Origin of the sequence: Marinomonas phycocola, from assembly GCF_047525455.1 — a bacterium.
Lineage (GTDB): Bacteria > Pseudomonadota > Gammaproteobacteria > Pseudomonadales > Marinomonadaceae > Marinomonas.
In genome coordinates this window covers 3,942-61,612 of sequence record NZ_JBLIXL010000009.1, presented here as the reverse complement: position 1 = coordinate 61,612, position 57,671 = coordinate 3,942, and the positions used below count along the sequence as shown (strand labels likewise).

Sequence of the window (57,671 nt, the reverse complement as noted above, 5' to 3'; positions counted from 1 at the left end):
CGTTGATGTTGTAGCTGCCTACTTCAATGGAAAACCACTTAATAGTCCTAATGACGTCACCATTGCAAATGATGGTTCTGTATGGTTTACAGATCCACCGTTTGGCATCAAAGGCAGTGGTCCAAAACTCGCTAAAGAAGAGCAACCCGTACGTGGTATCTATCGCTGGCAAAATGGTGAGCTGGAGCTGATGAATGGTGATCTTGCATTACCAAATGGCCTTGCGTTTGATTCAGGGAACCTATTTGTTGCAAATACCGCCGATGGCTGGGTTTATAAATTTACCGTGACAAATACAGGCATTGATCAACCTAAGAAATTTGCAAAGTCCGGAGATATGGCAGACGGCTTTGCTTTTGATGAAGATCATAATCTATGGCTTGCAACAACAGGTGGGATTGCTGTATTCGACCCTCAAGGACAGCAAACTGGCTTCCTGCCTATTGATGCTAAACATACGAGTAATGTCGCTATCTCACCAGATTACATCCTCGTAACTGCCTCAAATAAAGTGCTTCGATTCCGTCGGAAATAACTTTTAGAGAATAAGGATGAATAAAATGAAAATCTCACAACCTACATCGCTCCTTCTATGTTCGGTAATACCAGTTCTGTTTTCAAGACCTGCACTCGCCAATCGAACAAGCTATACGAATGTTGCAGTACCTTTTGTCAATGATGGGTATCTAAAGATGTTCTATGACGTTCGTATGCAACCTTCAGCAATAGAACAGGATGAAAAGGTTTATATAAACTGGCGAGGTAAACATAGTCTCCCCCAAGTAATTTCGTATGACCTCAAAAGTCGACGTTTTTCTAGGAAAGTTGATGTATTTCAAGACATTGAAGACAATATAGACATAACGGGATATCCACACGACCATCATTACAGCCCTGTAATCTGGTAAGATGAAGACCATTTTTTCTCATTATTGCTGGCTGCCATGGTCTTAAATCTCATGAAATTAGTGCTTGAGACAAGGTTAAATCCAAGAGGCCTAACGACATAGCTTCAGGCTGGGAGGTATGGAAAGATGATATTAATCCATCAACTATCCGAAGGTTATGCCAATCTATGACAATCAGACATTGTTTTATTTTCGGGAGGGTGGTCATTTAGGTTCATGAACCTACCGAATTTCTCCAAATGGTAGAACAGACTGGGAAGGGCCGAAAAAATCGATTGTAGACATGAGTGCTGTCACTCATCCAAATAAGTCATGCTTCGACTTTATATTGTAGCTGTTCAGGATGAGTGAATTGCTCATGTACCAGTGGCAATAAACTTATCCATGTCAAATCAAGATTTAGGTCAAATAGCTGTCGTATTATAGGAACTAAAAGCGTTGAGTCAAACTCATCTTTTAGGGTCATATACACACGCCGCTCTTCATCTGTTCTTAGTTGTTGATATGCAAACTCTTCTGGTGTCTGTTGGACTGTCTCTGCAACCTGCTTTTGCAGTTCGAGTAGTCTTTTGTCTGTATCGCTAAGTTTAAGACCTGAAAACCTAATCATTTCTTCGACATCATCAGATGTGCAAAGCAGCAAGCATTGGATGAACAGATCTTAATTCATCCTCATAAACCTGTCGCAAAGCCTTCCTGCACCTCGGCCTTCATTAATCCGCTTGATGATCTACTTTTCAGTTAAAACGTAATGTGATTTTGCCATAACAAAAACCCGATCAACTTTAATGCCACAGTTACAAACTTTATTGTCGAGTGCTCATCTTTATTGTCCAGCGACAGAAATCTAGGACTAATTATATGGCTTATTCAACCGTTACTGACTTCGCTAAGTTTCTAGGTTGATCTACGTCAGTTCCTTTTACGACAGCAACATAATACGCTAAGAGTTGTAACGGAATAGTATGTACAATAGGGGCTAAAATCTCTGGTACTTTTGGCACTTCAGTAAAGGTAATGCCAATCTCTTCTTGAAATTTCGTATCCAAATCAGCAAAAACATAAAGCTCTCCGCCTCGTGCACTGACTTCTTGTAAATTGGATTTTAGTTTATCAAGCAAATTGTTATTTGGAACTACCGTGATGATAGGCATCTCTTCATCCACCAGCGCTAAAGGCCCGTGCTTCAATTCTCCAGCAGGATAGGCTTCGGCATGAATATAAGAAATCTCTTTGAGTTTTAACGCTCCCTCTAAAGCAATAGGATACATAGTTCCTCTACCTAAGAATATGGCGTTATGCTTATTCGCAAAGCGATCAGCCAGCATTTTAATGGAACCATCTTGCCTAAGTGCAGTATCTATGTGTGCAGGTAAACCGCGCATACAACGTACTAACTCAGATTCCTTAGCTGCACTCAAACCATGCTGCACAGCAATGGCCACACTGGTTAATAACAAGGCAGTTAGCTGAGTAGTAAAGGCCTTTGTTGATGCAACGCCAATTTCAGTGCCTGCATTCGTTAATAAGGCTAGATCTGATTCCCTTACTAATGAGCTGGATGGTACATTGCAAATTGCTAATGTCGTTAAATACCCTAGCTGCTTCGCCATTTTCAAGGCGGCGAGCGTATCTGCCGTTTCTCCTGATTGAGAGATGGTTAAAAACAAGCTGTTTTTTGGTACGGCAACTTTTCGATATCGATACTCACTGGCCACTTCAACAGAGCAAGGTAAGCCCGCCAATTCTTCAATCCAATGCTTTGCTACCATGCCTGCGTGATAGCTGGTGCCACAAGCAACAATGTGAATATTTTCCACTTGCTTTAAGAAATCCGAGTCCGCCCCAAAACAACTGGTTAATACTGAATCTTCACTAATGCGACCTTCTAAACAAGCAGACACCACTTTTGGTTGCTCGTATATCTCTTTTAGCATGTAATGACGAAATTCGCCTTTATCGGTAGAATCTAAATGATGATTAAATACGCTGATAGGACGGTCTTGTGTTTCACCTTGTGTATTATAAATCACGACCTGATCTCGACTTACATCAACCACATCCCCTTCTTCAAGAAAGATAAATTGATCGGTTACATGCAACAAAGCCAGTTGATCTGAAGCAACAAAATTTTCTTCAATACCCACACCAACAACCAAAGGGCTACCTTTTCGTGCCGCAACAAAACGTTCTTTTTCAGGTTTATAAGTTACCGCAAGCGCAAAAGCACCTTCTAATTTTAATAGCGCGGCTTGTACAGACGTTAGTAAATCGGTTCCATTTTTTAGCTCATCAAAAATGAGGTGGACGATCACTTCCGTGTCTGTCTCTGATTTAAACACATAACCTTTATCTTGCAGCTCTTTGCGCAGTAAAGAATGATTTTCAATAATGCCGTTGTGAACAATGGCTAAATCATCACCAGAAAAGTGAGGGTGAGCATTCACTTCTGTGGGCTTTCCATGTGTTGCCCAACGCGTATGGGCAATGCCAATATGCCCGTCTAGTGGCACCATTTCACATTTATTTTTTAGTGCTTGAACTTTACCGACGGCTCTATGAGCATGGACACCGTCATCATTATTCACCGCCATACCTGATGAATCATACCCTCGGTATTCCAAGCGACTTAACCCTTCTAATAAAATCTTGGCCACATTGCGACGCGCTATAGCACCAACAATTCCACACATATCATGATCCTTTTACACCATCCATAAAGCGTTAATAGAATGCGACGCAGCATCATTTCTTTATGAAGGTGTATATAAATATTTAATTTAAACTGCTGTTAATAACCATTAAAACGGTGATATCAGTTAGTTATAAAAATGACATTACGACTTTTTAACTGGTCTAGGCCAATCGTTTTTATTACTTTGCCTAGCTCTGGCGAAAGCCAACTGATTTTTTTCCACACTTTTAGTGATAGTGGAGCCAGCGGCGATGGTGGCGCCATCTTGAATGGTAACAGGAGCCACAAGACTGGTATTAGAGCCAACAAATACATCATCACCAATGCGTGTTTGAGATTTATTTACACCATCATAATTACAGGTAATTGTGCCAGCACCGACATTAACCCCTTCTCCCATGACGGTATCGCCAACATAACTTAAGTGATTGACTTTACTACCAGTACCAATTATCGCTTTTTTGGTTTCTACAAAATTTCCGATTTTAGCCTGTGAACCCAGTTGAGATCCCGGTCTTAAACGAGCAAAAGGCCCAATAACACACTGATCGGCGAGGAGGCTGTCTTCAATAAGGCTATTATTGTATATATGGGTTCCATCACCTATCGTACAATTTTTCAAATGACAATTTGCTCCAATTTGAACATTATCACCAAGTACAACATCTCCTTCTATAATGCAGTTAATATCAATACTGCAATCGATTCCAAACGTTAAATAGCCTCTCAAATCAAAACGCGAAGGATCCAATAATGTCAAACCTTGAGACATCAATAACTGTGCTTGTTCTTGCTGATATTCTCTCTCTAGCCAACTTAATTGAATGCGATCGTTTACCCCAGTGACTTCTGCAACACTCTCAGGATGCACCGTCACAATATCAACACCGTCTTGCGAAGCCATAGAAATAATATCTGTAAGGTAATACTCACTTTGTGCATTATTATTTTCCAAACGGTCCAACCAGCCTAATAAAAATTGGTTGGGTGCCAGTAAGATACCTGTGTTTACTTCTTTTATTTGATGTTGCTCTATAGTTGCGTCTTTATGTTCCACAATCGCTGTTACGACTTGATTGTCATCACGAACAATTCGACCGTAGCCTGTTGGATTATCCAAAAAAGTCGTCAGTAATACCAACGTGTTGTCATTACCTGAGGCCTGCATCCTCTCTAAAGTGCTTTGTTTTATCAGAGGCACATCACCGTATAACGTTAGGGTACTGCCTGTCGAGCTCAAATCGCTCGCAACACGGCGCAAGGCATCTCCGGTTCCTTGAGGGTTATCTTGCCATACAATATTGGTTGAAAACTCCTGACAATTAGCAACAACTTGCTCACCTTGGTGACCCACAACCAAATGTAACGTTACATCGTTTAAACGATTAGCCGTCATTAACACTCGGCGAATCATAGGCATTCCGCCAATAGGGTGCAGCACTTTAGACAACGCAGATTTCATTCTACTGCCTTTCCCTGCGGCTAAAATTACGATGTCTTGCTTCATATCATTACCTATGTTTTTGCATTTTTTAAAATAGTTAGTATGTGGAAAGCATTAGACCGTAAGAAGAAAACACGAACAAGCCAAATTGTCATTTTTTTATTGACAAAATATGACAACATTAAGAAATATATACCGTCGCCAGAAGACGCATAGTGATGTTAAACAGATCTAAGAAAGGTACCCCTCTGGATTCTTACTTTGCCAATTCCAAGCGTCTTCGCACATATCATCCAATGAACGCTCTACTTTCCAGCCTAACTCTTCGGACGCTTTTGAAACATCGGCAAAAAATTCGGCTAAGTCTCCTTCTCTTCTAGGAGAAATAACATAGTTAATTTTTTTTCCAGATGCTTTTTCAAAGGCTTTCACAACCTCTAAAACACTGTATCCCTTCCCTGCCCCTAAATTATAAGCACTGATACTATTGCTTCTGACACAGTTATTATTGGGTGAAGCAATCAGCTTTTCTAGTGCCTTTATATGACCTAAAGCAAGATCAACCACATGTATGTAGTCCCTTACTCCCGTACCGTCCTTTGTTGGGTAATCTCCACCAAACACATTAAGAGCATCTCTCTTACCAACAGCCACTTGAGTAATAAAAGGCATTAGATTATTTGGGATACCATTTGGGTCTTCTCCCATTAATCCGCTTGGGTGGGCGCCAATTGGATTAAAATAACGCAACAAAGAAATATTCCATCGAGGGTCAGCACGAGCAGCATCTTGAAGAATTTCTTCAATCATAACTTTAGTACGCCCGTATGGATTCGTTGCACTTAAAGGATAATTCTCAACATAAGGGATTGGGTTATGCTCTCCATAAACGGTAGCGGATGAACTAAAGACCAAATTAAAGACCTTGTACTTCTCCATCACATTAAAAAGCACGAGAGAACAGGTGATGTTGTTGTAGTAATAAGAAAGCGGAATACAGGAGGATTCTCCGACGGCTTTTAAAGCAGCAAAATGAATAACTGCATCAATGTTATGACGTTTAAAGACCGCACTCAATGCGTCTTCATCTAGTAAGTTAACAGGATAAAAGAGTGGTTTTTTACCTGTAATTTGATCAATTCGATTGAGCACTTCTGTATTTGAATTACATAAATTATCAACAATAATAACGTGCAGTCCTTGCTCTAAAAGAGAAACACAAACATGGCTCCCTATAAAACCCATTCCTCCTGTTACTAAAATCGTTTTCATTTCATACCCACTTGTTTTAAATAAAAAGAAAAGGGGATAATGTTATCACCCCCTTGATCTTAAAGCCTTACAAGCTCAATATACTTTGTGCAATGTAGTCAATTTGTCTTTCTTGCATACCTGCAATATTAATACGTCCACCACCCACTAAATAGATAGCGTACTTTTCTCTTAGAATTTTTTCTTCTTCAGGTGTCATTCCAAGCACTGAAAACATACCTTTATGCTGAGCAATAAAATCATAGTGAGATGAACCGCTTTTGCCTCTTAAGGTTGCCACAAGCTTATGCCTTAGCCCCTCAATGCGTAAACGCATTGATTCAACTTCAGCTAACCAATTCGCTTTAAGCATGTCATCATTCAGTATTATTTCAACCAATGCAGCACCATGATCAGGTGGCATTGTATAAGAGCTGCGTGCTGCTTCTACTATTCGTGTTTTCACACGATTACTCTGCTCTAGCGTTTTTGCAGCAACAACAGCAATTCCTGTACGTTCACGATACAATCCAAAATGCTTTGAACAAGACCCTGTTAAGACATAGGATTCCACACGCTCCGCTAAATAACGAAAGCCCCGCACATCTTCCTCCATTCCATCACCAAAGCCTTGATAAGCGATATCAATAAACGGAAGAAAACCTTGCTTGATTGACATATCCGTGACCCTTTCCCAGCCCTCAAAAGGAAGATCCGCACCTGTCGGGTTATGACAGCAACCATGTAATAGAACCGCGTCGTTCGCTCCCGCATCTTGCAAACATGTCATCATAGCGTCAGTTTGAACACGCTTTGTTTCTGGGTCGAAATACGGAAAGTAGCGTACTTTTAAGCCCGCCGTTTTCATAATAGGCGCATGATTTGCGTAGCTTAAATCACTCAACCAAACCGTTGCATCCGGTGTGGATGCCTTAATCACATCGGCCAACATTCTCAATGCACCACTTGCACCCGGTGTTTGTATGCCAACAGCTCTTTGTTTACTTGAACTGTCGCCTAGCATTAAATCAATCATAACCTGATTAAATGCCTCATTACCCGCAAGCCCAATATACGCTTTGGTCGATTGCTCCTGCAAAAGCCGCTTTTCCGCAATCTTAATCGCCTCCATAACGGGTGTTATACCTTGATCATCACGATAAACACCAATACCTAGATCCACTTTATTTGGATTGGTATCCTGTCTACACGCTGTTGACAATGATAAAATAGGGTCTTTAGCCGCTTCTTTTAAGTTTTCTAAAATCATAATTTTTTCCTAACCACCATCCTAATGAATCTCAATGACTGTGTATCAATGACTTTGTTTTTCAATCTGATTTTTATACCATTGGCACACAGCACACCAAAGCAAATCAAAATAATGCCTAATGAAGAAGCCATAGTAAGAGGCTCAGACAAAAGAGGGATAGCCGCTAATGTCGCGATAACGGGCGTTAAAGACCCGATTGCCGCCGTACTTTCTGCTCCAATTCGATTAATCGCAAAACCATAAGTAAACCCAGTGAGCAATCCGACCAAAACAGCTTGTACAATAAATTGCCCAAATAACATGTTTGCCGTCACGAAACTCATACCAGACTCAACAAAACCAAAAGCATAAAAAAGTAAGAGCAATACCGTTGAAACAAGACCTAATATGGCTGTATCAGTGAGCGCAGGCAGACCCGCCACTCTCAAACAAATGCTAAACACTGCCCAACAAAAACACGCAGCTAAGAAGCTGTCGTTAAAAACCGCCTTCATTACGAAACCATTCTGAAACAGATACAAACACTGCCTTTTGTTAAAGACATCCACCGTAACTTTGCCATTCGTACTATTAAAACAGACGCACCACTGCCTCTTTAACAGTCTAGAATGTAAAAAACTCTCCACTCTGTATGGAATACAATACAATACAGTGCAAAAAAGCGAGGTCTATTAGCCTACAGTAACAGTTTATTCGCACTGAACAATTCCATTTTCAATCTAGGGTGATTATAGTTATTACTAGAACGAATCGTTTGATCTATAGAAGCCTTAGACAGCATCTAACTGTGTGTTTTTATTCAGAAGCACTCTTTTTCCGATTTTAATTATTTATATTGATAAAAATAGAGGACACATAACATGGCGGCAGCATTTGGTACCGTTTTCATGCCTGAAATGGCAATCTCTTGGTTTGATGGATCTCGTTGGAGCTCATCAGAGATGGTCCCAAGTAACTCAATCAGCTTACATCCTGGCGCGCATGTCTTGCATTACTCCAGTACATGCTTTGAAGGGTTGAAGGCATTCCAACATAAAGATGGTTCTGTGCACCTTTTCCGTATGGATAAAAACATTGCACGTTTAGCACAAAGCAGTCGTTTGCTGTATTTACCAGAACTAAACGAAAAAATGGTTTCCGATATGATTAAGGAAACGGTTGCACGCTTTGCTAACGAAGTGCCAGCACCTCCAGGTTCTTTATACATTCGCCCAACGCATTTCGGTACAGAAGCCGCTATCGGCAAAGCAGCAGTAGCATCAAGCGAATCATGCTTTTTTGTTTTAACCTCTCCTGTTGGCGACTACTTCTCTGGTGGTGACAAAATGTTGCGCCTGTTATTAGAAGATGAAGGCATGCGTTGCGCACCGCATATGGGAATGATCAAAAGCGGTGGTAACTACGCCAGCGCCTTAGGTCCTATCAGTCGTGCTCGTGATGACGTTAATGCAGATCAAATTCTTTTCTGTCCTAATGGAGACGTTCAAGAGACAGGCGCAGCGAACTTCCTGTTAATTGACGGTAACGAAATCATTACCAAAGCATTAGATGAAAGCTTCCTCCATGGCGTAACACGTGATTCTTTACTAACTCTTGCTAAAGACATGGGTATGACCGTATCTGAACGCAACATTAGCGTCGATGAATTACTTGAACGTGCAGCCAAACCTGGCTGTGAAGCGGCGTTATCGGGTACAGCCGCCGTTCTTGCACCTGTTGGAACCTTTATCTACAAAGGCAAAGAACACACTGTAGGCGAAGGCAGCATAGGTAAAACGACGTTGAAACTTCGCTCTACACTGAACAATATCCAATGGGGTCATGCAGAAGACACTCACGGTTGGTTAACACGCGTTAACTAATCAACATAATCTGCTCATAATTCGATTAGAAATAGCCTCAATTCAATACAAATCACTTTAGATGAAGCATATTGAATTGAGGCTTTTTAATATCATGGCATTGGCAGCACCGACACCATTAATTAACCGAATGCGTACTACTCTTTTTTACCACTTAATTCCGCTAATTTATTCTCCATCTGCTGATGACATTGCTCCATAAGCATAGTAACCTCTTCAAGACTCATATTTTTGGTCGATATCGGAGGTAACATCTCTACTTTAACCGTGCCATTATTCCAACGACTCAGTTTTATCTGATTGTGAGTATTACTGCACACCACGGGTACAACAGGCAATCCAGCCTGAACCGCGGCATGAAAAGCCCCAGCTTTGAACGGCAATAACCCTCTCCCTCGACTGCGAGTCCCTTCTGGAAACATCCAAATAGACAAATGACTAGAGTTCATCTGATCAACAATTTGATCAATGGTTGCAATGGCTTTTTGACGGTTATTGCGATTAATCAAGATGTTGCCACTCGCCCAGTACAAAAGCCCAAAAAGAGGAATCCAAATAATGCTTTTTTTGCCAACCGTTACCGTTTTTTTAGGAAATACAGATGGAAAGATAAACAAATCCATATTATTTTGATGATTTGCGACGTACACAGCTTGCCCAACTGATCCTGCATTATCTGATACGGTAGGCTGAACTTGTATTCCCAATACTCGACTGGCGAACGTAAATGCATGTGTTATATAGTAAACTTTATTAAAAGACGATGAAAAAAACAGAAAAAAGATCAACCCAAAGCAAGTAATAAAAAGAAGTAAGAAGAGAAGAAATAGAGAGCGGGTTAAAAGTAAAAAAATGCCCAAAACAAATTGCATATAAAGCCCTTTTTCAAATGATTGCACTTATTATGTGAATTCAAGAAGAGATAAAACAGAGCATATTAAAGCAAAAAACACGATAAAGCAGTGACTATATTAAACAACGTATAAAACATTAACCCCTTAAAAAAGGTGAATGTCTTATCACTCACCTAGAACAAAAATCATTTACCCCACCATTTTGAACTGTCTGTATTAAACTCCGCCACCCATTTACCAAAATCTAATGCCGGAAGAGGCTTGGAGAAATAATACCCTTGAATCGTATCGCATTCATACGACTCTAGAATACCAAGACCAACTTGATTTTCCATGCCTTCAGCCGTCACAGTAAAACCAAAGCCGTGAGACAATTGAACCGTTGCACTGACAATTAACGCATCATTTTTATTCGTATCAATATCTTTCACAAAGGTACGATCAATTTTCACTTCGTCAACAGGTAAATCACGCAAGTACGCAAGGGAAGATTGCCCTGTTCCAAAATCATCTATAGACAGTTTACAACCTAATTTCTTCAGTTCTCCTAAAACACAAATGACGGTATCCGTATCGGCCATTACAGCACTCTCTGTGACCTCCAAAGCAAGCACACTAGCGTCCAATTCGAACTTATCAAGCAATGCCTGAATTTGACTAGGCAAACTTTTTTCCTGTAAGTCATGAGCGGACAAGTTAATGGCTACCTGCATTCTTATGCCGTTCTCTCGCCAAATAACCTGTTGTTCCAGCACTTTTTGAATAACCCATTGAGTCAGTACTTTAATATTACCGGACTGCTCAACTAAGCGAATAAATTCGTCTGGAGGAATAAAACCTAAGGCTGGATGTACCCAACGGATAAGCGCTTCTGAAGCAATACATTGACGCTTAGATAAGTTCACTTTAGGCTGGTAGACCATGAACAATTGACCCGTTTCAAGCGCTTCGGGCAAATCTCGGATAATGGTCAGTTCTCTTTGATGGCTTTCATCCTGACCCATTTCATAAATAGCAACGCCGTTAGACGTTTCTTTCGCCAAATTCGTCGCGATATCAATGCGACGCATGACTTTATTCACATCATTCGAAGTATACGCAAAAGGCAACACGCCGATACTAAGTTGTAAATTAATACTTGAACCGGATAGATGAAACTGACCACTACATGAATCAACCAAGGACTTTATTTCGTCTTCAGAAAAACATTCTGGATGAATGATTAAAAACTCATCACCACCTAAGCGAGCCAATTGGTCGCACTCGCCAGAGACTTCACTCAGTCTTTGAGCAAATAGCTTCAACAAAAGATCGCCATTTTCAAAACCCATCATATTATTGATGTCTTTAAAATGCCGAATATTAATCAATATTAGACTGCCTGTATCTCTCGGTAAGTATTCCGACAAGTATTTCTCTACGGCAGATCGATTGTAAAGGCCCGTAAGCAAATCATGTGATGCCCGATAGGTTAATTCTTCCTCACGCTTTACAATATCGTTTTGCATAGCGATCATTGTTCCAGATAAGACCCCAAACTCTCCATTTACATTAGGTGCTTTATTTTTTTCGCCTCGACCAATCTGCTTTGCGAACTCAACCAAAGATTGAATGGGCCTCACCATTGATTTTGCCGCAAACCAAGCAGATAAAATGGCCAAACTCAGAGTGATAGCAAAAATAGTAATCAGTTGATTACGCGCACTCTGATAATTTTCTAACCAAGGGTGAAAAGGTAAATGCAGAACAGCCCATTGGCTATCCATATTAAGTTTTACAGAGTTAGACAAGTACGCTTCATCATTCGTAAACAGAGGGGTCTTTATCAATGAATCTAGATCGGTCAATGCTGAAAACAATGGTACTCTATCGGCTTCAGGTAACGTTGAAACAACTTGAGCCATATCGCTTCTATTTTTATTTAAAAAGCTGATATCCAAATTTGTAACATTTTTAACTTTATTCGCTAACGCTTCATTTAATAGAAACCCCATTCCAACCCAAGCAATAACATTAGGTGCTCGAACAGGCACAAAGACCATTTGATACGTCCGTGATTCGATTTCAACAATGTTAACAATACTGCGCCGACCACTTCGACGAGCTAATAAAATGATGCTTTGAAATTGTTTTTCCTCAATAACATCTCTTGTTGATGTTAGTAATTCACCACGGGGGGACAAGAGTAAGGAAACATCTGCGTTGATTCGTCCTCCATGATTATTCAATACAGATTGAATAGTATCGTTTTCACGTGTTGCTACTGCTTGTTTAAAGCCAAAATCCGACGCTAATATACGAACACTGGTAATTAACTGAGACGCCCTCTCATCTAATGTAAGCTCAAAAACATTACTTGCTACTTGTAGCGTTTGAATTCCTTGTTCTAGATTGCCTCGCTTCATGGAGTCCAAAACAGCAATCGCCGACCCTAATTGAACTAAAGTCAGCAATCCAATAAATAACGCGATCAGCTTAGAACGAAAACTCACCAGCATAAAATCTCCAACAGAATGCATCCTTGATTTTAATAGGCGTATTCATCTTCAAACTCATCCTCTTCAAATTCCTCGATGATAGATAAGTTAACATTAAGAGAAACATCATTACTGGATGTAGCCACCATTTGAGGTTCAACGGCCTCTCCTTGTAAAGGATGCCATACCTTCACATTAAATGACGTCTCTGGTAGCGAAGAAAATTGCACCTGCCCATTCTCATCTGTCACCATAAAATAACGACTATCTGTCACATAAATGTGAGACTGCATTGCATCATGAATATTGCATCCTAAAGCAACAACACCCGCTTCATTAAATATAACAGGGTCATGAGCCTGCCCAGAAAATAATTTCAGCTCGAATGTTTTAATCGGTGAGAATGAATACACGTGATGACGTGTCTTATCATAATTAGGGAAAGTAATACTCGATCCTACGGGGACAGCAAGAACAAATGGCTGAAATTGCCTCATTCTTTGAGCTACTTCAAATGCCTTTGGGCCATCATATGAAGCACTATCAATTAAATAATCGGGATTATAAAGTTCTACAACCGTATTTTTAATGGGCTGCCCATCTTCATTTGAAACAGTGACGGAAAGTGTTGATGCGAGACTGAGACTTGCACATAAAGAGCCAGTCACCATTAAAATAAATGCTTTCGCTTTAACTGATAACACTGATTAAGCTCCTAAATACGTTATTGGTTTATTGATATAATTTATCAATATTGCCCATATAAAATTTAAACCATACTTTCATCTTACTCACAGGTTAAGTGCCATCAAGTACACAGTTTACATTTATCTAGATTACACAAAAAACATAGGTAAAGGTGAATAAATTGAACGGCACTTCATTATTTTAATACAGGAGCCTGTCAATGTAACTCTTACTCAGAAGTACTTTTCACTCGTTTCCTTATTTTATGCATAATTACAGACTATTTTTCATAATGGTCAACAAATTACGCCAACGAGCTTTACCTCACACGAAAACTCCGCTTGTATTATCGCCCCCTTGTGAGCAAGGTTTGAGAATAATGCCTTGACTTGTATCGTATTCAAACCCAACATAACTAAAGTTTAAATTAAAAACTTTAGTTATGTTGGGTTTGATAGTATGACAGAACAAGAAGAATGCGTTCTCACTGCCGTTAAACAGTCCCCTCTCGCAACACAGCAAGAACTGGCTGATAACTTGAACATGAGCAGAGAGTCCATTGCTGGTCATATTATGCGTTTGATACGTGCAGGGCATATATTAGGCAAGGGTTACATTATTCCTCAGCAAGACACTCTCTTGATTATTGGTGGCTGTAACCTTGATATAAATGGTTCTTCATTAAGTCGTATGAAGCGCAATGACTCTAACCCAGGAAGCATTCAACAAAGTGCTGGTGGTGTTGGCCGTAATATTGCCGAAAATGTTGTTCGTTTGGGCAACCAAATACATTTCTTGTCTATCGTAGGGCAAGACAGTTCGGGGGATTGGTTATTAGAAAAAAACCGTCAATGTGGCATCAATACTCAAGACATTGTTCGACACCCTGATTTTAATACCAGCCGCTATTTATCCATCAACGATGAAAGTGGTCAACTTGTCTCTGCTATTGCTGATATGAAAATCATCGACGCCCTGGATCGCCGACTACTCGAAAATAAAATGCCATTATTACAGTCAACGAAACGCATTTTAGTCGAGGCAAACTTAGCACAAACGACCATTGAATGGTTAGCTGATTTACCCCTAACAGTGGACTTCTATGCGGATGCCGTTTCCGCAACAAAAGCCTCTAGATTACGCCCTCTTCTCTCTAGAATGAGTTTGTTAAAAGTCAACCGAGATGAAGCAAAAGCGCTATTGAACATCCCTGCTTCAGAAGACATAACAGACGAGCAACTAGCCCAAGATTGCATTGATAAAGGCGTCAAAGCCGTTCTATTAAGCCTTGGTAGTGATGGCGTTTTCTTTAAAGATCAAAACAACGCATTAACCATACCTGTTTTTCCAACCACACCTGTCAGTGATACGGGTGCAGGTGATGCGCTTTTTGCGGGCTTTATTCATGCGCAACATAAAGACTGGAACTTACAAGAAAAACTGTCGTTTTCGGTAGCCTGTGCAGGCATTACACTAGAATCCATACACGCTAACGATCCAAATATTTCCGAAAATACGGTTCTGCAATGGATGAAGAGCAAACAAACTCAATAATTTTATACACGCAACTTATAACCCTTTATTTTTCTTTAAATCGACACTCTTAAATTGGATGAACCAAAATGAATAAATTTCTTGATATTAGCACTGAAGTCGCTGAGGCATTAGCGAATAATAAGCCTGTTGTTGCATTAGAAAGCACCATTATTTCACATGGTATGCCTTGGCCTCAAAATGCTGAAACGGCAAAAAAAGTAGAGCAAGTAATAAGGGATAATGGCGCGGTACCTGCCACTATTGCGATTATTGATGGGCGTTTAAAAGCAGGACTAAGTCATGAAGAAATTGACACTTTAGGGCAAGCAGGCTTATCTGTTATTAAATGTTCTCGTCGTGACCTGCCTTATGTTATTGCTAAAAAAGAGCATGGAGCAACCACCGTTGCAGCCACTATGATCATTGCAGCAATGGCGGGGATTAAAATCTTTGCAACGGGAGGCATTGGTGGTGTCCATCGTGGCGCTCAAAACACCTTTGATATTTCAGCGGATTTACAAGAACTAGCAAAAACCAACGTTGCAGTTGTCTGCGCGGGTGCAAAATCCATCTTAGATTTAGCCCTTACCCGTGAATATTTAGAAACTCAAGGTGTGCCCGTTCTTGGTTATAACACTGACTCTTTACCTGCATTTTATACTCGTGACAGTGATCACACTGTAGATTACAACCTAACAGATGCACTTCAAATATCCGATTTTCTCCAAGCTAAATGGTCTATGTCATTAAACGGCGGTGTTGTAATTGCCAATCCAATACCAGAAGAATACGCTATGGAGAAAGAAATCATCGGCAACGCGATCAACCAAGCACTGAAAGAATTGGACGAGCAAGGAGTTGGTGGGAAAGAATCTACGCCATTTTTATTGGCTCGTGTGGCTGAGTTGACTGGAGGGGACAGCTTAGCAAGTAACATTCAGCTCGTTTTTAACAACGCTCGCCTCGCTTCTGCCATCGCAATTGAAATGAGCAAATAAACACAAAATATACAATAGCGTAATAGACAATTAATCATCGCCTATTACGCTATCCAATAGGTATCTTGCCAATAATCTTGTTGTGCAGGTTCTAGAAAGCTCCAAGCAACAAAACGACTGACTTTCTTCCCCTGCGCCATATCAATGGTTCTTACTTGAACTGCGCCTATTTTTTTCAATTCTCTGTAGAGAGCAGGTAAACGGCTTTGTTTTGCAACTAAAGACGTAAACCAATAGCAACGATCATGATAGCGTTTACTTTCTTTAATCATGCGGCAAATAAACGCTTCTTCACCACCATCACACCATAGTTCATCTGATTGCCCTCCAAAATTCAACGTCGATGTTTTTGTACCTTTAACACCTTTCCATTTTCGCTCTGACTCGGTTTTCATTGCCGATTCTGACGTATGAAAGGGTGGATTACATAAGGTCACATCAAACCGATCTTTCTCTCCCCAAACCCCATCAAACAAGGCACTTCTTTCATTTTGTAGACGGATTTGAATATGACTGGATAAACTAGGGTTTGATTTAACAATCGCTTTGGCGGCGTCAACGGCTGTTGCATTGATGTCTGACCCAATGAACTTCCAGCCATACTCCCGCGTTCCTATTATTGGATACACGCAATTAGCGCCAACCCCCACATCCAATGCCTGTACCATAGAGCCACGAGGTATCACGCCATTGTTAGAATAGGCCAATAGATCCGCTAAATAATGGATGTAGTCGGCTCTGCCAGGAATAGGCGGACACAAAAAACCAGAAGGAATATCCCAATAAAAAACGCCGTAAAAATGGCTTAATAAAGCTTTGTTTAACGTTTTTACGGCTTTCGGGTCGGCAAAGTCAATGGATTCATTACCATAGGCATTTTTTGCGACGTATTGAGTAAGCTCGGAACACGAATCAGCTAATAGTGCAAAATCATAACGCATTTTATGTGGGTTTCTTGGATGCAACTCCAACTTATTATTCCTTAACGACGCTTTTTCTGTCACACGCTTTAAGGATTTACTTTGCTTTTTTTTCCCATCAAAAGATCGGCTAACTTTATTCATCGACGATGTCATAATCCAACTTGGCAGGTAATCTAAAAGGTTCGCTAACGTAAAATAGAAGTAACTTAATAAAGCTTAGGCTTTTATAAAAACATCACAGAACCTATATGGTAATAAAAAAGGGAAACACAGATAAACCCGCAACAAATACGATCGCAACCAAAGTAACAGCAAACTCTACAGGATTTTCTTTTAAGTAAGCGGCCATAGCTGGCCCAAAAGGCAACTTTTGCTCTTTAAAATACTGCTGCCTTGCAATTTGGTCTTGCACGATAAGCGCTCTTGCAGATTCAAAATCGGCATTATTACGCACCCAGATAGCAGCAAGAGAAATTTGCCACCGCCCTGCGGAGGTCTCATAAAAATCAATGTCATTGTCTATTAATATTTGCCGTATTGTTGCCGCTTCTTCTTCAGGTACGTATTTCAAAGCAAACACTAACTTAGCCATAAAAATCCACACAATTCGTCATTAAATGAAATTATGCGTCATTATGACGACCCATTACGACAATGCAACCTTTCCTTTAGAGCGACGCGAATTTTCAAACCATTCTAAGAACACTGTTTCTTCTAATGGTCGGCTAGAATAATCTAAACCAGAATAACCCGTACCACAGTCATTATCCAATAGATTAACGCCACATGCCTCTAAACGATAAAATAGATCTAAAGCCATAAGAATCCGATCCCCAACGTAACAACGCTTCTATTTTTGGAACAGATCCATCCCGTACAGCCATAATGGGCTTCATTTCGTCGTTATTAATGACGGATTTTAAACCTAGAAAATCAAAATAAGACGCTATTTTTTTAGTATCACCAAGGATACTGATCCAACGTTAAAGCCAAATTTTGTTAGTAATGATTCATTCAATAGTACTGAATCTTCTATTAGATACATACGGTCATCCACATTCACTTCAATAACACTGCCATCATAGGGTATTTGGAGAACGTATTTCATAAACAATGCGTTGCCCGATGTTCTCAAATGCCCAAAACCCGTTACATCACCCGCTGTTGCGATATAGCCTTTTTCAGAATGCGGCGTAAGTGTCCAAATTCGTTTTTGCTTTTCGCCATCATTAAAAATAAACGATTCATCTAGCGTGCCAATGCCATCTTTCCATGAAGCCTTGAGATCCGCTGTAAAATAACGGATTACTTCCCCTCCTCGATTTTTAACCATACCATGCGCTATAAGGTCTCCATCAAAAAAATCGGCAACAACCAATTTTGGTTCATTCGCTGAATACGTTTCCACAGACGTCGATGAGCAGGAAATTAGCAACAAAGACAATAAGCTAGCAACGCCATATAGGCTTACTTTTTTTATGGCACTCATGATCAAACCTTTTTATTTTGTAATAAAGAATCTGTGTATTATGAAAGGGGAGTTTCATAACGATAATGGATATCAACTGTTAGATAATCCCCATTCTTTTCAGAGATGTTGCCTCTACCTAAATACCGTTGTAAATTTTTGGATTCGTTGTCGTAAACCAAATAAATAGGATCAACAACCAAACGAAAAAACCACGAATTAGGGGAAAGCAATAAACAAATAGCACTCACACTGCTATCACTGTCTTTGCAGTCAGTTTTTACAATTCGAAAAGGAACCGTTATTTGACGGGTCGGTGCCAGAAAAGCCACCTTCATCGTCTCTCCTTTTATTAGTTTATCCCAGTGAGCACGAACATAATGGTCAAATCCTGCATCGACGATTAAACGGTTCGTCACCTCTATGGGTTTGGTTTTCTCTTTTTGGCCATAGGATGCTTTGTAAGTGACCGATAAATTGTCTTTATCCACGGCTTTTACTTTAATGACTTCGCCATTTCGTTGATTCATTTGATCAAAATCAGGCGCTAACAATGAGTGCACATAATGAATGGTTTTTTCGGCAAATATGTTTCCTGTCGCCTCACGGTAAGTGACCAAGTGCGTGTATTCAGACGGTTTTCTGTGCGTTTCCGTATAAAGTAATTCTCCTGTTTTTATGTGAAAGGCCTCTCCTATAGCCACACCGGATGCCATATCAACGGCAGTAAAGCCTAAACTAGAAGCAGCCACCAGCCCTATAGATGCGAGATGTTTAAGTACAATCATAAAAACACCGTATAAATTAAAATATGAATTATTGTCGACATTGGTGCAACTAGGCCGTCCTTTAAATGCTCTTCAAATACTCAGAACCAACTGAATCAAACGGTGTTTACACTCAATAGCCCGTATTTTTCCGCAATAAATAAACCTGTTGGAAGGAGCGCACTCCAAATCAGTCCAATAGCCACCAGCATTATCCACATGGGCTCAATTGAAGAGGAATCAGATAAGAACAATCCGCCATAATAACTAACAGGGACCGCAAACAACCCCACTAACAAAGCAAGTTTCCATCGCCCATGCAACCAAAAAAGCCCGTGTACTAATGTTGTTGAAAAAGCCAACCACAAACACATCATCCAAATAGGAATAACCGAAATAGAATCATTCCACAGAATCGCACCAGAGAATTGAATCAAACCAAATGACTGCAACACACTGTCAATAACAATACCAATAAGGGTAAACCCAGTGATTAACCACCATTCACGCGTGTCTCGAACCATAAAAAGAGAATGAATTATCAATAATATTAAAACCGAAATAGAAGAAACAACATCGGTTGTTGTGACGCAAACAAACCAAATAATTTGAAATAAAATAGCATTAATGATGTTCAAACCTGTTGTGCCTACCTTCACATTGCGCTTAAACGTGACTGCCTTCTCTTTTTTTGATCGTTGCGTCATGGCTTAAACCTCCTATTAAATGCCTCTACGCTCTTTTTTATCACTTAACGGCGGTGCGTTAACGATTGGCTTGAAAACGAAACTCAGGTTTAGCGAAAACAAACTGCCCGGTACTAATCGCTCTCTCACGAAAACCACCTTCGCAATAGCACAGATAAAACTCCCACATACGGCAAAACACATCATCAAAACCCATTTCACGAACATGATGCTTTTTCTGCATAAAAGCCTGCCGCCAATCGGCTAATGTATCAGCGTAATGCTCCGTAATATCCTCAATAGCAACCATTTGCATATTCGTATTTTTAGAGACGTTATTAGCAATCACTTCATTTGACGGCAAACATCCTCCTGGGAATATGTATCTCTGAATAAAATCTACAGACTTTTTCGCATAATGATAACGTTGATCTGCAATGGTAATGGCTTGAATCAGCATCAAACCGTCCTCTTTTAACAACGAGCTGCACATACGGAAATAGCTTTCATAAAATTTGTGGCCCACCGCTTCGATCATTTCTATTGAGACGAGCTTGCTGTATTGACCGGTTAAATCACGATAATCATCCAATAGCAATGTCACCTGTGCCGATAAACCTTCCGTTTCAACTCGCTGTTTGGCAAAGCCATATTGCTCTTGTGAAATCGTTGTTGTCGTTACCTTACAACCATAATATTTCGCAGCATGTACCGCTAATCCGCCCCATCCAGTGCCAATTTCAAGCAAATGATCTTCTGAATTTAACTCAAGTTTTTGACATATTCGATCCAATTTATAGAAAGAGGCCTCTTCAAGCGTGGCTTTCTTATTTGGGTAGATAGCGGAGGAATACATCATGCTAGGATCAAGAAACAAAGAGAAGAAATCATTCCCTAGATCATAATGAGCCGCAATGTTCTTTCGAGAACCTTTCTGTGTGTTTGCGTTCACTAAATGCGCGATCTTGCTCCCAAGGCGATTCAATAGAGGCTTGTCGCCATCCATTTTATTAATCAAATCAAGATTTTTGACCATCAGTTGAATCACTGCCACCAAATCAGGCGTGGTCCAACGATTTAACATAAATGCTTCTCCAGCACCAATACTAGCATTGACAAATAAATCCCAATAAACCGCTCGATCATGAATATGAATGTGTGCAATGCAACGGGCGTTCTCTTTTAATTCCCCAAAGTGAAACACTCTTTCATCCGCTTCCCCTGCTTCATGAAAGTGCTCTTCAATAATTAAGTGACCAACTTGCAGTTTTTTGAGAGCGTTCAACACAAATTTCTTTGCCATTTTATCGAAGAAACTTACAGGCCTTCTTTCATTAACCTTTTGACTGGCTATACTTCCTGAATCCATCGTTGCTGTCCTCTCTATTTCTTTTGTTTTGTCGATTGCGGTTCAGATGATTTTTTAGGGTGATCTTGTAAAGGCACACCTTTTACAAAGAGCGCCAAAGCCTGCCAATAGATACGCCACACCACTTTGATTGTCATAAACGGATAATTAAGCAAAATTCGCCTCAAGCTTTTGGTGGATATTTCTTCACGCTCTAAACACAAGGTTGCATCAAACACCACGGCCTCTTTTTCTAATTCATTCGTTTTGATTTGTGTTTTATTCTCCATGTGAACCGCAATTTTTTTCTCTGGATAATTACTTCTCCAATCATAAATATGTGTCATAGGATGAAATGGAGAAACGTGCATTTCTTTATTAAATTTAATACGTTGACTAACCGAAGTTGGATCACAATGAAGAACGTATTGGACTTTTTCTCCCCACGGAGTGTTCGTTACTTCCAATACCATGGCGTGTAATATTTCTGATTTATCAAAACAGTAGTACACGGTAATCGGGTTAATGATAAAGCCAAAATAACGCACATTAGTGAGCATTCTGACAGGGCCATCAGGATCAAACCCCAAATACTCCTTGACCTTTTTTCTCACTTCTTTCGCCAAGTCTTTTTTGGGGTCACCTAGGTAATCAGAACGTTTAAAACTGGCTAAGTAGCAGTTTTTTTTAGACCATAGCCTAGATAAGGAAAACACTTTATCGATCTCATCAAGATCCAAATACATCATAAATACATTGTATTCAAACGCATGTTCTTTAGGCGAATAACGACGATGGCGCACCCATCCATGATAAATGCCACTGTTAAAATTAGAAGATGAACCCTTCATCTAAAGTATTTCCTGTAGTGCATTCGCCACTCGGATACCACTCATACAACCATCTTCGTGGAATCCATTACGCCAATACGCCCCACAAAACCACGTCCGTTTCACGCCATTAATATCCGCCCAACGTTGTTGAGCCTTAATCCCATCTAATGTAAACACGGGATGTGCATATTGATATCGGCCTAATATGCAACTTGCATCAATACTAGCCGTATCATTTAAGGTCACGACAAACGTGGCATCACTCTCAATCCCTTGGAGAATATTCATGTTATAGCTCAATGTTGCAGGACGTGTACTGTCCCCCGATAAATGATAATTCCAGCTCGACCACGCTTTCTTTTTCTTGGGTAAAATAGAATCATCCGTATGTAACACCACTTCATTCATCCGATATGGCATGGCGCCTAATACGTCTTTTTCATCTTCTGTTGCATCATCAAGCAACGCTAGTACTTGATCACTGTGGCAAGCAAAAATAACCTGATCAAACTCTTCACTTAACTGTTCAGTAAAATGAAGACACACACTATTAGAGTGACGTTCAACACGCTGAATTTGGCTATTCAGTTTAATTCTGTCACGAAACCCAGCCGTCAAAGGCGTTAAATAAGCACTGGATCCTCCTTTAATAACGCGCCACTGAGGTCGATTATTTACACTGAGCAGTCCGTGATTTTTAAAAAATCGAACAAAAAACACCAATGGGAATTCCAACATTTCGTCTAATGTTGAAGACCAAATAGCACTCCCCATAGGTATTAAATAATGACTGGCAAAGAGCTTACCGTATTGTTTTTTCTGTAAGTACTCACCCAGTGTTGTTGCTTCATCTAGTAACCCACTGTCTAAATCTTGAATCGCACTTTTATTAAAATCCATAATGTCTTTCAACATCATCAAATAAGACCCGTTGAATACATTACGCCTTTGAGCAAACAGAGTATCCAGATTATTTCCTCCGTACTCTAAGCCAGTTTGCGCACAACTTACACTGAAACTCATCTCGGTGGGCTTGGACTCCACTCGCAAAGAATCCATAAGCTCAATAAAGTGGGGATAAGTCCAGTCGTTATACACAATGAATCCCGTATCGATCGAATAGTCTCTTCCATCGTACTGCACATTTATTGTTGCCGTGTGACCACCTATTCTGTCAGCGGATTCAAATACCGTAATGTCATGCTGTGCATGTAAATAATAGGCGGATGACAAACCTGAAATTCCAGCCCCTATAATGGCTATTTTCACCAATTCCTCCTTATAACAGTTATGTTGCTCACTTTATCAAAGTGCATTCTGTTGCAGTTTTAACCATGATTTAGGAAATTTTCTTGCCATCCATAACATGGCGACCAAACGTTTAGGAAAAGCATACGTTATTTTACGCTTGGCAATAGCATGTAAAATACGCTCAGCAGCTCGTTCAGAGCTCATTAGAAAAGGCATCGAGAACGTATTTTTTTGAGTTAATGGGGTATTCACAAAACCGGGTAGAATACTGGTGACATCAATATTGAGTTTAACCAGATCTATTCTTATGGAATCGAGCCAATACTGTACAGCGGCTTTTGATGCACCATAGCCTTCAGCTTGTGTAAACGGTGCCACAATCGCCAAAGAACTCACACCAATAAGATGCGGGGCCTTCGCTTTTTGTAATAAGGGTAAGCACGCTTGAAGAGAGTGCACCATGCCTAAAAAATTCACCTTAATCATCCTTTCCATAAGACACCAATCAGGTTCCTTGATATCCAAATATTCACAATGTCCTGCGTTTAAAATCACACGATCAAGATGATTTGTTATCTGAGCCAACTCATCGGTTACACGGTCAATTTGCGTTTTATCCGAAACATCAAAAACAACCGCGTAAACATTGGGAAATTGGTCTTCTAATTCTTTCAGTGTAGACGCGTTTCTTGCGCTAACGATGACCTTATTATCTTTAGCCAGTTTTTCTACTAACGCATAGCCAATTCCAGAGCTTCCACCGGTAATCCAAATCGTTTCACTTTTAATAGGAACAGCTTGAGACTTCATTATTTACACTCTCCTATTAATTGGACAATCTTTGCTTCAATTTTTTAACCAAAAAACTCACCACAGGCACATTCTCGTATAACATTTCACCAAGATCATAAATGTCTTCGTGATAATAAATTCGGTTGTTAAATTGAATCTGAGAGACGCCTCGAACCACAATAACTTCTTTAGAAAGCTTAGGGTGCTTGAAATACATGTTCCATTTTATGTATGCACGACCATCGCCAATCAATTCATCCAAATATTCAAAGCGACCACTTTCCACGCTATGACAAACATCTTCCATGTAAGCATAAAGTGCATCGATCCCTCGTACTTCATGCACTGGGTCTTTAAAGTGTATCGAGTCAGTGTAAACCTGCCCTATCTCATTTAGAGGCGGATTTTTCACATCTTTATAAAACAACTTGAAACGTTCAATTAATGCGTGTTGCACATGGATGTCTGTCGAAGTCTGTGTATTTGAGCGGATAACAGTGCGATTTTTTTGAGCATCCAAATTGGAAGTGTCCATATTATTACCTATATTGTTCGACAGACATTTGAAAGTAAGACGGTATAAACTGAGTCTTAGTGTGTATTTCATTCATACGTCACGAATTCACGCTTTGGATCACTTATTATCAGGAGTTTCTTTGATTATCCCTAAAGCACTAAAAGTGACAAATAAGAGTCTTTTGATCGTTTTTACATAGCAAACAAAAAATGCATTCCACTATCGTACGGAAGGTAGTAAACCTGCGTGTGATAAATCTGAAGACAAGAGGTAGAAAAAAGCAAGCGCATTGAAGATAAAAATTAATGAACAGTATGCGATAAAAACCATCGAATAAGCGGCCATGTCCATATTCGATGGCAGCAATAAAAACGGCATTACTGAATGTCACTAAACGCCCTTATTAGCCGAGCTCTTTTTATCCTTGTATTCAACGCCACACTAACAGGCGCTGTTTTTGAGCTCAATCTCATAATTAAGATAATAATCTATATCAACATAATCTTTTTGACCTTCACTAAGGAATTTATCAGCGTACTGTAGGTAGACACCAGACGATAAGAAGAGCTTAAATATATCCATATCAACATGTAAATCGAGCGCCATTTTATGCAAAATTTTAATCGAGACACTAAGAGGTTTGGCTTTTTTGTAAGGTCTATCGGAAGCGGTAAGAGCTTCAAAAATATCCGCGAGTACCAACACTCTTTCAGGAATAGAAAGGCTTTCCCCTGTCAATTGCCTTGGGTACCCCGTTCCAATTAATGTTTCATGATGGGTGGATGCATAACGCGGCACTCTGGATAACTCTTCATGAAAAGGAAGACTATCCAGCATGCGTATCGTACTTATAATATGCTCATTAATCTTGAAACGGTCTTCTTTTGTCAGCGTGCCTCGACTAATGCTTAGGTTATACAACTCGCCTAAATTTGCTTGATGCTCGGGTGGAATCATTTTAATCCCAAGTTTTTCATCAAATACGATTGGTTTGTGGTGTGGAATGAGGTGCTCGGGTTTATCAGACAAGAGTGTTTCCGTTACAGGTAAAGCACTCCCTTCTCCTGTAAGTTTCCTTTCTTCATGTGGTGATAAACCCAATCTATCATCAAAATGTCTTTGCCACGTTATTTCAGATAATAGAGTCAAACGCTTCTGAATGTCTTCTGACATAAATTCACTGCCAACATTCGCCTTTGCAATAAAGGCAAAGTCTTCATTTAATACGTTAAAAGAACGTTCTTTCTCCTCTTTGAATTGAGCCTCTAACTCTGGGTTTAACAACATTTTTTTATAATATTCAATTTCTGCATCTCGCCTTAGAACTTCAAATCTCATACGTATTTCATGGATTCGATTGTAAACCGCTTCTAGTTTTGAGCCTTTATCAACGATATGTTCTGGCGTTGTAATTTTTCCACAGTCATGCAACCAAGCCGCAATTTTAAATTCTCTAACTTCTTCATCATTTTCAAAACGAAAAGCATTAAATGCGGAAGAAGTATCATTAGACGCCGCAGTAGCAAGTAACATTCCCAGCTCTGGCACTCTTTCACAATGACCCGCCGTATAAGGTGACTTATCATCAATGGCTTGCCCTATTAACTCAATAAAAGAATCCATCAATTCTTTCTGTTTCTGTTGATACGATTGTATAGAGTCCGTCATATCCAACATCGAATCATTGAGTTCTTGAATCTCAATAATACGAGAGTCTTTGAACTTAACATCTTTGTACTGACGGCGCTTAATTTTTGCACTTTCTTTCGCAAGACTCTTAATAGGTTCAACAATAGGGGAGGCAAAAAACCAGCACAGCGGGAATAGAATGATCATCAACAGAGCGGTTACAAAGATTGAAATTTGCAATTTTTCATATGTTTTTTTAAATAAAGAATCTTGAGAAATTAATAAAGCAAAGTATTCCTCATGTCGATTTAATTTACTAATAAAAAGATACGATATTTTACCATCAATTTTCACTTTCAGTAATTGATTGTAATTTTCAGGGTCGTCTACAAAATCAAGTAATTCTTTATAGGGAAGTACACCAACATAATTTTTAGATTCAGATAACAACCACTTTTTAGTTAACACTTGCCTTTGTTCTGGCGTAATATGGTCGATTGCTAGATTTATAATATCAAGCAGTTCACTTTTTTCTTTAGAGACTAAAAAATGTAAATCTGCAGATAATGTCGCTCTGTCACTTTCAATGTTAGTATGGTATTTCAGATCATCAATAAAATATTGTTTCGCGGTATATTGCAGTACATAATTATTATCAATTCCTGAAAAGTACTCTCCATCATGTACCTTTTTTAAGACATCTATTGTTGATGGAACCTCAACAATGTTGATTTTTGGGTAGTGCTCTTTGATGATTTTTATAATTGACCAGCCAGCAGGGATTGCAACGGTTTTACCATTTAATTGATCTAAGGATTTGAGCTCTTCCACTCCCGATTGAGTCACCATAGAAAATGGCGCTTTTAGAAATGGCTTACTAATCAGACCTAATCTTTGATTCGTTTCATTATTGTAAGCCGCACTGAGTATGTTTAACTTATCTTCATTAAACAAGCCGACCAGTTCAGACCAACTAAAACCATTAATAAAATTAATTTTTAACCCTGTCGACTCACCTATCAATTTCATCACATCAACGCTATAACCAGATGGTTTTCCCGAGGCAGAAAAATCCAGTGGAGCCCAATCCAACTCGTTAGATACAGACACAATATTAAGTTTGTCAATCAGCTCTCTTTGTCTTTGAGATAGGGTTAATGATGGCGATTTAGGTATATCAATGGGCTTCTCTTTTTTTCGTAAATTAGACGCGATTAATTGGCCTTCCTTTTGAAAGACAAACATTTCAGCATTTAATTCTGGATCATTAAAATCTTCATGTAATAAGTATTCCGATATGGACTCTAGCGCAATATCGATAGCAACAACGGTGTTATTAGAATACGGTATTTTTAACGAGTACGTTTGCCCAGGGGATTGTAAGTGCTGAAATAAATACGGGGGACTTTTATAAATACTCTGTGATGTGGCGTTAGAAAACCAAAATCGATTCACAGGGTTGTATTCTGTAGACTCTATAATCTCATTACTCGCCGTTAAGTGTTGATCGTAAAACGTCGTCTTTTTCAGCTTTTCATTGTTTTCATCATAGATTTCAATCGTTACCCATCTGTCGCTTGAAGAGGCCTTCATTTGACTGCGCACAATGGGGCTTGATTCTAAATTGATAACTTCAAAGAAACTGCCGCTGTCATCGGCAATGTATATACCGTATAAATTATTATTTGATTGGAAAATTTTAATTATTTCAGAAAATTCACTGCTGTGAGAAAAATAGTTTTTTATCTCAGGGTCTCTGACTAATTTTTCAAGCGTTTCCTCAATATTCTTATTTTTTGTGGATAAATTTTCAGAGGTATTTTTAGTCGTCATACTAAAAATACGAGACGTGTATTCTAATGCCATTGTAGAGCTAAAATGACTCTGTAAGAGAATTGCCACGGTGGCGGTAATGAGGATAGAAAAAATAAAAATACTAACAACGGCGGCTTTAACTTTAATATTAAACCTGTTCTTTACCTTACTAATAACGGACATATCTATCTCATTGGCTAGGTTAGTACATAATTACCGAAGATTATAAGAGTATTTTTACTGTTTCACCATTACAAATGGTTACATAACGAGCTCTCCCCCACAAACCTAAGGAAACTGCGATTAAGAAGTCTCAGTACATTAAACACATTTCATTCGAACAAAAAAAGCACAAAATGCCACTCATTTTTGTACTTTTCGCTACTTAATAAGCCGATTTAACGTTATTTAGTTCGTTTTGAACGGATTACCCCTTGCTGCTCGTAGCATCGGCTTCATTCTACACTTATTAGCTAAGGCAAACAGCATCGCCAGTTTGTTGTCGTTTTTAACCAGACCTCTATAAATTACTTTTCTAAAACCAAACTGACGCTTTATAATCCGAAATGGGTGTTCTACTTTTACTCGAATACTGGCTTTAATGCCTTCCGCTCGGATCGACAGCGCATTTATTCTCGGGTGTTTCTTTAAAAGACGTACCTTACTTGGCCTCTCAGTAAATTAGCCAGTCGGTTTTGATGTCTTTTAGCTCTTCTTATTTTTGCGCACCTCGATACGAGAAAGGAAAATTTCTTTCCGTGTTTTTCGACGTTTGTGGTTAAACTCGCTGTCGACAAAAGTGAGTTGATGTGACATAACTAAGACTTGAAGAGGTAAACAGGAGTTTTTCATGTTAGGGACTTATTCGCCTATTCCCTAAATCAAACACATGTTTCAAGCAGTTTGTTATATGAATTAAATAGCGCTAGAAACAAATAGTATACTACTATCCTAACGAATGATTTTCTTATTAAAATAATCAATACCGCTGAAACGTATGAAATCACCTAAACTTCTTACCTGACCTAAGCCATAGGCACTGCCAAGCATTCCATCACCATAAAACAAACGATTCACTCTTTCCTGTGATCGTTGTTTTAATTGGGCATGCTTCAAGCGCCTCTTATCACGAACACTTTCATGCCAATGTTGATTGGTATAAGACACGCCACTTTCCTTATAGTGGTGATACAAAGGTATCCATGTAGGGTGATAAATATCCCATCCTCTTGTGTAAGCTCTCACACTTAGACTTTGCTCTTCTCCATGAAAATACAAATAAGGATCATAAGGGATTTCCTCAATGAACGCGGATTTTGTAAAAATAAAACCAGCTGCGATATGACAGCCATTAACAGGTTCAGTTGTTTTTACATGACCTGCCCGAAACCTTAGAACAGCGCAGTCGTCCGTTAGCGATGTATCAGGGTGAGGTCGTAGCTCCATAACGAATTCACCAGTAGGCTTTGTAAAAACAGGCTGTTCATCAGCATCAAAACAAAAAGCATAAGGATATACAGACAAAATAGGTTTTGCAGATTTTTCCAATATTTTCGTATATTGTGTTAATAAGTTGTCATCCCATCCTTGCTCAAAATAAGTATGGGAATCGATTTGTAATAAATACTCTTCGTTATCGAACAAAGAAAAGGCCATATTTCTGGCCCAAGATACCCCAAATGTCTCCATTTTATTAATGTAAACATAGCGAATCTGATCCGCAAAACTCAGAGCATCAATCGCATCTTTTTGAGAAGCATCATTTTGGTCAATAACAGCAAACACTAAGTTCTCAGGTTTTTCCGCTTTTTGATAGCAATCTCTTAAGGTAAAGAAAAGCAATTCATCACAGTATGATGCGATACTCACAAATATTTTCATTCTTATTTCCAAATGCTGCGAAAAATTTTAGGCTAAGAATATCAGAAACCTCCGCCTATAACATACGCCTTATTTTTTGCTGTAAACTTCAGGCGTGCCTCCAACAATAAGACTACCCATTAATTAAAGTTAGGATAATCCAAAAAGGTTCCATAGAATTTGAAATTGTATGTGTTCAGTCACAAGACATTTGCGACGACACTTCAATAAAATGGGATGTCGGCGCTTTCTATAGATATAAAATTCATCCACTATGTTTTTTAAAGAAACCCTACTTTCTCAAAACCTATGAGCAAACAGTCCGCCACAGTATGAACGCGGCATTTATAGGCTAAAACAGTTGCACGAAAGTATCAAGCAATGACCTGAAGCGCTCATCCATTTTAAAAGTCACAACGTACATATAGGAAATATTCTTAAAGGAAAAATTGGAGAACATTCCCACTCACCTCAATCAAATGCCGAGCAATAACAACTTTTTTTGAAAAAATTAAACATTACTCTACTTTTATAATAAATAAAAAACGGACCAGAAAGAGCGTTTCAACCATGACGCTTTCTGAATCTACTTTTCAACGTCTAATTCATTCATCTTTATATTTTAATTTAATAAATGGTATGTATTATTCATCTGCATTAGAGTACTATTTGTTATGTTATAACATAACTACATTTGCACTAAATTTTATTAGCACTAATGCTTGATGGTACAGAATTGAAAAACGAGAGATTATTTGAGCTATAAGCACAACAACCCTCACTTTCAGCACTATCAAGTTATTACCACCTACAACCGAAAATGGAAAAAACTATGATTAAAGCCTTTGTAATAACATTGGCCACGACAATGTTATTTGCGTCACAAGCGTCAATTGCCGCAAGCAAAACCCATCTTAATATATCCTCTCCTTGGGAAGTAAACAGTTATGAACCTTCGGTTTCAGGCTCTGCTTTCTATAGCCTCGGAGTAATGGAAACCTTGGTAGACGCCACCGTCGAGGGCGTCCTTATACCTGGGCTTGCCACGAAATGGGAGATGAGTGATGATGGGCTCAGTTGGCGTTTCAGCATCCGTGAAGGTGTAAGTTTTCATGATGATAGCTTATTAACCGCTAACGTTGCTGCAAATGCCTTACAAAAAGCATTTGACAACCCCGGCATGCTTAAAAAAGCGCCTATTTTGACCATCCATGCTGACCAAAATGATGTTGTGGTCACACTTGATAAACCGTTTTCATCCCTACCTGCACTAATGACTCATAATACTACGGTCATTTCAGCACCATCCTCAATCAATAAAGACGGTGCTCACATTGCAGCCATTGGTACGGGGCCATTTGCAGTAGACACATTCACACCACCACAGGGTTTAAATGTCAAACGATTCGATAACTATTGGGGCGACAAAGCAAAACTGGAAACAGTAAGCTATCTCGCAACAAGCCGCGCTGAAACACGAGCGCTGTTGGCAGAAAGTGGCGATGCCGATTTGGTCTTTTCACTCGACCCTTCAGGCTTTACTCGCCTAGCAAAAGTTGACAGTGTCAAAACCAAAATGACGCCTATTCCTCGCGTAGTCACTCTGAAACTCAATGCGGGACATGCCTTTCTTAATGATCCGCGTGCAAGACGTGCTTTGAGTTTGGCAATGGATCGTATTGGTATTGCTACCGCCATCACACGCTTCCCAGAAGGAAGTGCTACTCAACTTTTCCCACCCGCGTTAGATCAATGGCACAACGAAGCACTTGAGCCTCTATATCAAGATGTCAAAGCAGCTAAAAACTTATTAGCCGAGCTCGGTTGGACACCCGGTGATGATGGAATATTGAATCGCAACGGCGAACGCTTTTCTCTAATATTACGTACCTTCACCGATCGTCCAGAATTACCCTTAATTGCAGCTGCACTGCAAGATCAGTGGCGCACGATTGGTGTAGAACTGAACGTCAGTATTGGCAGTTACTCGGAAATCCCCGCAGGACACAAAGACGGCTCGTTGCATGTTGCCCTTTATGCACGCAACTACGGAATTACACCTGACCCCATCGGCGCAGCGCTGCAAGACTTTGGAGCAGGTGGTGGTGACTGGGGAGCAATGAACTGGGAAAACGCAAATGTCGCTCAAGCGTTAGAAAAAATTGCCACAACCAGTGACCCAGTCGCTCGAAACAAGAACATCGCTACCGTTGTCGAATCAATTCACAACGAGCTTCCTTTGATTCCAGTGGTTTGGTATCAACACATTGTTTCTGTTGCGAAAGATTTACAAGGTTACACAATTGACCCTCTCGAACGAAAATTTCGCTTGGAAGACGTTTTTTGGGATGAGAAATGATTAGATCAATTGGATTTTGGTCCACTCTTGCAGGACGGGCCTCTCAAGCTGTTTTGGTTGCCGTGGTCGTTGGGATAGTAAGCTTTTCAATGATGCAAGCATTGCCAGGTGATGATGCCTATCGCATCGCCGCCGGCCGCTATGGTTATGACATGATGGATGCGGCTTCAGCCGAGGCTGTACGTGAGGAATTGGGGTTAGATCAACCCCAATTCGTACAGTTAATGACATGGTTAGGGTCACTCGCTCAACTGGATTTAGGAACGTCTTCGGTCTCAGGCACTCCTATTATAGAAGAGCTAAAAGTACAACTAGGTTATTCATTGTTGCTTGCTGGTGCGGGCATTATCGCGTCTCTACTGATTGCGATACCTGTAGGTGTCGCCTCTGGACTACGTCCAGGCGGCATTGTGGATCGAATTAGCTTAGGTGCATCCATTATTCTACGAGCGGTGCCCGCTTTTGCATTAGGTATTTTTCTAATGCTCGCCTTAGCCGTGCATCTCAAATTACTCCCAGTAGCAGGCTTTCAAAGCCCAAAATACCTTATATTACCCGCGTTAACACTTGGGTTCGGCCTTGCTGCTGTGTCTAGCCGAGTGGTCCGCGACGCTGTCTGTGAAGCCATGTCGGCGGAATGGCGCTTTTTCTCACGCACCAAAGGACTGTCTTCTTGGCAAACCCTTAGACGCCATGTTTTGCGTAATGCCTCATTACCTGTTGTCGCCTATGTTGGCGTACAGCTCGCTTATGTCATTGAAGGTGTGGTCATTGTAGAGTCTGTCTTTGCCTTTCCTGGTATTGGCCATGCACTGGTTCACGCCATTTTTGGCCGAGATGTCCCTATGGTTCAAGGCACAGCACTGACGCTAGGGCTGCTTTATGTCTTTCTCAACTTAATTATCGATCTTTGTTGTCATGGTATCGACCCTAGAAGGAGGAACTCAGTTTGAGCACTACTCAGATCTTATCCACCTTGCCACAAAAAGGTGGCTTACCCTTCAGCCGTATCCTTGGCTATTGCCTTCTTTTTGGTTTGGCAATATGTGCCGTTATGGGTCCTGATCTCACTGGTATAGACCCTGCCCGCCAATCTTTAATCAATACTCTGCAAGGGCCGAGCTCCGAGCACTGGCTGGGCACAGACCACTTAGGGCGTGACATGTTGACGCGCTTACTCTCTGGTGCGCAATTGTCTCTGTCTCTGGCGGCCTTATCTGTTATCACAGCCGCCATACCGGGCACATTATTGGGCATTCTTGCCACTTGGCATGGAGGCTGGACCGAACGCATGTTGGCGTTATTTGCGGATGCTATCCTTGCTTTGCCCGGTCTGTTGCTTGTATTGATGCTGGCAGCAATTTCACCGGGTTCATGGTGGGCACTCTACGTTGGTTTGTCACTCACACTATGGGTAGAATATTTTCGCTACACACGACAACGTGCTCGCGTTGTGCTCGCTGAACCATCGGTGGAAGCCTCAAAGTTATTAGGGTTTGGTGCCATGCACGTGATTAAGCGTCATTTATTACCTGAGATTGGGCCTGGGTTACTTACCATCGCCGCCTTTGGCGCTGCCACAGCCGTAACCGCTGTAGCGGCACTTGGATTTATCAGTGTTGGCATCCGCCCACCCACCGCTGAGTGGGGCGTTATGATGACTCAGCTGCTTCCCTACTGGCGTGAAGCGCCATTCTTGATTTTTCAGCCCGTTTTCTGTCTTGTATTGACAGTGTTGGCTTTGCATTTATCTGTAAAGGTGAGAAAAGCAACATGAATCACATTACCATAGCCGTTGAAGCACTGTCTGTTTACGCAGGTGCAACGCAACTACTGGGGCCGATTACCTTTAGCCTCCCTACTGGCCGATCGCTGGTGATCATGGGTGAAACAGGAGCCGGTAAAAGTTTGCTTGCACAAGCTATACTCGGCACCCTGCCGGACGGATTACATTCCACTGGTACTATTCACCTCAATGGCCAAAGAATAGACCAACTCAGCCCACAAGAACGATCTCGTTTTTGGGGGCGGGATGTCGCGATTTTACCGCAAGAACCCTGGCGAGCCCTTGATCCTCTGATGTATGCTGCCGCACAAGTCCAAGAGTCCTATCGTTTTGTAGCAGGGCTTACTCGTTCGAATGCTGCTGCTGCCACTCAGTCTGACTTCAACGCATTAGAGCTTCATGGTAATGAGCGCCGTCTCCCTCGCACATTATCGGGAGGAATGGCACAACGGGTTGCCTTTGCCGCCGCCACAGCCGCTGACGCTCCCATATTGATTGCCGACGAGCCAACTAAGGGTCTCGATACTCAACGCAGTGCCAAAATCATTAGTTTACTGACTGAGAAACCGAACCAGGGTGGCGCTCTCATCACCATTACACATGAAGCGTCAGTTGCAAGACAGTTAGGGGGCGACATACTGGTACTAAAGTCTGGAACTCTAATTGAAAGCGGCTCTACCACCGAAGTGCTCAATAATCCGAGCGAGGACTATACGCAACAGTTATTAAATGCCGAACCACGAGCTTGGCCTAAGCAAGCGTCTTCCTCACGCGGTGATCTACTTCTCAATGCTGAAAACCTCAGTATCTACCGAGGAGGAAAGTGCCTATTGGAAGACTTTAGTCTTGAGCTTTACGCTAATGAACGCATTGCCATAACAGGCCCAAGCGGTGTAGGAAAAACATCATTGTTAGATGTTTTAGCAGGCATCAATCAGCCCGAAAAAGGGCGAGTAACACGCAACAGCTCGGTCATCCAAACAGGTATTCAAAAGCTTTACCAAGACCCACCTGCGGCTTTCCCTAACAAGGTATCATTGGAAAAAAGTTTACGAGATGTTGCTCGACTGCATTCCGTCGACTGGTCGGTAGTATTGGAGTATTTATCTGAACTGGGTATTCACCCATCACTAATGGACAGGCGTCCCGATGCCGTTTCAGGTGGGGAACTGCAAAGAATATCGATTGCCAGAGCATTAACGGCCAACCCTACCGTTTTACTAGCAGACGAACCAACGTCCCGTCTTGATCCTATAACACAGCGTGAAACTCTTGCGATGATCGCCGACATCGCCAGCGAACGCGGAATCGCCGTCTTGCTCGTGACTCACGACCTAGACATCGCAGAGAAATGGGCAGACCGCCATTATACTTTGCATTCGCCTTTGTAATGCCCTACTCTCTCCCTCACTTTGACAGTGTGGAATCGCCATGGACGGCAAGGGTGAGTTGTAAAATTTCACATAGAAAATGATTCGATTACATACAGCTTTGAGTGCCCCTGAGCATTGATATCGCTCCTATATTATTTATGCGTCAAAAATAACGAGAGTGCCTCTAGTACTAGGAGCGACTGCGTGCAAAACACCAATTAGAACAATGTATATTTCACCACTAAGCACAGTAACAGCGTCTGAATCTACGATGAGATTAAGCTGACCATCCACAACCAACAGCCCTTCTGGGTAATCGTGTGATTCATCAGGATAAGAGTGATTCAGTAATATGCACTAAGAGCCTGTCTTAGAGAGCTGATGAGGTGAAGTTTATTGGCTGGTTCAAAGGGAGGAATTCTGACCTAAGTGAAAAAGCTGAGCTCAGGTATGAGCCCAGCAAAGGATGGGTTATACCTTGTTTTGCTCTTCTTTTATCAGTGCCGCGAGACGATAAAAACCATGAGTCATTTTCGAGTAGGGCATGAGTAAGAAAAACGCTAAAACACAGCCTAAATGCAAGGCTAAAAGCTCTCCTAACCAAGGGCTTTTTCCAAACCAGTACAGGACTAAGCCTGAGGTGCTAACAAAAAAGAGTAAAAGAACAAAGGCCATTTCACCTCCCCAAACTTTTGTATCTCCCAGAGATTTGTCTGCTTGTAGCTTTAAATAGGCTAATCCAGCAGTACCAACACTTAAAGAGATACCTCCTACAATACCCAGTATTTTAGGTAAAGAGGTGAGGTCGTAGGGTGCTGCCATAGCAAGCAGATAATGCATGAGCGTTGCAGTGCTTGTTGCTGCAAAACAGAGTAAAAAACCATACATTGTTGCCTGATGAAAATAACGACGCGCTTGGCTAAACCTATCTTCATCCTCGTAATTGCACCCTTCTCCATGACCGGCAGCTAGATTTTTCATTTTCGCTACTGAGGCAAAAGCTCCTTTAATATGAATTAAGCGTAATGGCTCTGCACCGATGTCTCGCCAGAAGCGCCTGACACTAAAGGCAATACTGGCAAGGGGTAGCAAAAAGGCTGGCATAAATAGGGCTACCATAAGATTATGTGACAACAGGTCATAGAAGTTAGCTGGTGAGTTTGCAGAAGTGCTGGTACCCATAAGCTGAATTAGCCACAAAAGGGCGGCAAAACCTAAAATAACGGCTGCTCCTATGGCTGCTCCATTTTGGTGAAAAGCCTTCGCAAAAGCAGCGGGGTAGGCATTATCCTGCCAGCTTTCTTGCCTGACTTTAGCAAGCGCCTTAGGCAGGTTTAAGTCAAATTCGTGCGGTGCCGTATATTGGCAAGCGTAATAACATCCACGACAGTTATGGCAAAGGTTGGCGAGTTGTTTTAGGTCGTTATCAGAAAATGATCTTTCCCTGTGAACGGCAGGGAAAACAGAGCAATAGGTTTCACAATAACGACAGGCATTACAGATTTCGAGCTGTCGTCTGGCTTGATCCAGAGTATTAAGAGCGTATTGCTCGCTGGTATTTGAATCTAGGTTAACGATCTCAATTGTTTGCATATTTTGCTACCTCTTGCCCTGCGATACGGCCAAAAACCGTACCAATTGCCATACCAAACCCGGCCAAATATCCTTGGCCTAAAATGGATCCCGCCATGGTTTCCCCCGCAGCCCAAAGGTTTTTAATTGGGCCATTTTCGCCTTGTACTTGAGCTGTTTCGTCTACCTTCAAACCTAGGTAAGTAAAAGTGACTCCCGTTCTCAAGCTGTAGCCATAATAGGGCGGCGTATCGATAGGTCTTGCCCAATTCGTTTTGGCAGGTGTGAGGCCCTGCGTGGCTAAACCATCAAGCTCTGTTGGGTGAAATTTTCCTGCACGGCATGAGCTGTTAAAGCCATTGATGGTTTGAGTTAAGGCATTCGGCTCTAACCCCATTTTTACTGCGAGTTCCTCTAGGGTATCCGCTTTAATCGGTGGAAAAACAGAAGGCATAAAAAGGTCTAACGACTTAGCATCGATAATAACATAGGCAACTTGATCGGGTTGGTCTGCGACTAATCTTCCCCAAATGGCATAACGTTTAGGCCAAACATCTTCCCCTTCATCGTAAAAGCGTTGGCTATTTTGATTCACAACAACAGAAAAAGGTACGCAATCTAAGCGTGTTACTATGCCTCCATCGTATTTAGGTGAACGGCCATCAATAGCAACTGCATGGCATTGCGTTGGATCACCGACAGAGGTCGCGCCTTGTTTAAGTAGGTTTGCCAGAACCACACCTTTATTATAAGGGGTTCCACGGATAAGAAAATTTTTTGCGGCAGGCCCCCAAGCTCTTGCTAGCCAGTCGATATCTGCTTGAAAACCGCCTGAGGCGACAATAACGGTCTCTGGTGAGAGCTCTATCCTGTCATTTTGATAATCAAAGGTGACTGTTTTTATATAATTATCGCGCAAATCTAAATGGTTAACCTGGGCCTCATAGAGTACATCCACACCTAATTTTTCAAGCTGGCGGTAATACGCATTGACTAAAGATTTTCCGCCTCCCATAAAAAAAGCATTGGTGCGAGATAAAGATAAGGTGCCAGATAAAGAAGGCTGAAATCTAACCCCATGATCCTGCATCCAGTCATAACATTCATGGGTATTTTTGATGACAAGCCGAGCAAGCTTTTCATCGGTTTTCCCCTTGGTGACCTTGAGCAAATCATCAAAATATTCTTCTTCTGTGTAGGTATCTGTAAGCACGGCTTTAGGTGTAGGATGCATGCATCTAAAGTTTCTAGTATGACGTGAGTTACCACCACGATAGGACTTAGGCGCACCTTCTAGAATGAGAACTTTCAGGCCTGCCTCTGCCGCTGTTATAGCGGCACAAAGAGCAGCATTACCGCCGCCAATGACTATGGTGTCATAGATATTATTTATTTTTTTCATGATCTAAACCAGTGAACTTATGGTGTCGCCCTATTACGACCTCAAGCACAGCTTAGGGGGCAAAGCTGTCGCGAAGCTGTCATCAACTTAGAAAGAAGGGTATTTCGTTTTATGCTTCAACAATAAGGTGTCATTAAGAAAAAAAGGCCTGCGACCGCTGTCATGAAAGAGGCAAAAAAACAGGAAACGATCAGTATCTAATCAACTAAAGTTAAAACAAAAAGTTGGGGATTTAGCATTAAGTACACCTATTATAGTTTTTGACGTGATAATCCTACTTGCTTAATAAAGCAGTCTAAAAGAGCGACATCCTGTGCTTAATACTCAGGTTGATTTAGCGTGTTTTATTATCAACAAGATAGCGATCAAATAACATAATAAATTGTCATCAGGCTGTCATGACAAAGATTTATTTATCTTAACAGACCTATAATTGACTGCTAATATTTCATGGAATGGATAAGAAATTGATTGGATTACAGCATAAATAATTGTACTAAGTACTGGAATATAAATGAGTTAATCGAACAGCTATCAGGTAATAATAAATGAGAGTTCTGATTGTCGAAGATGATGCTGTACTAGGTGAAGCCATTAGCCAGCGGATGTTAAAACAAGGTCATGGAGTGGATTTGGTAACCAGTGGTGCAGATGCAAATGACATCTTGAGGCATCAAGAGTATGACCTTGTGATATTGGATTTGAACTTACCCGGCATGAATGGCGAGAAAGTGCTGAATAAGCTCAGAGTGCGTCAAACCAATACACCTGTATTGATACTTACCGCTCGTAATCAAGTTGAAGACAGAATTCAGTTACTGGATTTAGGTGCTGATGATTATCTGACTAAACCTTTTGACTTTGGTGAATTTGATGCAAGGTGCCGTGCCTTATTAAGACGCCATCAAGGGCAAGCTCAGAATTCAATTCGTTATGGCAACCTTACTCTAGATAGAAAAACCTGTCGTGTGTATGTCGACCAAGCCTTGGTTGACCTTAAACAGAGAGAGTTTCGACTGTTAGAGATTTTTATCAGCCATACAGGCTGGGTATTAAGTAAAGACGACTTAATTGACCATCTTTATAATTTTGATGAGCCACCTAGTCCAAATGCGATTGAACTGTATGTTGCTAGATTAAGAAAAAAGCTGCAAGCCAGTGATATTGAGATTCGTACCCTAAGAGGATTAGGTTATATATTGGAAGAATTTAATGAATAGAGGGAAAAAAGCCAACTCTATTCGTAGCCAACTTGTACTCATGACGCTGTTCTTATTGATTGTCATGACAGTCATTGCTTTTTTTTTAGCAAATAGTTATGGCAAGCGTTCAGCCCAGGTTTCCTTTGATCGTCTTCTTACCAGTGCGGCGTTACAAACAGCTGAAAGCATTAGTATGAAAGACGGCCAAGTCATAGTAGACCTGCCTTGGTCAGCCTTTGAAATTCTGTCTTCGGCCCATAATGATAGGGTGTTTTACCGTATCAGTGATAAAGCGGGAAATAAAATTACGGGATACCAAGACTTACCAACACTAAATGACACTGATAGAAGAGGAAACTGGGTCGTTCAACAAGGTCGACCAGAGCCTAGATTTTTTGATGACCTCTACCAAGGTGAGGCAGTGAGGTTTGTGGTTTTCAAAAAACAACTGACTGAAACTTTGTACCAAGGCGATGTGAGTATACAAATTGGGCAAACAGTGATTGCCCGTGAAGCCTTAGCCAGTGAGATAAGTTGGCGCGCAATTCAGTTAGTACTGCCATTTATTTTTATCGGGTTCCTCCTTGTTGTACTTGGGATCTGGACACTTCTAAAACCCATTAAAGAATTGAACAAAGCCTTATCTAATCGTACTGGATTTGATTTGTCGGAAATCAACTTGCCTGTACCGTCTGAGTTAACGCCTTTAGTACAAAGCATAAATCACTTTATGGGCCAGCTTGATAATAATCTCAATCAGTTACAGCGCTTTACCAGTGAAGCAGCGCATCAGCTGAGAACGCCTCTAGCAGGATTAAAGTCTCAAGCGCAAAATGCCCTGAGTGAAGAGGATGAAGTGACTCGACATGCTCAACTTGTTCGTGTGATTGAATCCTGTGACATGTTAAATCACACAGTATCACAGCTGTTACTGCAGGCGACCTTATCCCACCGTTTTCAAAGCCAGCAATTGACACGAATTAATTTGGCGAAAGTGACTAAAAAAGTTTGTAAGGATGTCGTTGTATCAGCATTACAACAGGACATCGAAATAAGTTTTGAAGAAGAAGAGACTTTCGCCAGAGAAAATACAGGTAACATTTTAGGGGATGCTTTTGCTTTAGAGCAGATGGTAAGAAACATATTAGAAAATGCCATAAAATACAGCCCTCCCCATTCTTGGGTGAGTGTCAGTATTTTAAGTGTTACCCATTCTTTCAAGCCCATGATACGTCTGTTAGTAACAGATCAGGGCATTGGTATTCCTGATAGTGAAAAGCCTCATGTGTTTGAGCGCTTTTATCGTAGCGCGAACAATCCTAGGTCCGGTACTGGCTTAGGTTTGGCAATCGTTAAGGAAGTAGCCGATCATCATAATGCCTTGCTCAAACTCAGTAACAATGAACCTCAGGGGCTTGTGGTGAACTTAACGTTCGAATTGGTAGACTAAAGTTATGTTAAAAGTTTTATGTCTGATTAGCTTTGCGTTATTGAGTATCGCTGTAAGAGCAGAGAGTTTTGCCATCCAAGAGACAAAAAGAGACAGTGCCTTCATGGAGCATCGTCAACTTAATATTCGAGGCGCGGCAGATTACCCAGAGATAGCACCTTTGCTTAATGCCTTTATGCAGCGCTTCCCTAATATAGAAGTAGAATACCAAGAGTTGGGGACTCGTCGCCTTTACGAGCGTTTTGTTTCCGGTGAATTTAGCGAAGCGGATCTGATTACAAGCTCTGCCATGCACCTACAAATCAAGCTGATTAATGACGGCTATGCGCAAAGTTATCGTTCAGCCCAAACCAACACTTTACCTGATTGGGCCAGTTGGCGCAGTGAACTCTTTGGTTTTACTTATGAACCTGCGGTCATTGCTTATAATCATGATTTTATTTCCCATAATTCAAGTGTCTTGACCCCAGATCTACAAAGCCGTGAACGTATGCTGGAATACATTCGAGAAAACAGTAATCGTATCAAGGGGAAAATAGGCACCTTTGATATTGAAAAAGTCGGCTTAGGCTATCTTTTATGGTCCCATGATAGTCAGCAATCGACCAGTTATGGACGCGTACTAGAGTCCTTTGGTATTCATGATGTTCGCCTTTATCCTAGTAGTGCTTCTATGCTTCAAGCGCTTGCTGATAATGAAATTGCCATCTCCTATAACCTGCTTGGCTCATACGCCAAGTCTTGGTCTAAGGATTACCCTCAAATAAAAGTCATACTGCCCACTGATTATACCATGGCGATTATGCGAACGGCGTTTATTCCTAAAACAGCACCCGACCCAGAGGTAGCCAGAGTCTTTTTAGACTTCCTGATTTCAGAAGAGGGGCAACGCATCTTGGCTGAGCAATCTAACTTGTTTCCTATTAATGAAAGTGTGAGAAAAAAATATTTAGAATCTGGCTTTAATATATCCAACTCCACGACGACTCGCCCCATTGCCTTAGGGCTAAAGCTCTTAGTTTTAAGTGATGAGATGAAACGGAAAATTATTTTAGATGAATGGTTTCAGGCCTTAATTAAGCCAGATAAGGACTCTCCTTTAGAATAAAGCTAACCCTATTTTCCTTTTACGCATATTTAAACTAAGATTTTAAATCAATTACTTACGGATATTTACCACCACAACCTCTGCGAGGATAACAGCGACCAAGATAGAGAGGGTTTTCTCACAGAACGGGGTTCAAATTCACAGGGTATTTTCTGCATTGAATATTTTCTAACACTGTCGCAAGGCGCCTACGGCTTTTCCGATCTACTGATTTAAGAGAGTTGTGTGGTCAGTCTAAAAACTGGGTATCATTAATTATTAAGTGAAAACTTAATAGGTAGGGTCAAGTTAAAACTGCTCTCCTCTAATTCTCTGGGTATTTGGGGAAATGGACTGGCACGCATTAACATGGCTAAGGCTTCTTTATCTAAACGTTTATCACCAGAGCTGGCCACGATGCTGGCATTGGTGACTCGCCCATTACGTTGAATCATAAAGGTGACGGTCGACGTGCCTGTTATACCTGCTCGACGAGATTGGCGCGGATAACGTTTAGCACGGGCAATACGAGCCAAAATATTACTTAGATAGCTTTGCCTTGCCGTTGGATTACCACCTGTCTCCACCTTGTCACCAATATCGTTTGCTGTAGTGATAGCAGCAGACGGCTCTTTATTGTTTGTTGGCGTTTCTTCAGCGATACTTTTTTGAGTCGCCTCGTTTTCAAGATTTTGCACAGGGTCAGCTTTCGTTTTTGGTTCAACCACTGGCTCTGGCTCAACAATGGGTTCCGGCTCAATAATGGGCTCTGGCTCAATAATTGTCTCTAGCTCAATAATGGGCTCTGACTCAATAATGGGCTCTGGCTCAATAATTGTCTCTAGCTCAATAATGGGCTCTGACTCAATAATGGGTTCTGGCTCAATAATGGGCTCTGGCTCAATAATTGTCTCTAGCTCAATAATGGGCTCTGACTCAATAATGGGTTCTGAGTCTGCTTTTGGCTCATCAACAGGCTCTATGATGCCTTCTGTGGTTTTCGTACTTTGCTGATCTTTGCTTTCTGCCATTTCTGTAAAGCTACCCGCAATGCCAACACTGACTTGTAAGACATCCATGCGTTTTGCTATTGCACCGTCGCTGTTTTTTGAAGATAACCAAGGTGTAAGCAACACAAGATGAATCACTACAGCGATTACCAAGCTGATCAACACATGTTTTATCGAGATCATGATTACTGCTCCGTTACTAAGAGCAGTTGTTTAACACCAAGTTCTTTAATCACACTCAATATTGGATCCATTACTGAGGCAGGTAGATTCTTATGAATACGGAAAGTGATCTTGGATTCCGCCGACAATGACAATTGATTAAGCTGTTCTGGTAAATCCGTTATTTCAACCGCCATGTCATTCAAATAATAACGGCCATTCGCCATAACTTTAATAGCAACATCTTGCCTCGCCAAATCCATTTCGCTACTCGACGATGGGATTAAGAGTTGATCACTTCGAGACGCAATGTGGCCTGCGATCATAAAGAAAATCAGCAATAGGAAAACAATATTAATCGCTGGAATCATGCTCTCGTCGAGCGTATTAAGAGAAGAAGACTTAGGAGGAGAAACGAATATCATGGCGCGACAGACCCACTTACATTGAGTTTGGTTACACCCGCTGCGTAAACTTGATCAATCAATGTGATTACACGCTGAATACGAACGTGACTTCTCGCGGCAAGTACGACTCGCTCCCCTCGACTGCCAAATCCCTTCAATTGCTCAGCAATGAGCGGGCTGTCCCATTGATAACGTACATCGTTGATAATCACTTCCGTCTCTGAGTGCAATAGAATTTTTTGTATCGTGCTGCTTAATGACAGTGCGCCTGAAGAAGCATTCAGCTCAATTTGTTTTGCAAGGTTAAATGTTGAAGACAGCATAAAAAACAACAGTAGAATAAACACGACATCAATTAATGGCGTAATGCTAATTGAGTTTTTACGTTGGGTTGATATCTCAAGCAGCACGGTTATTCATCCCAACGCTTGAAAAAGGATTAACAGAGAATTCTGTATCACTGGTTAGCACCTGAGTAACGGAATCATTGATCGCATGGGCAACACGATCTACCTTGCGCTCCAACCAACTGTGGGCAGTGGACACAGGCAGTGCAACGGCCAAACCCGCTGCGGTTGTTAGTAGCGCCTGCCAAATGCCGCCCGACAATACAGACGGGTCAATCTGACTGCCTGCCGCTTCCATCTGTTGAAACGCCACAATCATGCCCAAAACCGTTCCCATTAACCCTAATAAAGGGCTTAAGCTAGCTACAACATCCAACGGACGTAACAATGAACGTAATTGATAAATTAATTCATTGGCTTGGCGGCCCAGCTCTTCTTCTAAACGTTGGGGGTTTTGTTTTTTTGACACGCCCTTCATCGCAAATAAAACAATTTTAGACACGGCGTTACGTTCATTAAGTGATTCCAACGCGGCGCTTCGCTCTTGTTTATGCCAATAGATCAGACTTTTATTTACATCTTTTAGACTCTCGGGGCGTAACACTGAAAATTGCCATGCTTTTAGAAGAATGATACTTAACGAAAAAACAGACAAAACAGCCAATATCCAAACAACAGGCCCACCGATTTTTACCAACTGAATGATGTGTTCAAACCGATCACTGAAAGACCCAATAGCCAACTCAATGGTCTGAGATGGCTCGATTACTGAAAACGATTCCACACTTGTAACCTGCTCAAGATCCCCTTCTAAGCGGCTTACTGGCACATCATACGTCGTTAAAGGTGGCGTATCTAAAATCGGCTGATGGCTTATGTCGTTGCTGTTTGTATCCACGGTTTGGCCTTTAATTGATATTAAAAGATATTGGTTATCATTAGTATTAAGTTTATTGTTCGTGTATTCTATGTTTTACGTTGTTAAAAAAGCGTTAAGTTTTAAAACATCTACGCGTAAAAGCGCATCAATGAGGATTCAGCATGCTAGATGTACTGTTAGTAGAAGATGATCGTGATTTGGCCTTATTGATAATGGATCACCTTGAGCGAGAAAAAATACTCTGTGACTACGCTTCAAATGGGTTAGAAGGTGTATTATTGATTGAGAAAAATCGTTACGATGCCATTGTTCTTGATATCAATCTGTCGGAAATGGACGGCTTATCTCTATGTCGAAAGTTAAGAATGGATGGTATTGATACGTCGGTGTTAATGTTGACTGCGCGCAATACCTTGGCAAATAAAATCGAGGGGTTTCAAGCTGGGGCTGACGATTATATGGTGAAGCCATTTTACATGGAGGAATTGATCGCACGAGTAAAGGTACTGTCTAAGCGCCGTAGTGGTGAGATATCCAAGTTGGTTTCAGGGCCGTTAACCCTTGATCTGCACAACCGAGTAGGTACCCTTCATAACCGACCAATAAAGCTCACTCCTATTGCATTTAACATTCTCGAAATTCTATTAAGAGCAAGCCCTCATCCTGTATCTAAAACAAGTCTTATTCAACATATTTGGGGGGAAGACATTCCAGACAGTAATACATTACGTGTTCACATTCATAACATTCGAAAAATATTGCGTGTAAGCAATGCAGACAGTTTACTGAAAACGGCTCCCAACTACGGTTTCTACATTGAAAAGTAAGTTTGTCCACTGTATTAGCCCTAATATATTCATAAAAGTCTTGTTAAAAGAAAAAAAACAAAAAAGAATGATCCAATAACGTTATGCTTCTCGTATAGATAAATAACCAACAAAGTCTCGCTCGCTCTTAGAAATAAACTGGCAATACCTACATTGAGACCTTTGCCCGAAACCATGAGCGACGATAAGACAAGGCGAAAAAGCGGAGTTTATGCGCTATAAATGCGCATTTTGAGTCTGTTTTTAACAAAGTATTAGCAAGCGTAGTCGTCGTGCAAAGGTCTCACATTGAAATAGAGTACACAATCATGCTTTGGAGCTGACTCAAGATGAACAGAGCGACAGAACAGGTAAACTCAACGCTAGCAGAAGACATTATTGCGGTTGCGACACATCGTGATCAGGCCGCTTTGGGGAGACTGTTCGATCATTATGTTCCAAGAGTTCGTAGCTTCTGTTTAGTGGCGCAACCGGGGTCGACTCTTATGGCAGACGACATAGCTCAAGAAGTTATGATCCGAGTCTGGAATAAAGCTGATACTTTTAACCCCAACACAGCCTCACTCAACACCTGGATTTTCACCATTGCACGTAATGCCCGTATTGATTACTTGAGAAAAAACGGTCGCCATACATCCAGCATAGATCCAGAGCTTTTTTGGGATGATGTCGTCGATGAAAGCATTGATTTATTTAGAGATGCTCAACAGGCACGTGACAAAAGCCGCATACACAGCGGATTATCCCAGCTACCCACAGATCAAAAACAAGTGCTCGCAAAAGTCTATTTAGAAGGTAAAACCCATGTGGAAACAGCACAAGAACTGGGGTTGCCATTAGGCACCATAAAGTCTCGTGTTCGTTTGGCCTTACACAAACTCACTATTTACATTAAGAGGTAGTCATTATGCTTAACTACCATCCAACGATAGAATTGCTAACCGATTACGCTTCTGGTTCATTGGCACTGCCTTATGCATTATGTATTGCTACCCATCTGGAGCAATGTAAGGAATGCCGTGAGCAAGTTAAAAAACTCGAACAGGTAGGCAGTTTCTTATTTGATGAGATAAATCAGACCGATCATCCTTCTGACAATATGGACAGTTTGAAAGAAGAGCTATTCAAACGTCTAAATACACAGTCAAACGCGTCCACTGATACGCTATTAAATAAAACCGCGGTTCATAAAGACGATCACACGGAGTTAGGCTACAAGGTTCCAAACAGTCTGCAACAATTCGTATCAGAAGGCTACGACTCGCTCAATTGGATTCGTATTTCACCTTCTTTTCAAATCGCTATTTTATCTAACGAAGATAATGGCACTCAGGTTGCTTTGACTAGAATCAAAGCAGGTAGCCATATTCCAACTCATACCCATACTGGTGACGAATTTACGTTAGTACTAGAAGGCAGTTTTTCTGACGAGAAAGGTGTGTATAAAAAAGGCGATTTCATTCAACTGGATGAAAACGATAAACACAAACCCGTTGTCACTCGTGATGCTGAATGCATCTGTTTAACGGTTGTGGAAGCACCCATTCAATTTACAGGGTTGGTGACACGCTTGTTGAACCCGATCCTTCGTAAAGTACACCCATACCGTTTCGCTAACTAAGCGAACAACATTGTTAAAAAGCGTCTATATCAGGATAAAAGACAAATAGAATCAAGAGGCGCTCACCTCGCACTTGAATTCAGGCATAAGCAATATAGTGAGACCTTTTCATGAAGTCATGAGTGACGATAAGACGAGGCAAAAACAGACGAAAAGTGAAGCTTATGCGTCATAAATGCGCATATTTGAGTCTGTTTTTAACAAAGTATTAACAAGCGCAGTAGTCACGCAAAGGTCTCATAGTAAAGTAGTATATACTCAGCACTTAACCCATAACGTCAAAGCCTAATTCTAAATGAAAAAAATTGCTATTTTTGTCGATGTGCAAAACATTTACTACACCTCAAAACAAACGTTTGGCCAGCATTTTAACTACACAAAATTTTGGCAAGAAATTAGCCAACTAGGCGAAATTCATTCTGCTTTTGCTTACGCGATTGACCGTAGAGACAGCAAGCAACATCAATTTCAGCAAATCTTAAAAAACATCGGCTTTGAGGTAAAACTTAAACCCTTTATCCAACGCAGTGATGGTTCCGCAAAAGGCGATTGGGATGTGGGTATTACAATTGATGTAATTGAAGAAGCTCAACATGTAGACATGATTGTTTTACTATCGGGCGATGGGGACTTTGATCGTCTACTGACGCATGTAATGCAAAAACATAAGGTTAAAACTTGTGTCTATGGTGTAAACAAGTTAACCGCTCAATCCCTAATTCAAGCAGCAGATGAATTCCGCGAGATTAATGAATCGTTATTGTTAAACTAAGGAAGGTGCGGATAAGTCTACTAAGACTCAGTCTTTCAGAGAAACCGTCAAATAAGGCACGATTCTGCAGGAATGTTAATCCCTTTCAAAGAGTCGTAACGAAATGTGACGTTTTCTCTGAAAGACCCGCAGGGCATGGTCTAAAAGCCAGTATTCTTTGTTGAGTATCTCGAAAATAGGCCAGCTATTCACATTCGATACTCGCCTCAAATGGCTGGCTTTTATCCACATGCTGAGACAAGAGGACTTATTCGCACCTTCCCTAATACTGGGCTCTTCCCTTCTTTTTTAAAGAGGCAGTGAATCATTGTCTTTTTTCTGTCATGTAATCGTCACTTTGTTGTCACTTCTGATCTTTATTCTGGGCGTAATATCCAAGTTTAGATCTATGGAGAAGTTACTTTGATGCACGTTGAACGGATTATTGCGGAAAAATCCCCAAGTTTCCTACAAAAACATCCATTTATTACTCGACCAACAGTCGAGATATTAAAGCACTTATTTCATGAACAAGAAGTCAATCATTTTCTAGATGAAAATAAAGACTGCTTAGGATTTGAATTTATTGATCGGGTATTAAATCACTTTAACTTCAATTACCACACCAGCCAAATTGATCGCCGTAATATACCTGCAACAGGCCGCGTCATTATCATCGCCAACCACCCTCTTGGAGCGCTCGATGGGCTCGCTTTACTACGCTTGGTCGGGGAAGTCAGAAACGATGTAAAAATCATTGCCAACGACATGTTGATGCATTTTGACGCATTAAAAAACCTTATTCTTCCAGTGGACAATCTTTCAGGAAAAAGCAACAGTAAACAATTAAAAAACATCATTGATAGCCTAAGGAAAGAAGAAGCCGTTATTATTTTTCCTGCGGGGGAAGTCTCTCGTTTATCCCCCACAGGGATTAAAGATCAACATTGGAATTCAAACTATCTAAAATTAGCCCAAAAGACCAATAGCCCTTTGCTGCCAGTTTACATCAATGGTCGAAACTCTCTTTTATTTTATACCAGTTCCATTATTTACCGTCCCTTATCCACAATTCAGCTCGCTCATGAAATGTTCAAGCAGCAAAATCGTCGTGTACCCATACAAATAGGGAAACCCATTTCTATTCAAGAATTGACGAAACTCCCACTCAGTGACAAAGAAAAAAATAAACTGGTAAAGCGGCATTTGTATCGCATTGCCAAAGGTAAAAAACCGCTTATTAAAACGGAAAATACCATTTCTCACCCTCAAGACCGCAAACAACTCAAAGCAGAGTTAAGCCATTCTGAGTATTTAGGCTGCACAAAGGATGGTAAACAGATTTACCTTTTTGATTACATTGATCAATCTGCCACCATCCAAGAAATAGGTCGATTACGTGAAATTGCGTTTCGTACAGTAGGTGAAGGCACAGGGAAAAGCGCAGATTTGGACAAATTCGATCAACATTATCGCCATTTGGTGCTGTGGGATGAAGAAGAGTTAGAAATTGTTGGGGCGTATCGTATAGGAGAAATACATCGCTATATAAAAGAAGGCACCCAACACACTATTTATACAGAGGAGTTGTTTAGCCTTCGCCCTGAAATGATACCTTACTTAGAGCACGGTGTTGAATTAGGACGAAGCTTTGTACAACCTAAATATTGGGGGAAAAGAAGTTTAGATTATCTATGGTATGGCTTGGGTGCGTATTTAAACCGATATCCTGAAGTGCGTTATTTATTTGGCCCTGTCAGTTTGAGCAACAGTTACCCACAGCTGGCAAAAGATATCATTGTGTATTTTTACAGTATGCACTTTCCCGATACAGAAAAATTGGCGATGTCTTTCACCCCGTATCAAATTAGCATTGAAAACAAAGACTATTTGGCAAATCTGTTTTCAGGCTTATCGTATGAAAATGATTTTAAAGTCCTCAAAGAACAATTAAGCCATTTAAGTGTTTCTGTGCCTACCTTGTATAAACAATACAGTGAATTGTGTGAACCAAATGGTGTACGCTTTTTGGGTTTCGGTGTGGATGCTAATTTTGGTTTTTGTATTGATGGGCTTGTTTTAGTAGACCTTCACGCTGTTAAAGAAGCCAAAAACAAACGATATCGAGGCGAAAATCACACTCCAGAAACCAATAGGGCCAACTTTAACAAAGCCGGTCTCCACTAAGTTCTTACCATCAAAAAAAGAGAATTTCCGTTCTACGTCTCTTTTTTTGATGGTTTTTTATCATTAGAATCCTCCTCTACCTTAGCCGACGCTTTGCTTAATTTTTTATACACAATATAAACAATAACTTTTACAACAAGTCATCCCGCTAATAGACCATAACGCAAAGTCTGTCGGATTCATAAACCTGCCTTTTATTTTCCATAGGATATCGTGGTGTCATTTTAGTCTTAATATGAAGCCTTCTTTCTGACCTAACTCAATCATTCGTACGTCTTCCAGTTATTGACCAGCGGAGCATGAATCGACAATGATTCAGACTTTTTTCGATCAATTAAAAGAGCACGCTGCCTTGTTTTTTTCGTCAGGTTGTCATATACGTTGAGTATGTTTAAAAGCCTTATACATACACTTAAAATATGGACTAAGACTTGCAAAACTCATGGTTTCGCAGACAAATACATTGGAGTTGCACATGATTGAAAAAAGATACCTCAAGAGTAAACCCATCTGTAAAGTAAAATTTTCCTTATCAAAGGCGGACATAGAATCCGCGAAAAACATTGCTGTCGTTGGCGATTTTAATAATTGGGACATCACAGCAAACCCATTAAGAAAGCAAAAATCTGGCGTGTTCTCTTCCACTGTAGATTTAGAAATAGATCGCAGTTATCAATTTCGATATGTACTCGATGGGAAAATATGGATCAACGATACAGAAGCCGACAGTTTTGTCCCTTCGAACGTCAGTTTAGAACAAAATTGTCTACTGGATATTTAAAAAATAGTACATTTATAAAAACAAAATTAAAGCGTGTTAGTATCTGATCTAACACGCTTTTTTAATTATTCATTTTAGACAGGAAAAATCTCTTAATGAATTCTCTTTACATCATATCATCTTACTAGTAAAAACAGTAAAATTAATTTTTATTAAACGCACGTTTAATAAAAAACAACATCACTACGAGGTTCTCAACATGCCACATCAACAGTACATTAACGGTCGTTACCATGCATCAACCAGTAACGAGCAGTTTGAAACGCTTAATCCAGCAACAGGTGACGTTATTGCCACCATCGAATTAGCAGGCTCAGCAGAAGTTGATGAGGCGGTTGCGGCAGCGAAAGAAGGCCAGAAAGTATGGGCGGCAATGAGTGCCGTTGAGCGCAGTCGTATTCTTTATAAAACAGCTCAGCTTTTACGCGAAAACAACGAAGAGTTGGCGCGTTTAGAAGTGTTAGATACAGGTAAACCGTTACAAGAAGCCATCTGTGTCGATGTTGAATCTGGTGCAGATGTTATTGAATATTACGCTGGTCTGGCGAATAAGATTCAAGGTGAATATCAAGATCTGGGTGATGGCAATTTTTATTACACCCGTAAAGAGCCATTAGGCGTTTGTGCCGGTATTGGCGCTTGGAATTACCCTATTCAAATCGCTTGTTGGAAATCTGGCCCGGCCTTAGCAGCAGGCAACGCCATGATTTTCAAACCGTCCGAAGAAACACCACTAACCGCATTAAAACTGGCTGAAATTTACACCCAAGCAGGCCTACCAAACGGTGTCTTTAATGTGGTTCAAGGTAATGCGAGTACAGGTCAATTAATTACAGGCCACCCAGACATCGCGAAAGTGTCTTTCACTGGTGAATGTGGAACGGGTAAAAAAGTCATGACGGCATCCGCGCAAACACTGAAGCAAGTGACCATGGAACTGGGTGGCAAGTCGCCTCTAATCATTTTCCCTGATATGCCGATTGATCAAGCGGTATCCGGTGCCATGTTAGCGAACTTCTACACCCAAGGTGAAGTTTGTACTAATGGTACTCGCGTATTTGTCCACGCAGATATCCTTGAAGCATTTAATGCTGAACTAAAAACACGCACAGAAGCCATGATTGTTGGCGACCCTTTAGATATGGCAACACAAGTTGGTTCTCTAATTTCCAAAGACCATATGAAAAAAGTATTGGGTTACATCCAAGCGGCTAAAGATGCTGGCGCAACCTTATTGTGTGGCGGTTATCAAGCAACAGAAAATGGCTTAGACAAAGGCGCGTTTGTTGTACCTACTGTTTTCACTGATTGCACCGACGACATGCCACAAGTGCGTGAAGAAATCTTTGGCCCTGTTATGTCAGTTCTCAGTTTTACAGATGAAGACGAGGTTGTAAAAAGAGCCAATGGTTCTGAGTTTGGCTTAGCAGCAGGCGTATTTACAAAAGACATCAGCCGAGCACACCGTGTTATCGGTCAGATGCAAGCAGGTATCTGTTGGATCAATAACTGGGGGGCATCACCCGCTGAAATGCCTGTTGGTGGCTATAAAGAGTCTGGCATTGGTCGTGAAAATGGCATTGAGACACTTTATCACTACACGCAAAATAAGAGTATCTTTGTCTCTTTAGACGATCTTCCAAGCCCTTATTAATTCAGCACTATTATCAGTAGAAATGTTATGTCTAAAGAAACGTTTGATTACATTATCGTTGGAGCAGGATCTGCAGGTTGCGTACTCGCTGATCGATTAACCCAAAGTGGTGAGCACACGGTCTTACTGCTTGAGATGGGAGGCAGTGATAAAAGCCTTTTTATCCAAATGCCAACGGCCCTCTCCTACCCGATGAACACGGATAAGTACGCGTGGCAGTTCCATACGGATAAAGAACCGGGTGTGAATGGCCGTAAAATGCATTGCCCACGAGGAAAAGTTCTCGGAGGCTCTTCTTCAATTAATGGCATGGTGTATGTTCGTGGACACGCTGAAGATTTTAATGAATGGGAAAAAGCAGGGGCAACAGGTTGGAACTACCAAACTTGCTTACCTTATTTCAAAAAAGCCGAAACATGGATTCAAGGCGGTAACGACTATCGCGGAGGATCTGGGCCATTAAGTACAAACAATGGCAATAATATGACGCTTAACCCACTGTATGAAACCTTTATAAAAGCAGGTGAAGCAGCAGGTTACGGTAGAACTGAAGATTATAATGCCTATCGCCAAGAAGGCTTTGGCGCTATGCATATGACGGTCAAAAAGGGGGTCAGAGCCTCTACATCCAATGCTTATCTGCGCCGGGCTATGAAACGCTCAAATTTGACTCTTCGTACTGGCGTGCTAACTCACAAAGTACTCTTTGATGGTAAAAAAGCCATTGGAGTTGAGTATTCAAAAAATGGGATGGTGCAAAAAAACCTAGCAGCGAAAGAAGTTATTCTGTCTGCCGGTTCTGTTGGCTCACCGCAACTGTTACAACTGTCTGGTGTTGGGCCTAAAAACGTACTGAAAGATGCCGATGTTCCACTAATACATGATTTACCTGGTGTGGGTGAAAACCTTCAAGATCACTTGGAAGTGTATTTCCAATACTACTGCAAACAACCTGTTAGTTTAAACGGCAAGCTGGACTTAGTCAGTAAAGGCATGATTGGCACACGCTGGGTTCTCTTTAAAGATGGCTTAGGTGCGACCAATCATTTTGAGTCCTGTGCGTTTATTCGCTCTAGGGCAGGTCTTAAAGCACCAAATATTCAGTACCATTTCTTACCTGCCGCCATGCGTTATGATGGCCAAGCTGCGGTGAAAGGCCATGGATTCCAAGTGCATGTTGGCCCCAATAAACCAGAAAGCCGTGGGCGACTTTGGATTGAGTCCAATAATCCAAAAGCCAGCCCCCGTATCTTGTTTAACTACATCACAACAGAGCAAGACAAACAGGACTGGCGTGACTGTATCCGTTTAACCCGTGAGATCATTGAACAATCTCCGTTCGACGATTATCGTGGTGAGGAGATTCAACCGGGTAAATCCATTACAACAGACGATGAAATCGATCAGTGGGTAAAAGACAACGTTGAAAGTGCTTATCACCCATCTTGCACCTGTAAAATTGGCGCAGACAGTGACCCTATGGCGGTATTGGATGCCGAGTGTAATGTAAGAGGCGTGTCCAATCTGCGCGTTGTGGATTCCTCAATCTTCCCTACGATTACCAATGGTAACTTAAACGCACCGACTATCATGGTGGCAGAAAAAGCCGCCGATATGATTTTAGGTAAGCCAGCATTAGCAAGTAATAACGTTGATGTGTGGATTCACCCTCATTGGGAAACACAACAAAGGTAGCTTCGCTTTAGCTACTCATCTTTGCAGCACAGAACTAGGGAAGGTGCGAATAAGTCCTCTTGTCTCAGCATGTGGATAAAAGCCGGCTATTCGAGGCGAGTATCGAATAGCCGGCTTTTTTATCCTCTTAATGCTTTCTGCATTTCGTATACCACAATACAACCTCTCTTCGTTTTGGAGATATAACCCGCCCTATATTCCATAAAACATCCATATTAAAAAACACATAAGTAATATCACTAAAAACAGAAATACAATAAGGTTATATTGCATTACTTTAAAAGAACATTAGCTTCAACGGTGTTTCCCCCTAAGCTTGAATTAAAAACAGAACCACTCGACGACTTAGCTTTAAATGAGAACACTTAGGCAAAATATTTTTCACAACATTTATCATGGAAGTGATCTTTATCTTGTGGAGAGTATGCTACTAGAAGGTTGTCCACTCAATCGAGCGAATCGAAATAAAGTGTGCCAAGAATACTCAGAGAATATCTCTAATTAGTTAAACAATTTGAAAATTGTCATCACCTATATGCGCCACGGGTATTGGATTGAATGGTTAAATGATTCAAATCTTGGCTTTTAATGATGAATTTTCAATAATTAAGGGGTTTTCTAGTACCAAAGTACAGTATTTTTGTTTGATGTAATGGCTTATTTTATAAGGTAACGAAAATCATATAAAAAGGTCAGGTACTGCTATGAGTGATAATCAAGTTTCATTTGCAACTTTAGGTAACGCTGTCGGTGTTGTGATTCAAGTAAGCAGCGCGGTGAGTGTTCAATCAATTGATGGGCAAGAACGTTCAATAAATGTCGGGGATCCGATATTTTATGGTGAGACGGTCGTCTCTACGTTGACTGGTTCCGCTATCATTGAATTCATTGATGGTACTCAAATTGTCATTGAAAATAATTCTGTTGTTGAAATAACAGATGAGATTTATTTCATAGGAGAATCTGAAGAGCTAATTGCAGACTCGTCTTCTGAAGTTGATGCGTTACAAGAGGCTATCTTGGCAGGTATTGACCCGACGTTAATTCAAGAGGCTCCAGCAGCAGGCGAAGAAGCGGATGCAGAAGAAGGTGGTTTAGGAGGGGCCGAGACGGTTCAAAGAACAGGAGAAGAGGCGTTACCTGAGTATGGATATGATACGAATCCAAGTGATCTAGGGGGGGGGAATGAGAATCTCATTGATGTTGAAAACGACATTAATACATCCATATCTCCTAATGGATCATCCAACATAGGTACCGACTCAAATTCAGCGGCTGGATCCACAACAGGACCAACATCCGCACCGACTGAGGCGCCAACACTCGCACCGATTGAAGCACCAACGCCCGCACCGACTGAAGCACCAACGCCCGCACCGACTGAAGCACCAACACCTGCACCGACTGAAGCACCAACACCTGCACCGACTGAAGCACCAACGCCCGCACCGACTGAAGCACCAACACCTGCACCGACTTCAGCACCCACTGAAGCACCAACGTCCGCACCGACTGAAAATCCAACACCTCCACGGATTGTTGCTCCTCCTGTTATTACTAATATTACAGACGACTCTGAGGCTTCTGATTATTCTCTTGTAACGCTTCATGGTACGGGAGAGCCGGGTGCATCAATCACTCTTTATGTGATTTCAAACTCTACTACTAACGGAAATAATACCCAAACGGGTGAATACACTACAGTTAAAGACCTACCAATCACAGTAGACAGCAGCGGTAACTGGACGGTAGATATTTCTAATCTGGACGATGTTCCAGTGGGTGACAATGAATTTTTCAAAGCGGTTCAAACTGATACGAATGGTAATGTTAGTGCTGATTCGAACACGGTCCATTACTGGCATGGTGATAGTACTTCGCAAAATGCGGAGTCAGAAGATGACTTTGTGCTGTCTGGTGCAGATGACGATACACACACTATAAACACTGACGATGACAATGATGCAGTGACTATCGATGGCGGTGCAGGTAATGATACGGCTAAGTTTAGTAAAGCGATTTCGGAAATGCAGTCGATTACATTAGCTGATAATGGAAATGTAATTATTGTTGATGATCAGGGTGATACCAACATTCTTATTGAGTTTGAATTTTTCTCGTTCAAAGATGTTGTTTATAGTAAAGAGTCGTTACTCGGCAATGTGACAGAAGATGGGGTCCTACAAGCAGTAGGCACCTTGACAGTTAGCGATGCGGATGCCGATGAATCCATTTTCGTGGCACAAGAAGACGCCCCAGGCGAGTACGGTTCGTTCAGCATTAACGCAAAAGGCGTGTGGACGTATGCGCTGAATAACGAAGCGGACCACGTGCAAGCGTTGGATGCAGGTCAAACCGAGACCGATACGTTCACAGTGACCACAGCGAGTGGCGAAACAAAAACCGTTACGATCACGATCAACGGCGCAGAAGACGTGGCAGAGATCGATGGAACGGATATCGGTTCGGTAACAGAAGACGGTACGCTAACGACAGCAGGCACCTTGACAGTTAGCGATGCGGACGCCGGTGAATCCATTTTCGTGGCACAAGAAGACGCCCCAGGCGAGTACGGTTCGTTCAGTGTGGGTACAGATGGTGCGTGGACATACGACCTAACGGCGAACGATAGCGAAGCGGTTCAAGCCTTGGATGACGGTGATACGTTAACAGAGACGTTCACAGTGACCACAGCGGGTGGCGAAACACAAACCGTTACGATCACGATCAACGGCACAGACGATAAGGCCGTGATTACCGGTTCTGACAGCGGCAGTGTGAAAGAAGATGAGATCGCGCAAGCGACAGGCACCTTGAGTGTGAGCGATGCGGATGCCGATGAATCCATTTTCGTGGCACAAGAAGACGCCCCAGGCGAGTACGGTTCGTTCAGTGTGGGTACAGATGGTGCGTGGACATACGACCTAACGGCGAACGATAGCGAAGCGGTTCAAGCCTTGGGGGACGGTGATACGTTGACAGAGACGTTCACAGTGACCACAGCGGGTGGCGACACAGAGACAGTCACGATTACGATCAACGGCACAGACGATAAGGCCGTGATTACCGGTTCTGACAGCGGCAGTGTGGAAGAAGATGAGATCGCGCAAGCGACAGGCACCTTGAGTGTGAGCGATGCGGATGCCGATGAATCCATTTTCGTGGCACAAGAAGACGCTCCAGGCAAATACGGTTCGTTCAGTGTGGGTACAGATGGTGCGTGGACATACGACCTAACGGCGAA

48 protein-coding genes and 1 pseudogene (1 of these 49 only partly in view) are annotated in these 57,671 nt (G+C 41.2%); 20 read left to right on the top strand and 29 right to left on the bottom strand.

Going from position 1 to position 57,671, the window contains the following annotated elements; all coding sequences use genetic code 11:
* On the top strand, positions 1-535 hold the 3' portion of the coding sequence (locus ACMUMJ_RS08730; RefSeq protein WP_414678443.1) for an SMP-30/gluconolactonase/LRE family protein. It extends 317 nt beyond the left edge of the window; 535 of the gene's 852 nt are visible here — the last part of the coding sequence; its start codon lies beyond the left edge, outside the window; it ends in the stop codon at positions 533-535.
* Between the two features lie 683 nt (positions 536-1,218).
* On the opposite strand, the gene ACMUMJ_RS08725 is transcribed toward ACMUMJ_RS08730, so the two are convergent.
* The 6 genes from ACMUMJ_RS08725 to ACMUMJ_RS08700 all read right to left on the bottom strand — a co-directional run bounded on the left by ACMUMJ_RS08725 (position 1,219) and on the right by ACMUMJ_RS08700 (position 8,065).
* Entirely contained in the window at positions 1,219-1,518 is a 300-nt protein-coding gene (locus ACMUMJ_RS08725; protein WP_414678441.1) for a hypothetical protein, read from the bottom strand.
* Between the two features lie 256 nt (positions 1,519-1,774).
* Complete coding sequence (glmS, locus tag ACMUMJ_RS08720; protein ID WP_414678440.1) at positions 1,775-3,601, bottom strand: glutamine--fructose-6-phosphate transaminase (isomerizing); 1,827 nt, start codon at positions 3,599-3,601, stop codon at positions 1,775-1,777.
* A 144-nt stretch (positions 3,602-3,745) separates the two neighbouring features.
* Positions 3,746-5,110 carry a bifunctional UDP-N-acetylglucosamine diphosphorylase/glucosamine-1-phosphate N-acetyltransferase GlmU gene (glmU, locus tag ACMUMJ_RS08715; protein WP_414678439.1) on the bottom strand — a complete coding sequence of 455 codons (1,365 nt, stop codon included), beginning with the start codon at positions 5,108-5,110 and terminating at the stop codon, positions 3,746-3,748.
* Between the two features lie 168 nt (positions 5,111-5,278).
* Positions 5,279-6,319, bottom strand: coding sequence for a UDP-glucose 4-epimerase GalE (gene galE, locus ACMUMJ_RS08710; RefSeq protein WP_414678438.1), 1,041 nt, complete (start codon positions 6,317-6,319; stop codon positions 5,279-5,281).
* A 67-nt stretch (positions 6,320-6,386) separates the two neighbouring features.
* Positions 6,387-7,568 carry an amino acid aminotransferase gene (locus ACMUMJ_RS08705; protein ID WP_414678437.1) on the bottom strand — a complete coding sequence of 394 codons (1,182 nt, stop codon included), beginning with the start codon at positions 7,566-7,568 and terminating at the stop codon, positions 6,387-6,389.
* The gene (locus ACMUMJ_RS08700) at positions 7,565-8,065 is read right to left on the bottom strand and encodes an EamA family transporter (RefSeq protein WP_414678436.1); all 501 of its coding nucleotides are present in this window, start codon (positions 8,063-8,065) and stop codon (positions 7,565-7,567) included. The genes ACMUMJ_RS08705 and ACMUMJ_RS08700 overlap by 4 nt, the downstream gene beginning before the upstream one ends.
* A 366-nt stretch (positions 8,066-8,431) precedes the next feature.
* Here ACMUMJ_RS08700 and ACMUMJ_RS08695 point away from each other — a divergent pair, with 366 nt between their 5' ends.
* Positions 8,432-9,433 (top strand): branched-chain amino acid aminotransferase, encoded by a 1,002-nt coding sequence (locus tag ACMUMJ_RS08695; RefSeq protein ID WP_414678435.1) that lies wholly within the window; start codon positions 8,432-8,434, stop codon positions 9,431-9,433.
* A gap of 137 nt (positions 9,434-9,570) precedes the next feature.
* Here ACMUMJ_RS08695 and ACMUMJ_RS08690 read toward each other — a convergent pair whose 3' ends face one another.
* The 3 genes from ACMUMJ_RS08690 to ACMUMJ_RS08680 form a co-directional block, all read right to left on the bottom strand.
* Positions 9,571-10,305, bottom strand: coding sequence for a 1-acylglycerol-3-phosphate O-acyltransferase (locus tag ACMUMJ_RS08690; RefSeq protein ID WP_414678434.1), 735 nt, complete (start codon positions 10,303-10,305; stop codon positions 9,571-9,573).
* A 167-nt stretch (positions 10,306-10,472) separates the two neighbouring features.
* Positions 10,473-12,785: an EAL domain-containing protein gene (locus ACMUMJ_RS08685; RefSeq protein ID WP_414678433.1), complete on the bottom strand. Its 2,313-nt coding sequence runs from the start codon at positions 12,783-12,785 to the stop codon at positions 10,473-10,475.
* 29 nt (positions 12,786-12,814) lie between these two features.
* Positions 12,815-13,468, bottom strand: a complete 654-nt coding sequence (locus ACMUMJ_RS08680; RefSeq protein ID WP_414678432.1) for a cupredoxin domain-containing protein — start codon at positions 13,466-13,468, stop codon at positions 12,815-12,817.
* 442 nt (positions 13,469-13,910) lie between these two features.
* Between ACMUMJ_RS08680 and ACMUMJ_RS08675 the strand changes: the two genes are divergently transcribed.
* A complete protein-coding gene (locus ACMUMJ_RS08675) occupies positions 13,911-15,005 on the top strand; it encodes a PfkB family carbohydrate kinase (protein WP_414678431.1) in 1,095 nt (364 codons plus the stop codon).
* 68 nt (positions 15,006-15,073) lie between these two features.
* Complete coding sequence (locus tag ACMUMJ_RS08670) at positions 15,074-15,985, top strand: pseudouridine-5'-phosphate glycosidase (protein WP_414678430.1); 912 nt, start codon at positions 15,074-15,076, stop codon at positions 15,983-15,985.
* Between the two features lie 44 nt (positions 15,986-16,029).
* Here ACMUMJ_RS08670 and rlmF read toward each other — a convergent pair whose 3' ends face one another.
* The 14 genes and pseudogenes from rlmF to ACMUMJ_RS08600 all read right to left on the bottom strand — a co-directional run bounded on the left by rlmF (position 16,030) and on the right by ACMUMJ_RS08600 (position 29,895).
* Positions 16,030-17,049, bottom strand: coding sequence for a 23S rRNA (adenine(1618)-N(6))-methyltransferase RlmF (rlmF, locus tag ACMUMJ_RS08665; RefSeq protein WP_414678429.1), 1,020 nt, complete (start codon positions 17,047-17,049; stop codon positions 16,030-16,032).
* A 103-nt stretch (positions 17,050-17,152) separates the two neighbouring features.
* Positions 17,153-17,500 (bottom strand): DUF6164 family protein, encoded by a 348-nt coding sequence (locus ACMUMJ_RS08660; RefSeq protein WP_414678428.1) that lies wholly within the window; start codon positions 17,498-17,500, stop codon positions 17,153-17,155.
* Positions 17,501-17,554: 54 nt separating this feature from the next.
* Positions 17,555-17,728: a hypothetical protein gene (locus ACMUMJ_RS08655; RefSeq protein WP_414678427.1), complete on the bottom strand. Its 174-nt coding sequence runs from the start codon at positions 17,726-17,728 to the stop codon at positions 17,555-17,557.
* Positions 17,729-17,854: 126 nt separating this feature from the next.
* A complete protein-coding gene (locus ACMUMJ_RS08650) occupies positions 17,855-18,397 on the bottom strand; it encodes a DUF3833 domain-containing protein (RefSeq protein ID WP_414678426.1) in 543 nt (180 codons plus the stop codon).
* Positions 18,398-18,435: 38 nt separating this feature from the next.
* Entirely contained in the window at positions 18,436-19,164 is a 729-nt protein-coding gene (locus ACMUMJ_RS08645) for a hypothetical protein (protein ID WP_414678425.1), read from the bottom strand.
* 95 nt (positions 19,165-19,259) lie between these two features.
* A complete protein-coding gene (locus ACMUMJ_RS08640; protein ID WP_414678424.1) occupies positions 19,260-19,850 on the bottom strand; it encodes a DUF2878 domain-containing protein in 591 nt (196 codons plus the stop codon).
* Between the two features lie 58 nt (positions 19,851-19,908).
* Positions 19,909-21,198, bottom strand: coding sequence for a class I SAM-dependent methyltransferase (locus tag ACMUMJ_RS08635; protein ID WP_414678423.1), 1,290 nt, complete (start codon positions 21,196-21,198; stop codon positions 19,909-19,911).
* Positions 21,199-21,212: 14 nt separating this feature from the next.
* The gene (locus ACMUMJ_RS08630) at positions 21,213-22,028 is read right to left on the bottom strand and encodes a DUF1365 domain-containing protein (RefSeq protein WP_414678422.1); all 816 of its coding nucleotides are present in this window, start codon (positions 22,026-22,028) and stop codon (positions 21,213-21,215) included.
* Positions 22,029-23,279: an NAD(P)/FAD-dependent oxidoreductase gene (locus tag ACMUMJ_RS08625; protein WP_414678421.1), complete on the bottom strand. Its 1,251-nt coding sequence runs from the start codon at positions 23,277-23,279 to the stop codon at positions 22,029-22,031.
* 36 nt (positions 23,280-23,315) lie between these two features.
* Positions 23,316-24,071 carry an SDR family NAD(P)-dependent oxidoreductase gene (locus tag ACMUMJ_RS08620; protein WP_414678419.1) on the bottom strand — a complete coding sequence of 252 codons (756 nt, stop codon included), beginning with the start codon at positions 24,069-24,071 and terminating at the stop codon, positions 23,316-23,318.
* A gap of 16 nt (positions 24,072-24,087) precedes the next feature.
* On the bottom strand, positions 24,088-24,588 hold the full coding sequence (locus tag ACMUMJ_RS08615; RefSeq protein WP_414678418.1) for a nuclear transport factor 2 family protein: 501 nt from the start codon (positions 24,586-24,588) through the stop codon (positions 24,088-24,090).
* Positions 24,589-25,011: 423 nt separating this feature from the next.
* Positions 25,012-28,197 (bottom strand): HD domain-containing phosphohydrolase, encoded by a 3,186-nt coding sequence (locus ACMUMJ_RS08610; RefSeq protein WP_414678417.1) that lies wholly within the window; start codon positions 28,195-28,197, stop codon positions 25,012-25,014.
* A gap of 225 nt (positions 28,198-28,422) precedes the next feature.
* Positions 28,423-28,729, bottom strand: a pseudogene (locus tag ACMUMJ_RS08605) (transposase); the annotation flags it as partial.
* Between the two features lie 236 nt (positions 28,730-28,965).
* A complete protein-coding gene (locus ACMUMJ_RS08600) occupies positions 28,966-29,895 on the bottom strand; it encodes a GlcNAc-transferase family protein (protein ID WP_414678416.1) in 930 nt (309 codons plus the stop codon).
* Between the two features lie 811 nt (positions 29,896-30,706).
* On the opposite strand from ACMUMJ_RS08600, the gene ACMUMJ_RS08595 reads away from it, so the two are divergent.
* Genes ACMUMJ_RS08595 through ACMUMJ_RS08580 form a run of 4 tightly spaced genes read left to right on the top strand, consistent with a single transcriptional unit; the run spans position 30,707 to position 35,410 of the window.
* Entirely contained in the window at positions 30,707-32,233 is a 1,527-nt protein-coding gene (locus ACMUMJ_RS08595) for an ABC transporter substrate-binding protein (RefSeq protein ID WP_414678415.1), read from the top strand.
* Positions 32,230-33,186, top strand: coding sequence for an ABC transporter permease (locus ACMUMJ_RS08590; RefSeq protein WP_414678414.1), 957 nt, complete (start codon positions 32,230-32,232; stop codon positions 33,184-33,186). The genes ACMUMJ_RS08595 and ACMUMJ_RS08590 overlap by 4 nt, the downstream gene beginning before the upstream one ends.
* Entirely contained in the window at positions 33,183-34,010 is an 828-nt protein-coding gene (locus ACMUMJ_RS08585; protein ID WP_414678413.1) for an ABC transporter permease, read from the top strand. Before ACMUMJ_RS08590 ends, ACMUMJ_RS08585 begins: the two co-directional genes overlap by 4 nt.
* Positions 34,007-35,410: an ABC transporter ATP-binding protein gene (locus ACMUMJ_RS08580; RefSeq protein ID WP_414678412.1), complete on the top strand. Its 1,404-nt coding sequence runs from the start codon at positions 34,007-34,009 to the stop codon at positions 35,408-35,410. Before ACMUMJ_RS08585 ends, ACMUMJ_RS08580 begins: the two co-directional genes overlap by 4 nt.
* Before the next feature lie 453 nt (positions 35,411-35,863).
* On the opposite strand, the gene tcuB is transcribed toward ACMUMJ_RS08580, so the two are convergent.
* The gene (tcuB, locus tag ACMUMJ_RS08575) at positions 35,864-36,985 is read right to left on the bottom strand and encodes a tricarballylate utilization 4Fe-4S protein TcuB (RefSeq protein WP_414678411.1); all 1,122 of its coding nucleotides are present in this window, start codon (positions 36,983-36,985) and stop codon (positions 35,864-35,866) included.
* A complete protein-coding gene (gene tcuA / locus ACMUMJ_RS08570; RefSeq protein WP_414678410.1) occupies positions 36,972-38,366 on the bottom strand; it encodes an FAD-dependent tricarballylate dehydrogenase TcuA in 1,395 nt (464 codons plus the stop codon). The genes tcuB and tcuA overlap by 14 nt, the downstream gene beginning before the upstream one ends.
* Before the next feature lie 548 nt (positions 38,367-38,914).
* Between tcuA and ACMUMJ_RS08565 the strand changes: the two genes are divergently transcribed.
* Genes ACMUMJ_RS08565 through ACMUMJ_RS08555 form a run of 3 tightly spaced genes read left to right on the top strand, consistent with a single transcriptional unit; the run spans position 38,915 to position 42,126 of the window.
* On the top strand, positions 38,915-39,586 hold the full coding sequence (locus ACMUMJ_RS08565; protein WP_414678409.1) for a response regulator transcription factor: 672 nt from the start codon (positions 38,915-38,917) through the stop codon (positions 39,584-39,586).
* Entirely contained in the window at positions 39,579-41,018 is a 1,440-nt protein-coding gene (locus ACMUMJ_RS08560) for a sensor histidine kinase (RefSeq protein ID WP_414678408.1), read from the top strand. The genes ACMUMJ_RS08565 and ACMUMJ_RS08560 overlap by 8 nt, the downstream gene beginning before the upstream one ends.
* Positions 41,019-41,022: 4 nt before the next feature.
* Positions 41,023-42,126, top strand: a complete 1,104-nt coding sequence (locus tag ACMUMJ_RS08555) for an ABC transporter substrate-binding protein (RefSeq protein ID WP_414678407.1) — start codon at positions 41,023-41,025, stop codon at positions 42,124-42,126.
* Between the two features lie 251 nt (positions 42,127-42,377).
* Here the strand turns inward: ACMUMJ_RS08555 and ACMUMJ_RS08550 are convergent, their stop codons facing one another.
* Genes ACMUMJ_RS08550 through ACMUMJ_RS08535 form a run of 4 tightly spaced genes read right to left on the bottom strand, consistent with a single transcriptional unit; the run spans position 42,378 to position 44,929 of the window.
* Positions 42,378-43,298 (bottom strand): energy transducer TonB, encoded by a 921-nt coding sequence (locus ACMUMJ_RS08550; protein WP_414678406.1) that lies wholly within the window; start codon positions 43,296-43,298, stop codon positions 42,378-42,380.
* A gap of 2 nt (positions 43,299-43,300) precedes the next feature.
* Positions 43,301-43,702 carry an ExbD/TolR family protein gene (locus ACMUMJ_RS08545; RefSeq protein ID WP_414678405.1) on the bottom strand — a complete coding sequence of 134 codons (402 nt, stop codon included), beginning with the start codon at positions 43,700-43,702 and terminating at the stop codon, positions 43,301-43,303.
* On the bottom strand, positions 43,699-44,094 hold the full coding sequence (locus tag ACMUMJ_RS08540) for an ExbD/TolR family protein (protein ID WP_414678404.1): 396 nt from the start codon (positions 44,092-44,094) through the stop codon (positions 43,699-43,701). Before ACMUMJ_RS08540 ends, ACMUMJ_RS08545 begins: the two co-directional genes overlap by 4 nt.
* A complete protein-coding gene (locus ACMUMJ_RS08535; protein WP_414678403.1) occupies positions 44,084-44,929 on the bottom strand; it encodes a MotA/TolQ/ExbB proton channel family protein in 846 nt (281 codons plus the stop codon). The genes ACMUMJ_RS08540 and ACMUMJ_RS08535 overlap by 11 nt, the downstream gene beginning before the upstream one ends.
* A gap of 143 nt (positions 44,930-45,072) precedes the next feature.
* Between ACMUMJ_RS08535 and ACMUMJ_RS08530 the strand changes: the two genes are divergently transcribed.
* From ACMUMJ_RS08530 to ACMUMJ_RS08490, 9 genes are all read left to right on the top strand, one after another.
* Positions 45,073-45,738 (top strand): response regulator transcription factor, encoded by a 666-nt coding sequence (locus ACMUMJ_RS08530; RefSeq protein WP_414678402.1) that lies wholly within the window; start codon positions 45,073-45,075, stop codon positions 45,736-45,738.
* 329 nt (positions 45,739-46,067) lie between these two features.
* Entirely contained in the window at positions 46,068-46,640 is a 573-nt protein-coding gene (locus ACMUMJ_RS08525) for a sigma-70 family RNA polymerase sigma factor (RefSeq protein WP_414678401.1), read from the top strand.
* 5 nt (positions 46,641-46,645) lie between these two features.
* The gene (locus ACMUMJ_RS08520; protein ID WP_414678400.1) at positions 46,646-47,359 is read left to right on the top strand and encodes a ChrR family anti-sigma-E factor; all 714 of its coding nucleotides are present in this window, start codon (positions 46,646-46,648) and stop codon (positions 47,357-47,359) included.
* Between the two features lie 295 nt (positions 47,360-47,654).
* Entirely contained in the window at positions 47,655-48,131 is a 477-nt protein-coding gene (locus ACMUMJ_RS08515; protein WP_414678399.1) for an NYN domain-containing protein, read from the top strand.
* Positions 48,132-48,536: 405 nt separating this feature from the next.
* Complete coding sequence (gene olsF / locus ACMUMJ_RS08510; RefSeq protein WP_414678398.1) at positions 48,537-50,297, top strand: bifunctional ornithine lipid synthase OlsF; 1,761 nt, start codon at positions 48,537-48,539, stop codon at positions 50,295-50,297.
* A gap of 475 nt (positions 50,298-50,772) precedes the next feature.
* Entirely contained in the window at positions 50,773-51,078 is a 306-nt protein-coding gene (locus ACMUMJ_RS08505) for an isoamylase early set domain-containing protein (protein ID WP_414678397.1), read from the top strand.
* A 199-nt stretch (positions 51,079-51,277) separates the two neighbouring features.
* A complete protein-coding gene (gene betB, locus ACMUMJ_RS08500) occupies positions 51,278-52,732 on the top strand; it encodes a betaine-aldehyde dehydrogenase (RefSeq protein WP_414678396.1) in 1,455 nt (484 codons plus the stop codon).
* Between the two features lie 27 nt (positions 52,733-52,759).
* Positions 52,760-54,427 (top strand): choline dehydrogenase, encoded by a 1,668-nt coding sequence (gene betA / locus ACMUMJ_RS08495; RefSeq protein WP_414678395.1) that lies wholly within the window; start codon positions 52,760-52,762, stop codon positions 54,425-54,427.
* 704 nt (positions 54,428-55,131) lie between these two features.
* A partial coding sequence (locus ACMUMJ_RS08490) for a retention module-containing protein (RefSeq protein ID WP_414678394.1) occupies positions 55,132-57,671 on the top strand: 2,540 nt, incomplete at its 3' end.

Coding starts and splice junctions, on each gene's coding strand:
- ACMUMJ_RS08725 (WP_414678441.1), bottom strand. CDS start 1,518: ATGATTAGGTTTTCAGGTCTTAAACTTAGCGATACAGACAAAAGACTA.
- glmS (WP_414678440.1), bottom strand. CDS start 3,601: ATGTGTGGAATTGTTGGTGCTATAGCGCGTCGCAATGTGGCCAAGATT.
- glmU (WP_414678439.1), bottom strand. CDS start 5,110: ATGAAGCAAGACATCGTAATTTTAGCCGCAGGGAAAGGCAGTAGAATG.
- galE (WP_414678438.1), bottom strand. CDS start 6,319: ATGAAAACGATTTTAGTAACAGGAGGAATGGGTTTTATAGGGAGCCAT.
- ACMUMJ_RS08705 (WP_414678437.1), bottom strand. CDS start 7,568: ATGATTTTAGAAAACTTAAAAGAAGCGGCTAAAGACCCTATTTTATCA.
- ACMUMJ_RS08700 (WP_414678436.1), bottom strand. CDS start 8,065: ATGAAGGCGGTTTTTAACGACAGCTTCTTAGCTGCGTGTTTTTGTTGG.
- ACMUMJ_RS08695 (WP_414678435.1), top strand. CDS start 8,432: ATGGCGGCAGCATTTGGTACCGTTTTCATGCCTGAAATGGCAATCTCT.
- ACMUMJ_RS08690 (WP_414678434.1), bottom strand. CDS start 10,305: ATGCAATTTGTTTTGGGCATTTTTTTACTTTTAACCCGCTCTCTATTT.
- ACMUMJ_RS08685 (WP_414678433.1), bottom strand. CDS start 12,785: ATGCTGGTGAGTTTTCGTTCTAAGCTGATCGCGTTATTTATTGGATTG.
- ACMUMJ_RS08675 (WP_414678431.1), top strand. CDS start 13,911: ATGACAGAACAAGAAGAATGCGTTCTCACTGCCGTTAAACAGTCCCCT.
- ACMUMJ_RS08670 (WP_414678430.1), top strand. CDS start 15,074: ATGAATAAATTTCTTGATATTAGCACTGAAGTCGCTGAGGCATTAGCG.
- rlmF (WP_414678429.1), bottom strand. CDS start 17,049: ATGAATAAAGTTAGCCGATCTTTTGATGGGAAAAAAAAGCAAAGTAAA.
- ACMUMJ_RS08660 (WP_414678428.1), bottom strand. CDS start 17,500: ATGGCTAAGTTAGTGTTTGCTTTGAAATACGTACCTGAAGAAGAAGCG.
- ACMUMJ_RS08655 (WP_414678427.1), bottom strand. CDS start 17,728: ATGGCTTTAGATCTATTTTATCGTTTAGAGGCATGTGGCGTTAATCTA.
- ACMUMJ_RS08650 (WP_414678426.1), bottom strand. CDS start 18,397: ATGAGTGCCATAAAAAAAGTAAGCCTATATGGCGTTGCTAGCTTATTG.
- ACMUMJ_RS08645 (WP_414678425.1), bottom strand. CDS start 19,164: ATGATTGTACTTAAACATCTCGCATCTATAGGGCTGGTGGCTGCTTCT.
- ACMUMJ_RS08640 (WP_414678424.1), bottom strand. CDS start 19,850: ATGACGCAACGATCAAAAAAAGAGAAGGCAGTCACGTTTAAGCGCAAT.
- ACMUMJ_RS08635 (WP_414678423.1), bottom strand. CDS start 21,198: ATGGATTCAGGAAGTATAGCCAGTCAAAAGGTTAATGAAAGAAGGCCT.
- ACMUMJ_RS08630 (WP_414678422.1), bottom strand. CDS start 22,028: ATGAAGGGTTCATCTTCTAATTTTAACAGTGGCATTTATCATGGATGG.
- ACMUMJ_RS08620 (WP_414678419.1), bottom strand. CDS start 24,071: ATGAAGTCTCAAGCTGTTCCTATTAAAAGTGAAACGATTTGGATTACC.
- ACMUMJ_RS08615 (WP_414678418.1), bottom strand. CDS start 24,588: ATGGACACTTCCAATTTGGATGCTCAAAAAAATCGCACTGTTATCCGC.
- ACMUMJ_RS08610 (WP_414678417.1), bottom strand. CDS start 28,197: ATGTCCGTTATTAGTAAGGTAAAGAACAGGTTTAATATTAAAGTTAAA.
- ACMUMJ_RS08600 (WP_414678416.1), bottom strand. CDS start 29,895: ATGAAAATATTTGTGAGTATCGCATCATACTGTGATGAATTGCTTTTC.
- ACMUMJ_RS08595 (WP_414678415.1), top strand. CDS start 30,707: ATGATTAAAGCCTTTGTAATAACATTGGCCACGACAATGTTATTTGCG.
- ACMUMJ_RS08590 (WP_414678414.1), top strand. CDS start 32,230: ATGATTAGATCAATTGGATTTTGGTCCACTCTTGCAGGACGGGCCTCT.
- ACMUMJ_RS08580 (WP_414678412.1), top strand. CDS start 34,007: ATGAATCACATTACCATAGCCGTTGAAGCACTGTCTGTTTACGCAGGT.
- tcuB (WP_414678411.1), bottom strand. CDS start 36,985: ATGCAAACAATTGAGATCGTTAACCTAGATTCAAATACCAGCGAGCAA.
- tcuA (WP_414678410.1), bottom strand. CDS start 38,366: ATGAAAAAAATAAATAATATCTATGACACCATAGTCATTGGCGGCGGT.
- ACMUMJ_RS08565 (WP_414678409.1), top strand. CDS start 38,915: ATGAGAGTTCTGATTGTCGAAGATGATGCTGTACTAGGTGAAGCCATT.
- ACMUMJ_RS08560 (WP_414678408.1), top strand. CDS start 39,579: ATGAATAGAGGGAAAAAAGCCAACTCTATTCGTAGCCAACTTGTACTC.
- ACMUMJ_RS08555 (WP_414678407.1), top strand. CDS start 41,023: ATGTTAAAAGTTTTATGTCTGATTAGCTTTGCGTTATTGAGTATCGCT.
- ACMUMJ_RS08550 (WP_414678406.1), bottom strand. CDS start 43,298: ATGATCTCGATAAAACATGTGTTGATCAGCTTGGTAATCGCTGTAGTG.
- ACMUMJ_RS08545 (WP_414678405.1), bottom strand. CDS start 43,702: ATGATATTCGTTTCTCCTCCTAAGTCTTCTTCTCTTAATACGCTCGAC.
- ACMUMJ_RS08530 (WP_414678402.1), top strand. CDS start 45,073: ATGCTAGATGTACTGTTAGTAGAAGATGATCGTGATTTGGCCTTATTG.
- ACMUMJ_RS08525 (WP_414678401.1), top strand. CDS start 46,068: ATGAACAGAGCGACAGAACAGGTAAACTCAACGCTAGCAGAAGACATT.
- ACMUMJ_RS08520 (WP_414678400.1), top strand. CDS start 46,646: ATGCTTAACTACCATCCAACGATAGAATTGCTAACCGATTACGCTTCT.
- ACMUMJ_RS08515 (WP_414678399.1), top strand. CDS start 47,655: ATGAAAAAAATTGCTATTTTTGTCGATGTGCAAAACATTTACTACACC.
- olsF (WP_414678398.1), top strand. CDS start 48,537: ATGCACGTTGAACGGATTATTGCGGAAAAATCCCCAAGTTTCCTACAA.
- ACMUMJ_RS08505 (WP_414678397.1), top strand. CDS start 50,773: ATGATTGAAAAAAGATACCTCAAGAGTAAACCCATCTGTAAAGTAAAA.
- betB (WP_414678396.1), top strand. CDS start 51,278: ATGCCACATCAACAGTACATTAACGGTCGTTACCATGCATCAACCAGT.
- betA (WP_414678395.1), top strand. CDS start 52,760: ATGTCTAAAGAAACGTTTGATTACATTATCGTTGGAGCAGGATCTGCA.